Source organism: Variovorax sp. J31P207 (genome assembly GCF_030316965.1).
Taxonomy (GTDB): Bacteria; Pseudomonadota; Gammaproteobacteria; order Burkholderiales; family Burkholderiaceae_C; genus Variovorax; species Variovorax ginsengisoli_B.
In genome coordinates this window covers 507,141-562,885 of sequence record NZ_JASZYN010000005.1, presented here as the reverse complement: position 1 = coordinate 562,885, position 55,745 = coordinate 507,141, and the positions used below count along the sequence as shown (strand labels likewise).

Genomic DNA, 55,745 nt, shown 5'->3' with positions numbered 1-55,745 from the left:
TGGTCACGCACGAGATGGGCTTCGCGCGCAAGGTGGCGAGCCGCGTGATCTTCATCGACGTCGGCGGCCGCATCCTGGAAGATTGCTCGAAGGAGGAGTTCTTCACGCACCCCGAGAATCGTCAGCCGCGGACCAAGGACTTCCTGAACAAGATCCTGCAGCACTAGGGTGATCACGCCCCAGGCGCGGGCGGATCGGCCTCGAGCGGCCCGATCCGAAGCCAGGGGCCAGCGTGCGCGGTACGACGCGGCCTTGCGCTCGAACAGTTCGCGGTGCGGCGTCAGCGGGTTCATCGTCAGCATCCCGTCGTAGAGCAGCTTCAGCCCGTTCGGGGCGTAGAGCTCGGCGGGCCGGACGCCGACGCAGGTGGCCGGCACCAGGAAGCGGTCGATGCCATCCTTCGCACTGTGCAGCGGGGCGTAGGGCTGACCGAAATGCGATTCGTACCAAAGGTGGACGCGCGCCTGGTTCGACGCTTCGACGGTGACGCCGAGGTCTCCCAGCAGCGCGTCGACCCGCGCCTGCACGCCCTGCTCGCCCGCCGCCGTGGTGTCCGCTGCGTCGAAGTAGAACAGGTCGTAGTCCTTGATGGCCGTCTCCGGCGCACGGCCCGCCTGCAGGTTCCACACCGTCTGGAACAGGCAGCCGGCGACCAGCCATCCGTCCGGGAGGGCCAATGCGGGCCAGCGCTCGAGAATTGCGCCGTTGTGGCGGTTGCGGAGGACGTCGGCGAGGAATCGGTCTTGCATGGCTTGAAGAGCATAGGCGTGCCAGGCAGGCGAAAAGGATGAAAAAAGCCCCGCACCGCGGGGCTTCGTCCATCGCCGGGAAGCCAGCCTACTTCACCCGCGCCGCCACCGCCTTCTCCGCCTTGGCCACCAGATCGGTGCCGACGGTGTTCTTCCACTTGTCGTACACCGGCCGGGTGGCCTTGACGAAGGCCTCGCGCTCGTCGGGCGTCAGCTGGGTCACGGTCACGCCCATGCCGGCGATGTCCTTGAGCACCGGCTTGCCGGGCTCGACCAGGCCCTTGCGGGCAATGGCGATCTCCTGCTTGCCGGCGTCGAGCGCGGCCTGGCGCACGATGGCCTGGTCGGCCGGCGTCCACGAAGCCCAGACTTCCTTGTTGACCACGAACACCAGCGGATCGCACACATAGCCCCAGGTGGTCACGAACTTCTGGCCCACGGTGTGCATCTTCAGCACCGTGAACAGGAACAGCGGGTTTTCCTGCCCGTCGACCGCGCCGCTGGCGAGCGCGGGCTGGGCGTCGGCCCAGCTCATCTGGGTCGGGTTGGCGCCCAGGGCGCTGAACATGTCGGAATAGATCGGCGAGCCGACGACACGGACCTTCATGCCCTTCAGGTCTTCGGGCGTCTTGATCGGCTTCTTCGAGTTGGTCACTTCGCGAAAGCCGTTCTCGCCCCAGGCCAGCGGCACCACGCCGGCCTTGTCGAGCGTGGCGAAGATCTCCTTGCCGACCGGGCCCTGCGTCAGCGCGTCCACCGCCGCGTAGTCGGGCATCAGGAACGGCATCGAGAACAGGTTGAGCTGCTTGACCTGCGGCGACCAGTTGATGGTCGAGCCGACCGCCATGTCGATCACGCCCTGGCGCAGCGCGCTGAACTCGCGCGTCTGGTCGCCCTGGATCAGCGACACGCCCGGGTACAGCTTGATGTTGATGCGGCCCTGGGTGCGCTCCTTGACCAGGTCGGCCCAGATGCGGCCGGCTTCGCCCCATGGCGTCGGCGGACCCAGCACCAGCGACATCTTGTACTCGGCCTTGTAGGCCTGGGCGGTCGCGGCCACCGAGAAGCCGCCCAGCGTGGCAGCGACGGCCAGCAGGCCGAGCAGGGAACGACGGAATTTCATGGACAGTCTCCTTTGGGAATGAATCGGAAAGTCAGTAGCCGAGCTTGCGCGGCAGCCAGAGTGCCAGTTCGGGCCAGATGATCACGGCCACCATCACGAGGAACATCGCGAACAGCATCCAGCCGACCCAGCGCACGGTCTCTTCCATGCGCACGTTGGCGATGCGGCAGGAGACCATCAGGTTGACGGCCAGCGGCGGCGTGAACTGGCCCAGCGCGACCTTGAGCGTGAGGATGACGCCGAACCACACCGGGTCCCACTTGTAGTACTGAACGATCGGCCACAGCAGCGGCACGAAGATCAGGAAGATCGAGACGCCGTCGAGGAACATGCCGACCGTGATCAGCAGCAGGATCAGCAGCGACAGCACGCCGTACTCGCCGAGCCCCGAATTGACGATGGCGCGGGTGACCGGATCGATCACGCCGAGGGTCGACAACGAGTAGGCGAAGATGCCCGCCAGCGACACCACCAGCAGGATCACGGCCGACAGCTCGCCCGATTCGCGCAGGATCACGAACAGGTCGCGGACCTTGATCGTGCGGTGGATCGCCATGCCGACGAAGAGCCCGTAGAACACCGCCACCACCGCCGCCTCGGTCGGCGTGAAGAGGCCGGCGCGCATGCCGCCCAGGATCAGCACCGGCGCCGCCAGGCCCCAGGTGGCCTCGCGGAAGCTCCTCCAGAAGGGCGGGCGCGGCAGGCTGGATTCGAGTGCGCCCATCTTGTTCTTGCGGGCCAGCCACACGGCCGGGACGATCAGCGCCACGCCGGCCAGGATGCCGGGGATCATGCCGGCGGCAAAAAGCGCCGGCACGGAAGCACCGGGGACCAGCACCGAGTAGACGATGAAGGCGACCGAGGGCGGGATCAGGATGTCGGTGGCGGCGGCGGCGCCGACCACGCTGGCCGAGTAGGCGGCCGGATAGCCGGCGCGCGACATGGCGGTGATCATCACGGCGCCGACCGCGGCGGCATTGGCCGGACCGGAGCCCGAGATGCCGCCGAGGAACATCGCCACCACGATCGCCACCAGCGGCAGCATGCCGGGGCCGCGGCCGACGATCGCGATCGCGAAGTTGACCAGGCGCAGCGCCACGCCGGAGCGGTCGAAGATCGACCCGACCAGCACGAACATCGGGATCGCGAGCAGGGGGTACTTGCCGAGGCCGGCGTAGAAGTTCTGCGGCACGGCCAGGAGGCCGAACCATTGCGCATCGCCGTTGGCCAGCGCGATGCAGGCGGCACCGGCGAGGCCGAGCGCGGCGCCGATCGGCACGCCGACCAGCATCATCGCCACGAAGGCGACGAAGAGCAGCGTGGGGATCATCGCTGCGAATCCCCGTAGTTGGTCTTGCGGCCGCGGCGGATGAACAGGCCCAGTGCCCGCAGCGCGATGGCAAAGGAGACGATCGGCAGCCAGATCGAGTACCACCATTGCGGCACGCCGATGCCGGGCGAGGTCTCTTCGAAGCGGTAGTCGTCCCACACCACGCGCACGCTGAGCGCGCCGATCAGCAGGAACAGCAGCGCGACCGTGATCGCACCGAACTGCGCCAGGCGCTTGCGCCTCGCCATGCTGCCGCTCTCGGCGAAGTACTCGATGCGGATGTGGCGGTCGCGCGCCACCGCCGCGGAGCCCGCCACCAGCGCCAGCAGGATCATCAGGAAGACCGAGAACTCCTCGGTCCAGGCGAAGGACGAGTCGGTGAAGTAGCGCACCAGCACGTTGGCGAAGGTGATGCAGGCCAGCAGGCCCATGATGAGAACGGTGGCCCAGTCCTCGATCGCGAGCGGAACGCGGGTCGGCTCGTCGGCGGCTTCGATTTCAGGGGGGAGGGGGCTGGCGGCGTCCAGCACGGGGCCGGACTCGGTGGGAGAGGTCATCGGGGGAAGCAGGAAGGTGAGGCCACGTCGTGTCACCGGGCGGACGCCGGGACGCGGTCCGTACACCTCGACAGGGAAGCAGCCAGGGATCGTAACGATCCATGACCATTTCGATATCGGGGGTTTCCTTAGCTGCCGCCCCGGCTCAGAGCGCCTTGACCAGTTCCGGCACGGCCGTGAACAGGTCGGCCACCAGGCCGTAGTCGGCCACCGAGAAGATCGGGGCTTCTTCGTCCTTGTTGATCGCCACGATCACCTTGGAGTCCTTCATGCCCGCCAGATGCTGGATCGCGCCCGAGATGCCGCAGGCGATGTACAGCTGCGGGGCGACGATCTTGCCGGTCTGGCCGACCTGCCAGTCGTTCGGGGCGTAGCCCGCATCGACCGCTGCGCGGCTGGCGCCGAGACCCGCGTTGAGCTTGTCGGCCAGGGGCGCCATCACTTCCTGGAACTTCTCGGCGCTGCCCAGGGCACGGCCACCCGAGACGATGATCTTGGCGGCGGTCAGTTCGGGGCGTTCGCTCTTGGTGACCTCGCGGCCGACGAAGCTCGATTTGCCGCTGTCGGCGACGCCGTCGACGGTTTCGATCGCTGCGCTGCCGCCCGTGGCGGCTGCCGCATCGAAGCCCGTGGTGCGCACCGTGACGACCTTGATCGCATCGCTGCTCTGCACGATCGCAATCGCATTGCCCGCGTAGATCGGACGCTCGAAGGTGTCGGGGCTGTCGACCTTGGTGATGTCGCTGATCTGGGCGACATCCAGCAGGGCTGCCACGCGCGGCGCCACGTTCTTGCCGTTGGCGGTCGAGGGGAACAGGATGTGGCTGTAGTTCTTTGCGATCGAGAGGACCTGGGCGGCGACGTTCTCGGCCAGGTTCTCGGCCAGGGACGGGCTGTCGGCGACGATCACCTTGGCTACGCCTGCGACCTGAGAGGCGGCCTTGCCGGCTTCGGCGGCGTTGGCGCCGGCCACCAGCACGTGGACGTCGCCGCTGGCGCAGGCGAGGCCGGCGGTGACGGTGTTGAGGGTCGCCGGCTTGAGCGTGGCGTGGTCGTGTTCGGCAATAACAAGTACGGTCATGTCGTTGTTCCTCAGATCACCTTGGCTTCGTTCTTCAGCTTGTCGACGAGGGTCGCCACGTCGGGCACCTTGATGCCGGCACCCCGCTTCGGCGGCTCGCTGACCTTCAGGGTCTTCAGGCGCGGCTTCACGTCCACGCCAAGGTCTTCCGGCTTGAACGTGTCCAGTTGCTTCTTCTTCGCCTTCATGATGTTGGGCAGGGTCACATAGCGCGGCTCGTTCAGGCGCAGGTCGCTGGTGATGACGGCCGGGAGCGAGAGAGACAGGGTTTCGAGGCCGCCATCGACTTCGCGGGTGACGCTCACCTTGTCGCCGGCGACTTCAACCTTCGAGGCGAAGGTGGCTTGCGGCAGATCGGCCAAGGCCGCCAGCATCTGGCCGGTCTGGTTGTTGTCGTCGTCGATCGCCTGCTTGCCCAGGATGATCAGGCCGGGCTGCTCCTTGTCGACCAGCGCCTTGAGCAGCTTGGCCACCGCCAGCGGCTGCAGTTCTTCGGTGGTCTCGACCAGGATGCCGCGGTCGGCGCCGATGGCCATCGCGGTGCGCAGGGTCTCCTGGCACTTCGCGTCGCCGCACGAGACCGCGATGATCTCGGTGGCCGCGCCCTTTTCCTTCAGGCGCACCGCCTCTTCGACGGCGATCTCGTCGAAGGGGTTCATGCTCATCTTCACGTTGGCAATATCGACACCGGTGCCGTCGCTCTTCACGCGTACCTTGACGTTGTAGTCGACGACCCGCTTGACGGGAACAAGAATCTTCATGGTTGGCACTCCTTCAGTCTGGATGTGAGTTCACTCGAGCTTGGCGCCCGACTGCTTGATCAGGCGCTCCCAGATCGGGCGCTCCTTCTGGTACGCGGCCGCGAAGGCCTCGGGCGAGCTGTCCTTGATCTCGAAGCCCATCGCCGCGACCTTGGCCTGCACGTCGGGCTGCTGCGTCGCCTTGCGCACCTCGTCGGCCAGCCGCTGCACGATCGGCTTCGGCGTGTTGGCCGGCGCCGCGATCGCCAGCCAGCCGGTGACCCGATAGGCCTCGTCCTTCAGGCCCTGCTCGGCCAGCGTCGGCACGTTGGGCAGGGTGCTCATCCGGCGTTCGCCGGTGACGCCGATGGCCTTGAGCTTGCCGGCCTCGATGTGCGGCTTGGCCACCAGCGCGCTGGCGTAGGCCATCTGGATCTGGCCGCCGATCAGGTCCTGCAGCATCGGCGCCTCGCCCTTGTAGGCGACATGGTTCATGTCGGCCTTCTGCGTCAGGCTCATGTGGGCGCCGGCCAGGTGTGGATAGGCGCCCACGCCGTACGAGCCATAGGCCAGCTTGCCCTTGTTGGCGCTGGCGTATTGCAGCAGCTCGGGGCCGGTCTTGACCGGCACGCTCGGATGCACCACCAGCACCAGCGGCGCCATCGCGATCTGGTAGACCAGCGTCAGGTCGCGCTGCGTGTCGTAGGGCAGCTTCTCGTACAGGAACTGGTTGGTCAGCAGCGAATTGCTCAGCGACAGCACGATGGTGTAGCCGTCCGGCGCCGCCTTGGCGACCGCGTCGGTGCCGATGATGCCGGCGGCGCCGGGCTTGTTGTCGATGATCACGGGCTGGCCCAGGCCGGCCGCCAGCTTCTCGCCGATCACCCTTGCCAGCACGTCGGTGGCGCCGCCGGCGGCGAAGGGCACGACCATCTTGATCGGCTTGCTGGGCCAGGCTGGCTGCGCCTGGGCCGGCGAGAGGCCGCACAGCGCGGCGGCCGAGGCAGCAGCACAGAGCCAGGCTCGGCGGCTCGTGGTGGGGTGGGTCATGGGTGTCTCCGGGTTCATGTACTTGTCAGGGATCGGTCGCTATTGCAGGATGACCTGCGTCTTGAACGGCAGCCGGCCCAGGGCCTGCTGCAGCTGCTGGCGCAACGGCTCGGCCTGCGCGCCCGCAGCCGCGCCGTCGATCCGCACCTTGAGCGCGTTGTCGCCATCGGCCTCGACCAGCGGCCGCGCCGCGGCGTCCAGGCCCAGTTCGGTGCAGGCCTCGCCGACCATCGCCTCGGCCACCCGGCGCGCGGCCATCGCGCGCAGCTCGGGCTTGTAGATCTTGCCGACGTTGGTCATCGGCATGCTCTCGATCACGATCACCGAACGCGGCTTGGCCGGCGCCTCGTCGACCCGCGCGGCGGCGAACTCGAGCAGTTCGGCCTCGCTGGCCGAAGCGCCGGGGATCAGGGTCGCGAACACCACCGGCAGCTCGCCGGCGTAGGCATCGGGCGCGCCGACCGCGGCGCACAGCTGCACCGCGGGGTGGGCGCCGAGCGCGTCCTCGATCACCTTCGGATCGATGTTGTGGCCGCTGCGGATGATCAGGTCCTTGGAGCGGCCACTGAGGTTCAGCCGGCCATCGCCGTCGAGCCAGCCGAGGTCGCCGGTGGCCAGCCAGCCGTCGGCAGTGAAGGCCTTGGCGTTGTCGGCCGGGTCGACGAAGCCCGAGAACAGGTTCGGCGACTTGAACAGCACCATGCCCTGCTCGCCCGCCGGCAGGTCGCGGTCGCTGGCGTTGCCGTCGGCGTCCAGCGCCACGACGCGCAGCTGCGAATACGGCAGCCGGAAGCCGACGCAGCCGGCCGGCCCGACGACGCCGGGCGGCGTGATGGTCGAGATGCCCGCCATCTCGGTCATGCCGAGGCTCTCGTGCACGTGCAGGCCGAACAGCCGCTCGAAGCGGGCCGCGAGCTCGGGCGCCAGCACCGCGGCACCGGTGCGGCAGTAGTTGATCGACGAGATGTCGGCGCCGTCCAGCGGCACGTTCGCCAGCGCCGCCAGCACGGTCGGCACGGCCGACAGCGAGGTCGGCCGGTACTTCTCGACCAGCCGCCAGTAGTTGGCCAGCACCTGCTTGTTGCGCAGCAGCGCGGTGGTCGGGATGATGACTTCGACGCCCGCCGACAGCGAAGCCAGGGATGCCGGCAACACGCCGGCGACGTGGAACAGCGGGTAGCCATTGATCGACGCGTCGTTCGGGCCCTGGCCGGTCATGTTGACGCTGGCCCAGGCCGTGAACACCTGCGCGCCATGGCTGTGGCGCGCGAGCTTGGGCGCACCGGTCGTGCCGCCGGTATGGAAGTAGGCGGCGATGTCGCCCGGCGCGATGTCGCGGCCGCTGGCCAGCCGGTCGTCGGGCTCGGCGGCGCGCAAGGCGCCGAAATCGGCCACGCCATCGGGCAGGTCGCCGGCACTGCCGGGGGCCTCGTCGTGCGGCGCCACCCGCAGCAACGTGGTCAGCGTGGGCACCTGGCCGCGCAGGCGCATCGCCTTCGACCACATGCCGGACTCGGCGTCCGAGCCGTAGGCGATCAGCACCTTGGCCCGGCCCGCGGTCATCAGCGCCACCAGCTTCTCGTCGGTCAGCAGGGGATTGAGCGGCTGCACGATGCCGGCCGCCTCGCCGCCCCACAGCGCGAGGTGGTAGTCGAGGCAGCCCGGCAGCAGCACCGCCACCGCGTCGTCGGGGCCGACGCCGAGCCGGTGCAGCAGGTTCGCGGTCTGGTGGATGCCGGCCAGCAGCTGCGCATAGGACCAGCGGATCGGCGCATCGGCCGGGTCGCCGGTGCGCAGGAAGGTCAGCGCGGTCTTGTCGCCGAAGGCGGCGCCGGAATTGCGGAAGATCTCGTAGGTGCTGCGCACCGTGAGCGCTTCGGCCAGCGGCGCGGCCTCGAGCTTTCGGATGTCGTCGAGGCTGCGAATCGGAAACGATGCGCGAAAGGGCGCTGCGCTCATGGTCCTGTCTCCTGCAAATGTCGTTGCCCGATCATGCGCCGGGCGGGCCGCGGCGCAAACCGCCGGCTATTGGTTCTTGATGTTGTTGTCGCGGGTCACCTTGCCCCAGCGCTCGTAGTCCTGGCGCATGCGGGCCGTCATCTGCTCGGGCGTCTGGAAGGCCGCGAAGGTGCCCACGCCTTCGAGCTTGGCTTGCACTTCCTTGTCGGCCAGCGCCTTCTTGAGTTCCGTGTTCAGGCGCGCGACCACGTCCTTGGGCGTGCCGGCCGGCGCCAGCATGCCGCCCCACGAGGTGGCATCGAAACCGGGGAAGCCCTGTTCGGCGACCGTCTTCACGTCGGGCAGCAGGCTCAGGCGCTTGGACGAGCCGACCGCGATCGCGCGCAGGGTGCCCGAGCGGATGTGAGGCAGCACCGCGATCAGGTCCGAGAACATCATCGGCACCTGGCCGCCGATCAGGTCGGTCACGGCCGGCGCGCTGCCGCGGTAGGGCACGTGCTGCATGTCGAAGTGGCCGACGTTCTTCAGGCTCTCGGTCGTCAGGTGGCCGAAGCTGCCGGCGCCGGCGGTGGTGTAGTTGAACTTGCCGCCGTCGGCACGGGCCTTGGCGATCAGCTGCTGCAGGCCGGTGACCTCGGGCAGCGCCTTGGGGTTCACGACCATCACGATCGGCAGGTCGTAGGTGGTGCCGACCGGCGTGAAGTTCTTGAAGATGTCGTAGCTGGTCGGGCCGTAGAGATGGCCGGCCAGAAGGGTCGGCGTGGCCAGCATCACGAGCGTGTAGCCGTCGGGTGCCGCCTTGGCCGCGATGGCCGCGCCGATGGTGCCCGAGGCGCCGCCCCGGTTGTCGATCAGCACCGGCTGCTGGAGGCCCTGCGCCATCTTCTGGCCGATGATGCGGGTCGCGACGTCGGTCGGGCCGCCGGCCGGGAAGGGCACGATGATCGTGATCGGCTTGGTCGGAAAAGCCTGGGCGAAGGCGCCGCCTGCGAGGAGCGGCAGTGCGAGGGCGAGCATGGCGCGGCGCGCCGGATTGCGAACGGAAGCGGGAAGGCGAAAGGACATCGGGTACGGTTCAGTGGCGTCAGAGGACGCCGTTGGATTTCAGTTGGGAGAGCTTCTCGTCGGACAGGCCAAGCAGCGACTGCAGCACCTCGTGCGTGCCTTCGCCGAGCTGCGGCGGCGCGTTGCGCACCGGCAGCCGCTCGCCGTCGAAGCGGTAAGGCGGGGCCAGCACGTTGACCGTGCCGGCCACCGGGTGCGGCTGCGTGGTCACCAGGCCGGCATCGGTGGCGCGCTTCGATTGCAGCGCCTCGAGCAGCCCGAGCACTTCGCCGCACGGGATGCCCGAGCGCGCCAGCTGCGCGAGCAGCGCGCCGCGCTTGCGGCGGCCGAGCTCGCGGTTGATCTCGGGCATCAGCGCCGCGCGGTTGGCCGAACGCAGGATGTTGGTCTTGAAGCGCTCGTCGGCCGCGAGGTCGGGCCGCTCGATCACGTCGGTGCAGAAGCGCGCGAACTGGCTGTTGTTGCCGACCGTGATCACCAGCGGGCCGTCTTCGGCGTCGAACACGCCGTAGGGGACGATCGACGGATGTGCATTGCCGAAGCGCGGCGGGTCTTCGCCCATCAGCAGCGCCTCGAGGCCGTAGTAGGCGGTGATCATCAGGCCGCAGTCGAACAGCGCCATCTCGATGTGGCGGCCACGGCCGGTCTTCTGGCGTTCGAACAGGGCCGCGAGAATGGCTTGCGCCGAGTACATGCCGGTGAACAGGTCGACCGCGGCAACGCCGAACTTGAGCGGCGGCTGGTCGGCTTCGCCATTGATCGCCATCAGACCGGCCTCGCCCTGCACCACCAGGTCGTAGCCGGGCCGCGCGGCCTCGGGACCAGTGCGGTCGTAGCCGGAGATCGAGCAATAGACCAGCGCGGGATTGATCTCGCGCAGCGCCTCGTAGCCCAGGCCGAGCTTGTCGATGCCGCCGAACTTGAAGTTCTGGATCAGCACGTCGCTCTTCTTGACCAGCTCGCGCACGATCTCCTGGCCTTCGGCGGTCTGCAGGTCGAGGGCGACCGAGCGCTTGTTGCGGTTGACGCTGTTGAAGTAGGCGGTCTCGGTCTTGCCCACGCGCAGGCCCCAGTCGCGGGTGTCGTCGCCGCGCACCGGATGCTCCACCTTGATCACCTCGGCGCCGAAGTCGGCCAGCACCATGCCGCACCAGGGGCCGGCCAGGATGCGCGAGAGGTCGAGGACGCGGACGCCCGCGAGCGGCAGGGCGCCGTTCATCAGTGCAGCTCCCTGCCGAGCGCGATGTAGCGCTGCAGGTGGTGGTCCTCATCGCCGAGCTGGTGGTCGATCATGACCAGCCGCTTGGCGTAGTGGGCCAGAGGCAGCTCCCAAGTCATGCCGATGCCGCCGTGCAGCTGGATGCTTTCTTCGGCCACCAGCGCGCCGATGCGGCCGATGCTGAACTTGGCCGCCGACACGGCGCGCTCGCGCGTCAGGCGATCGGCATCGATCGCAGCCGCGGCGTTGATGACGGCCGAGCGGGCCTGCTCGATCTCGAGCAGCAGGTCGGCCATGCGGTGCTGCAGTGCCTGGAAGCTGCCGATCAGCAGGCCGAACTGCTTGCGGGTGCGCAGGTAGTCGAGCGTGGCCGCCTTGGCTGCTTCCATGGCGCCGAGCGATTCGGCGCAAAGGGCGAGCACGCCGCGGGCGACGGCGCGCTCCAGCGTGGCGTGGCCCTCGCCTTCGGTGCCGAGCAGGGCATCGGCGCCGAGCGCGAGCTTGTCGAAGCGAAGTTCGGCCACGCGGCCGCCGTCGATCGCGGGGCAGTCGCACAGCGTCAGGCCGGCCGTCTTCGCCGGCACCAGGAACAGCGAGATGCCGGCTTCATCGTCGACCGCACCCGCGGTGCGCGCCGACACCACGAACAGGTTCGCCTGCCCGCCCTGCTGCACCACCACCTTGGCGCCATCGAGCACCCAGCCGTCGCCGCTGCGCGCGGCCCGGGTCTGTACGCGTGCGAGTTCGTAGTGGCTGCCGTCTTCGTCGTGGGCCAGCGCCGCGATCGTGGTGCCGCCGATGATCTCGGCCAGCAGGCCCTTCTGCGCCGCGTTGCCCGCGGCGGAGATCGCCTCGCCGGCCATCACGGCGCCCAGCAGCGGCTCGACCACCAGGCCGCGGCCCAGCGCCTCGAAGACCACGGCGATGTCGAAGCCGCCGCCGCCATAACCGCCGTCGGCCTCGCCGAACAGCGCGCCGATCACGCCGAGTTCGGCGAACTGGCGCCAGATATCGGCGCTGAAGCCTTCGGGCGACTTGGCGATGCGGTCGCGGGTCTCGAAGGCGTACTGTTCCGCGATGAAGCGGTTCAGGCTGTCGGCGAGCATGCGCCGGTCTTCGCTGTGTTCGAAATTCATGGCGTTGCCTTCAGAGCCCCAGGATCATCTTGGAGATGATGTTCTTCTGGATTTCGTTGGAGCCGCCGAAGATCGACAGCTTGCGGTTGTTGAAATAGCGCGCCGCCGCGGCGGCGGAATACTCGGGGCCGAACGGATGGCCGTCGAAGCCGTCCTCGAGCGCTTCGGCCACGAAGGGCCGCGCCTGGGCGCCCATCGCGCGCCGCGCCAGCGACGAGATCTCCTGCCGGATCTCGGTGCCGCGGATCTTCAGCATCGAGCTCTCGGCGCCCGGCACGCCGCCGCCGGCCACCGCCGCGATCACGCGCAGGTTGGTGGTCTTCATGTTTTCGAGGTCGATCTCGACCTTGGCCATGCGGGCGGCGAAGGCGGGATCTTCGGCCAGCGGGCGGCCGTTCTTCGTCTGCCTCGCGGCGATCGCCTTGAGTTGCGCCAGCGCGGCCACCGAGAAGCCGACGCCCGCGATGTTGGTGCGCTCGTAGGTCAGCAGGTACTTGGCGCAGGTCCAGCCCTTGTCTTCCTCGCCGACCAGGTTCTCGGCCGGCACCCGCACGTCGGAGAAGAACACCTCGTTGACCTCGTGCTCGCCGTCGAGCGTGATGATCGGCCGCACCTCGACGCCAGGGGACTTCATGTCGATCAGCAGGAAGCTGATGCCTTCCTGCTTCTTGGCTTCGCGGTTGGTGCGCACCAGGCAGAAGATCATGTCGGCGTGCTGGCCGAGCGTGGTCCAGGTCTTCTGGCCGTTGACGATGTAGTGGTCGCCCTGGGCGTCGATGCCGCGCACCGCCTGGGTCTTGACCGAGGCCAGGTCGGAGCCCGCGCCGGGTTCGGAGTAGCCCTGGCACCACCAGTCGCTGCCGTCGAGGATGCGCGGCAGCCAATGGCGCTTCTGCGCCTCGTTGCCGTACTTGATCAGCACCGGGCCGAGCATGTTGACGCCGAAGGGCACGATGCGCGGCGCATGGGCGAGGGCGCATTCGTTCTCGAAGATGAACTTCTCGACCGCGCTCCAGCCCGGGCCGCCGTACTGTTCGGGCCAGTGGTTGGCGAGCCAGCCGCGGGCGTTGAGGATGGCATGCCATTCCTGCATGTCGGCCTTGGACAGATGCTTGCCGGCGGCGACCTTGTCGGAGAGGCGGGCCGGCAGCTTGTCGGCGAGGAAGGCGCGCACTTCGCTGCGGAAGGCTTCTTCTTCGGGGGTGAAATTCAGGTCCATGACAGGATCTCAGTAGATTTCAAACAAGCCTGCAGCGCCCATGCCGCCGGCAATGCACATCGTCACCACCGCGTACTTCGCGCCGCGCCGCTTGCCCTCGATCAGCACGTGGCCCGCGAGCCGTGCGCCGGTCATGCCGAAGGGGTGGCCGATCGAGATCGCGCCGCCGTCGACATTGAGCCGCTCCGACGGAATACCGAGCTTCTCCTGGCAGTAGATCGATTGCGAAGCGAATGCTTCATTGAGCTCCCACAGGTCGATGTCGTCGACCTTGAGGCCATGGCGAGCGAGCAGCTTGGGCACCGCGAACACCGGGCCGATGCCCATTTCGTCGGGCTCGCAGCCGGCCACCGCGAGGCCGCGGAAGGCGCCCAGCGGCTTGAGGTTGGCGCGCTCGGCGTCCTTTGCTTCCATCAGCACGCAGGCCGAGGCGCCGTCCGACAGCTGCGAGGCATTGCCCGCGGTGACGAACTTGTCATCGCCCATCACGGGCTTCAGCTTGGCAAGCGCTTCGTAGGTGGTGCCCCGGCGGTTGCAGTTGTCCTCGGTGGCGGTCACTTCGCGATGCGTGACCGCCTTGGTCTCCTTGTCGGTCACGGCCATCGTGGTGGTGCAGGCCACGATCTCTTCCTTGTAGCGGCCGGCGAGCTGCGCCTCTTCGGTCTTGCGCTGGCTCTCGGCCGAGAAGCGGTCCTGCGCCTCGCGGCCGATGTTGTAGCGCTGGGCCACGATGTCGGCGGTCTCGATCATCGCCATGTAGAGCGCCGGCTTGTGCTCCTGGATCCAGGGGTCGATGCCGCTGTCGCCGGCATCGGTGGCGCTGCGGGTGCGGATCTGCGAGATGCTCTCGACGCCGCCGGCGATCATCGCCGGTGCGCCGTCGACCACGATGCGGCCGGCGGCCATCGCGATCGCCTGCAGGCCCGAGGCGCAGAAGCGGTTCACCGTGGTGCCGGCGATCGAGATCGGCAGGCCGGCGCGGATGATGCTCTGGCGCGCGATGTTGCGGCCGGTCGTGCCTTCGGGGTAGCCGCAGCCGAGGATCGCGTCCTCGATCAGTGCCGGGTCCAGGCCCGAGCGCTCGACCGCGGCCTTGACCGCGAAGGCGGCGAGCGTGGCGCCGGAGGTGATGTTGAATTCGCCGCGGTGCGCCTTGGTGAGCGGGGTGCGGGCGGTGGAAACGATGACGGCTTCGCGCATGGTGATCTCCTTGGTTTTGTGGGTCTGTCCCGCAGGGTCTCAGTCTTTGTTGAGGCTGGCGAAATCGGCGCCGCGCTCCACCAGCTCGACCAGCAGCGGCGAGGGCTTCCAGAACACCGGGTCCTGCTTGGCGAATTCCCGGATGTCGGCCAGCACTTTCGGCAGGCCCACCATGTCGGCGTACTTCATCGGGCCGCCGCGGAAGCGCGGGAAGCCATAGCCGTACAGGAAGGTCACATCGACGTCGAGCGGCCGCAGCGCGATGCGCTGGTGCACGACATTGGCGCCCTCGTTGATCATGGCCGCCATGTAGCGGCGCATGATCTCGTCCTCGCTGAAGCTGCGCGGCGTGATGCCGGCGCGCTGGCGCTCGGCATCGATGATGGCGAGCACTTCGGGGTCGGGCTGGCCGGTGCGCGCGCCTTCGGGGTAGAGGTAGTAGCCGCGCTGGGTCTTCTGGCCGAACCAGCCGCGTTCGCAGATGCGGTCGGCCACCTGCACGTAGCGCGCCTGGGGGTCGCGCGTGGCGGCCTTGCGCTTGCGCGTGGCCCAGCCGATGTCGCCGCCGGCCAGGTCCGAGACCTGGAACGGGCCCATCGGGTAGCCGAAGTTGCGCACCGCCGCGTCGATCTCGTAGGGCGAGGCACCGTCTTCCATCATGTGGTCGGCCGCCTGGCGGTACACGGCCAGGATGCGGTTGCCGATGAAGCCGTCGCAGACGCCGGCACGCACCGGCACCTTCTTGAGTTTCTTCGCCAGCTCGAAGCCGGTCGCGACCACGTCGGCACTGACCTTGGCCGGCACCACGATCTCGAGCAGCTTCATGATGTTGGCCGGCGAGAAGAAGTGCAGGCCGACGACGTCGCCGGGGCGCGAGATGCTGGCCGCGATCTCGTCGATGTCGAGGTAGGAGGTGTTGGTGGCCAGCACCGCACCGGGCTTGCAGACGCGGTCGAGTTCGGCGAACACCGCCTTCTTGACTGCCATGTCCTCGAACACCGCCTCGACCACGATGTCGGCCTGGGCCAGCGCATCGTAGGAGGTCGAGCCCGAGAAGCGCGCCATCACGGCGTCCTTGGCCTCGGGCGTCATGCGGCCCTTCTTGACCAGGCCGTCGTAGACCTTCTCGACATTGGCGCGGCCGCGCGCGAGCTGCACATCGTCGCGCTCGATCATCGTCACCGGCATGCCGGCGTCGAGCATCGCCACCGCGATGCCGGCGCCCATGGTGCCGCCGCCGATGATGCCGGCCGATGCGAGGGCGCGCGGTTTGGCGGCCTTGGTCTCGGGCGCCTTGAGCACTTCGCGCTCGGCGAAGAAGGCGTGGATCAGGCCGGCCCGCTGCGGGCTGTCGATGCACTGCAGGAACAGCTTGCGCTCGAGCGCCATGCCTTCGTCGAAGGGCTTGGTGAGCGCGGCTTCGACGGCTTCGATGATCTTCATCGGCGAGAACAGGCCGCGGCTCTTCTTCGCGGTGTCGGCGCGCGCGGCTTCGAGCGCGGCGCGGCTGGCTTCGGCATCGGCCAGCGCCTGGGCGTCGCGCGTGCGGCGCACCGGCGCCTTGGCGGCGATCAGTTCACGCGCATAGGCCAGGCCTTCGGGCAGGGCCTCGCTGCCTTCGCCGAGGCGGTCGACCAGGCCCAGCGCGAGGGCTTCCTTGGCGCCGGCGTGGCGGCCGCTCAAGATCAGATCGAGCGCGGCCTTGGCGCCGATCAGGCGCGGTGCGCGCTGCGTGCCGCCCGAGCCCGGCAGCAGGCCCAGCGCGACTTCCGGCAGGCCCAGCTTGGCCGAGGGCACGGCCAGGCGATAGTGGGCGGACAGCGCGATCTCGAGCCCGCCGCCCAGGGCCGCGCCCTGGATCGCGGCCACCACCGGCTTGCTGCAGTTCTCGATCGCGGCGCAGACCTCGGGCAGCGACGGCGGCTGCGGGGCCTGGCCGAACTCGCGGATGTCGGCGCCGGCGATGAAATTGCGTCCGGCACCGACGATCAGCACGGCCTTGGCCTCGCTGTCGGCCTCGGCCGCGGCGATCGCGGCGGCCAGGCCGCGCCGAACGTCGACGCCCAGGGCGTTGACCGGCGGGTTGTCGATGGTCACGACCAGCACGTCGGCTTGGCGCGTGAAGCTCACGGGGGAGGCGGAAGTTGCGGGGGACTGGGCCATGGTGTGTCTCCGATTGCTTGACGGGGCGATGGGTCCGGGATGAACCCCGCATTCTTGACCCGGCTCCGGCCTTTGACAATTGCATTGACCATTGACAGACTGTCAAAGGATTTTTGACACAATCGGGCGCCATGGACCTGCAATCGTTGACCCTGCTGGTCGAGATCCTCGATGCCGGCAACCTGAGTGCGGCGGCGCGCCGGCTCAAGATGAGCCGCGCCAACGTCAGCTACCACCTGAACCAGCTCGAGCGCTCGGTCGGCGCCCAGCTGGTGCGCCGCACCACGCGGCGGGCCGAGCCGACCGAGATCGGCCTGCGCCTGTACCAGCATGGCCTGGCGATCCAGGGCGAGCTGCTGGCGGCCCGGGAATCGGTGACCACGCTGGGACAAAGCCTCCAGGGCCGGGTGCGCCTGAGCGTGCCGAGCGGCTACGGCCAGCTCGTGATGTCGGGCTGGCTGATCGATTTCAAGCGGATGTACCCGGGCATCGTGCTCGACGTGCTGTTCGAGAACCGCATCGAGGACCTACTGCGCGACGAGGTCGACATCGCGATCCGCGTGATACCCGAGCCGCCGCAGAACCTGGTGGCGCGCGAGCTCGGGCCGGTGCGCTACGTGGCCTGCGCCTCGCGCGGCTACGCCGAGGCGAACGGGCTGCCGACCCAGCTCGACCAGTTGCACGGGGCGCCGGTCGTGACCTCGGCCGTCGTCGGGCGCCAGCTGCGGGTGTCGGCCTACCAGGGCGAGGAGCGGCGCGAGGTGATCCTCGAGCCGACGCTGATCTCGGAGAACTTCCTGTTTCTGCGGCAGGCGATCCTGGCCGGGCTGGGCATCGGGCTGGTGCCCGACTACGTGGTGCTGGACGACGTCCGGCGCGGCGAGGTCCTGACCACGCTCGACGACTGGCGGCTCAGCATCTTCGGCACCGGGATGTACATGCTCTACATGCCGAACCGGCAGCACACGCGGGCGATCCGGACTTTCATCGATTTCATCCTGGAGCGGGTGCGGGGGGCGACGGGCCCGATGGGACAATCGGCCCCATGACCACCCCCGCCGACACCCTCACGATCACCCGCCCCGACGACTGGCACCTGCATGTGCGCGACGGCGCCGCGCTCGAAGCCGTGCTGCCGCATTCGGCCCGCCAGTTCGGCCGCGCGCTGATCATGCCCAACCTGCGCCCGCCCGTGACCACCGCGCAGCAGGCGCTCGACTACCGCGCCCGGATCCTCGAGGCGCTGCCCGCCGGCGCCGCCTTCCAGCCCGTGATGTCGCTCTACCTGACCGACAAGCTGCCGCCCGACGAGATCGAACGCGCCGCCGCGGCCGGCGTCCGCGCCCTGAAGCTCTACCCCGCGGGCGCCACCACCAACAGCGACGCCGGCGTGACCGATATCAAGAAGACCTACGCCACCCTCGAGGCGATGCAGAAGCACGGCCTGCTGCTGCTGGTGCACGGCGAGGTGACCGACCCGGCGGTCGACCTGTTCGACCGCGAGGCGGTCTTCATCGACCGCGTGCTGATCCCGCTCAGGCGTGATTTCCCCGAACTCAAGGTGGTGTTCGAGCACCTGACCACGAAGGAGGGCGCCCACTACGTGCGCGATGCGAATCGCTTCACCGCCGCCACCATCACGGCGCACCACCTGCTCTACAACCGCAACGCGATCTTCACCGGCGGCATCAGGCCGCACTACTACTGCCTGCCGGTGCTCAAGCGCGAGACCCATCGCGTGGCGCTGGTCGAGGCGGCCACCAGCGGCAGCGGCCGCTTCTTCCTCGGCACCGACAGCGCGCCGCACCCGGCCGCGCTCAAGGAGCATGCGCTCGGCTGCGCCGGCTGCTACACCGCGCTGACCGCGATCGAGCTCTACGCCGAGGCCTTCGACAACGCCGGCGCGCTCGACAAGCTCGAAGGCTTCGCGAGCTTCCACGGCCCCGACTTCTACGGCCTGCCGCGCAACACCGACCGCGTGACCTTGCGGCGCGAAAGCTGGACCGTGCCCGAGACCGTGCCCTACGGCGACGCGACGCTGAAGCCCTTGCGCGGCGGCGAGACCGTTGCCTGGAGGCTGGTGTGAACGGCGCCCCTCGCGTGATGCTGCTGGTCGATGCCGACAACGTGTCGGCCGACGTGATCGAGCAGGCGGTCGAACGCACCCTGGCCGAGCACGGCGCGGTGCATGCGCGGCGTGCCTACTGCAATGCAGAGACCGCACTCAAGCAGCAGTCGCTGTTCAAGCGGCTGTCGATCCGGCCGATGGTCAACCTGTCGGCCGGCAAGAACAGCACCGACATCGCGCTGGCGGTCGACGCCATCGACCTGGTGATCGCCGAGCGGCCGGATGTCGTGGTGCTGGTGTCGTCCGACTCCGATTTCGCGCCGCTGGTGATCCGGCTGCGCGAAAAAGGCTGTCGCGTCTGCGGCATCGGCCAGCAGGGCAAGACCGGCGAGGAGACCGTGGCGATCTACGACAGCTTCGTCGACCTGCAGCACCATTCGTCTTCGAGCAAGCCCGTCGTGGCCAGGCCCGCCGCCCGGCAGGCCGCCGCCAAGGCCGAGCCCGCACCCAAGCCCGCCGCCAAGCGCGCCGCCCGGGCGCCGCGCCGCACCAAGGCCGAAGCGCCCGCACCGGCGCCGCGCGCGCCGGTGCTGCCCGACGACGTGCTGCACATCCTCGATGCGGTGGCCGAGCTCGGCATGGGCAACAAGGTCGAGCTCAATGTCGCGGCCGAGCGGCTGCGCGCCGCCAAGCTGCTCGGCAAGAGTGCGAGTTCGCCCAAGTTGTTCAAGAAATACCCCGAACTGTTCCTGCTGACGCCCGAGAAGACGCCCAACAAGGTGCAGTACATCGGCCCGATGCCGGGCTGAGGCGACGGCGATGGCTGCCGGCCTGGCCGTCGACGCCGCAGCGCCCTGGCTGGCGCCCTTCGCGCCCCGTGTGCAACGGGTGGCCGCAAGAACTGCATCCGGCCTCGGCGTGGCCGAGGCGCTGGCAAGCGAGCCGTCGCCCATCGACCTGGCCGCCGGGCCGCTGCGCTTCGTCGCGGGCGACAGCGCGGGCGCCGAAGCCTACGAGGCTTTCATCTTCCGTACCGCGGGCGTGCCGACGCGCGACAACCTGCACGATCTCTTCAACGGCCTGGCGTGGCTGCGCTTTCCGCGCGCCAAGCGGCGCCTGAATGAACTGCAGGCGGCGGAGATCGCACGCGCCGGCATCGGTGCCACGCGCGGGCCGCTGCGCGATGCGCTGACCCTCTTCGACGAGAACGGCGCGGTGCTCGAAGCCCCGCCAGCCCTGTGGGAGGCGCTGCTCGCGCGCGACTGGCAACGGCTCTTCGTCACGCGGCGGGACCTGTGGCGCCACGCCCGGCTGCAGGTGTTCGGCCACGCGCTGCTCGAGAAGCTCGCCGCCCCGCGCAAGGCGGCCACCGCCCATGTGCTGATGGCGCCGGGCGCCAGCCCGTCGCTCGGCCCGGACGACACCCGGATCGCGGCGGCGCTCGATCCCGCCTGGCTCGCCACCAAGCCGTTCGTGCCGCTGCCGGTGCTGGGCGTGCCGGGCTGGTGGGCGCCCAACGAGGCGCCGGCCTTCTACGACGACCCCTTCGTCTTCAGGAGCCCGCGGTCGCGGCGCGAGATTTCCTTCTGAATCCAGTTGGTATTCGGTGCTTTGTCAGCCCCGCGGGACTTAATCTTGCTTCCCACGGTTCCTCCTATGATGGCGCCCGAACCCTTGCAAGCCGGGTCGGGACCCTCATGTCCAGAGGCGGACACCCCCTGTTTCCCCACGGAGAATCCAACTTGAAACGCATCCTTCTTTTCGTCCTGACCAACGTCATGGTGGTCGCGGTCCTGGGCGTGGTTGCCAGCCTGCTGGGCGTCAACCGCTTTCTCACGGCCAACGGGCTCAACCTCGGGGCGCTGCTCGGCTTCGCCCTGATCATGGGCTTCGGCGGCGCGATCATCTCGCTGCTGATCAGCAAGCCGATGGCCAAGTGGTCGGCCGGCGTGCGGATCATCAACGACCCGCAGTCGCCCGACGAGGCCTGGATCGTGCAGACCGTGCGCAACTTCGCCGACAAGGCCGGCATCGGCATGCCCGAGGTCGGCATCTTCGAGGGCGACCCGAACGCCTTCGCCACCGGCGCCTTCAAGAACTCCTCGCTGGTGGCGGTGTCGACCGGCCTGCTGCAGAACATGACGCGCGAAGAGGTCGAGGCCGTGATCGGCCACGAGGTGGCCCACGTCGCCAACGGCGACATGGTCACGATGACCCTGATCCAGGGCGTGATGAACACCTTCGTCGTGTTCCTGTCGCGCGTGATCGGCTATGCGGTCGACAGCTTCCTGCGCCGCAACGACGAACGCTCGTCGGGTCCCGGCATCGGCTATTTCGTGGCCACGATCGTGCTCGACATCGTGCTGGGCTTTGCCGCCGCCATCGTGGTGGCCTGGTTCTCGCGCCAGCGCGAATACCGCGCCGACGCCGGCGCCGCCCAGCTCATGGGCCGCAAGCAGCCGATGATCAATGCGCTGGCGCGCCTGGGTGGCCTGCCGCCCGGCGAGCTGCCGAAGTCGGTCGAGGCCATGGGCATCACGGGCAAGCTCGGCAGCCTGTTCGCGACCCACCCGCCGATCGAGCAGCGCATCGCGGCGCTGCAGGGCGCGCAGGGTTGATCAGCCGGCGCGCGCGGCCACGCTGCGCGCAACGGCTTCGGCGACCTTGATGCCGTCGACCCCCGCCGAGAGGATCCCGCCCGCATAGCTCGCGCCTTCGCCGGCCGGGTACAGGCCGCGCACGTTGAGGCTCTGGAAGTCCTCGCCGCGGGTCATGCGGATCGGCGACGAGGTCCGGGTCTCGACGCCGGTCAGCACCGCGTCGTGCAGGTCGAAGCCCTTGATCTTGCGGCCGAAGGCCGGGAAGGCCTCGCGCATGGCCTCGATCGCATAGGCCGGCAGCGCGGCGTGCAGATCGCCGGGCGTGACGCCCGGCTTGTACGACGGCTCGACACTGCCGAGTGCGGTCGAGGGCCGGCCGGCGATGAAGTCGCCGACCAGCTGGCCCGGCGCGCGGTAGTCGCCGCCGCCAAGCACGAAGGCATTCGATTCCAGCGAGCGCTGCAGTTCGATGCCGGCCAGCGCCGGGCCGGTGCGGCCGTCTTCCCAGCCCGGGAAGTCGCGCGGCTCGATCCCCACCACGATCCCCGCGTTGGCGTTGCGCTCGTTGCGCGAGTACTGGCTCATGCCGTTGGTCACGACCCGGCCCGGCTCGCTGGTGGCGGCCACCACGGTGCCGCCCGGGCACATGCAGAAGCTGTAGACCGAGCGGCCGTTGCTCGCGTGGTGCACCAGCTTGTAGTCGGCCGCGCCCAGCAGCGGATGGCCGGCATGCCGGCCCCAGCGGGCGCGGTCGATCAGGCCCTGCGGATGCTCGACCCGGAAGCCGATCGAGAACGGTTTGGCCTCGATGTGGACGCCGCGCGCGTACAGCATCTCGAAGGTGTCGCGCGAGCTGTGGCCCAGCGCCATCACCACGTGGTCGGCGCGCAGTTCTTCGGTCTTGCCGGTCTGCTGGTCGCGCACGACCAGCCCGCGCAGCGTCTTGCCGCCGTCCGGGCCGTCCTCGAGCAGCACGTCGGTCACGCGCTGCTCGAAGCGGATCTCGCCGCCGAGCCGGACGATCTGCTCGCGCATGTTCTCGACCACCTTGACCAGCTTGAAGGTGCCGATGTGCGGGTGCGCGACGTAGAGGATCTCGGGCGGCGCGCCGGCCTTGACGAACTCCTCCATCACCTTGCGGCCGAGGAAGCGCGGGTCCTTGATCTGGCTGTAGAGCTTGCCGTCGGAGAAGGTGCCGGCGCCGCCTTCGCCGAACTGCACGTTCGACTCCGGGTTCAGCACGCTCTTGCGCCACAGGCCCCAGGTGTCCCGGGTGCGCTGGCGCACGGTCTTGCCGCGCTCCAGCACGATCGGCTTGAAGCCCATCTGGGCCAGCATCAGGGCGCAGAAGATGCCGCAGGGGCCGAAGCCGACCACCACCGGACGCAGCGGCAGCGCGGCCGGCGCCTCGACCGGTGCCTGCCAGGACATGTCGGGTGTGGCGCCGATGCGGGGGTTTTCGGCGAACTTCGCCAGCAGGCGGGCTTCGAGCGCCGGATCAGCGATCGCCACGTCGACGATGTAGACCTGCAGCAGTTCGGCCTTGCGGGCGTCGAAGCTGCGCTTGAAGACCGTGTGGCCGGCCATGGCCTCGACGGCGATGCCGAGGGTGGAGGCGATGGCCTGGGGCAGTGCCGCCGCGTCGTGGGCGAGGGGGAGCTTGATTTCGGAGATGCGGATCATGGCTGGAGGCCCGTATCGATCGGGCAGGGGCTGTGATCCCGCAAGTGTATTACAATTTTGTATTACGGAGACGATCCATGACCCTGTCGATTCGATTGCCGGCGGAAGACGAGGTGCTGCTCGAGCGCGCCGCCGAGGCGCTGCGCATCAGCAAGTCGGAATTCATCCGCCGCAGCATTGCCGCCTATGCGGCCAAGGTGATGCCGATCGACCGTGCGGCGAGCGAGATCGACGCGATGTACATCGGCCAGGGCGGCGGCCTGCGGCAGCCCGGGCAGGTGGCGAATCCGGCCAAGCGCGCGATCCTGGAGCGGCTGCGTGAAAAGCACGGATACGCTCGCTGACACCGGCTTCCTGGTCGCGCTTTTCAACGACGGCGACGCCCACCATGCGGGCGCCGTCGCGATGCTGCAGCAGCTGTCCGGCAGGCGTCTCTACACGGTCTGGGAAGTGCTGACCGAGGCCGGTCACCTGCTCGACGATCGCGCGTGGCTCCACCTGCTGCGCTGGGCCGCCGCCGGCCGGCTGACCGTGCTGGCCAGCGACCCGGCCGACCTGTCCGAGATCGCCGACTTCACCGAGCGCTACGCCGACGGCGGCGCCGACCTGGCGGACGTCGCGCTGGTCTTCGCCGCCGATCGGACCGGCATCTACAACGTGCTGACGGTGGATCGCAAGGACTTCGACCGCTATCGAAGCCCGCGTGGGCAGCGGCTGAAGCGGATCTGGCTGAAGGATTGACGGACGGCTGCGTCTGATCAGTTGAGGACAGAGCAAAAACCGCTGCGCGGTTTCTTGGTCTGTCCCGCAAGGCCTCACTAGGGCAAAAACCCATCCACCGACAGGTAGCGCTCACCGGTGTCGTAGTTGAACCCCAGCACCACCGCATTGGCCGGCAGCGAGGGCAGTTTCTGCGCGATCGCGGCCAGGGTCGCGCCCGACGAGATGCCGACCAGCATGCCTTCCTCGCGGGCACAGCGGCGCGCCATCTCGCGCGCCGGCTCGGCGTCGACCTGCAGCACGCCGTCGAGCAGGGCGGTGTCGAGGTTCTTCGGGATGAAGCCGGCGCCGATGCCCTGGATCGGGTGCGGCGAGGGCTGGCCGCCCGAGATCACCGGCGAGGCCACCGGCTCGACCGCGAAGACCTGCAGCTTCGGCCACTTCTTCTTGAGCACGCGGGCGCAGCCCGTGATGTGGCCGCCAGTGCCCACGCCGGTGATCAGCACGTCGATGCCATCGGGGAAGTCGGCCGCGATTTCCTCGGCCGTGGTGCGCTCGTGGACCTCGATGTTGGCCGGGTTGTTGAACTGCTGCGGCATCCAGGCGCCGGCCGTGCCGGCGACGATTTCCTCGGCGCGCGCGATCGAGCCCTTCATGCCCTTCTCGCGCGGCGTCAGGTCGAAGCTGGCGCCGTAGGCCAGCATCAGCCGCCGCCGCTCGACCGACATGCTGTCGGGCATCACGAGGATCAGCTTGTAGCCCTTGACCGCCGCCACCATCGCGAGGCCGATGCCGGTGTTGCCGGAGGTCGGCTCGACGATCGTGCCGCCGGGCTTCAGCGCGCCCGAACGCTCGGCGTCCTCGACCATCGACAGCGCGATGCGGTCCTTGATCGAGCCGCCGGGGTTGGCGCGCTCGCACTTGATCCAGACCTGCTGCGTGGCGTGGCCGAAGAGGCGCTGGATGCGGACATGCGGCGTGCCGCCGATGGTTTGCAGGATGGTGTCGGCTTTCATTCGGTCTCCTTGGGGCCGGGCCCCGGGGTCGGAAAAAGGGGAGGAGCGCCATTGTGGCGATAATCCGCGGGTGGAGCACGCCGGACCGCCGCTGGTGCAAGTCTCGAAAGAGCGCACTGGAGGAACGTCCGGACTGCACAGGACAGCGCAGGAGCTAACGGCTCCCCACCGCGAGGTGAGGATCAGAGCAACAGAGACGAGTCGGCCGGGGGCAACCCCGGCCGGGTGAAACGGGCAATCTCTGCGCGCAGCAACACCAAGTAGGCCAGCGTTGATGTGGTTCCGCAGAGCTGGCGGGTAGGTGGCATCGAGCCGTTTGGCGACAAACGGCCCAGAGTAATGGCGGTCACGCTGGGGGCTCGCAAGAGTCCTCAGTGCACAGAATCCGGCTTACAGGCGTGCTCCACACTTTTCATTCGCGCGCCCCTCGACGCCGTCAGAACCGTTCCGAGGGCGTCAGGTAGCGCCATTGGCCGGCGAGCAGCCCCGACAGCGGCACCCGCCCGATGCGGATGCGCTTCATCGCCAGGATCTGCAGCCCGGCGTCATCGCAGATATGGGCAATCTGGCCCGGACGCGCGCCCTTCAGCGCGAAGCGCAGGCCGGTGTGGCCCTCGGCCTGCTGGCCGATGCTGACGCGTGCCGGCGAACGCTCCAGGCGGGCCAGCGTCTCGGGACCGACCGGGCCGGCGACGTCGACCATCACCTCGTGCTCGATGATGCCGGCGTCTTCCTGCAGCTTGCGCTCGACCCGGAACTCCTGCGTGAACACCACCAGCCCGCTGGCGCCGGTCTCCAGCGGCGTCATGCAGCGCTGCGCCGCCACGTGGCGCGGCAGGAAGCGCAGGCCGGCGCGTTCGGGTTCGTGGTGGTTGGCCGCCACCAGCAGCCGGTGCGCCGTCTCGGTCGCCATGCCGGCGGGCTTGTGCAGCAGCAGCGTGACCGGCACCACCGGCTCGGGCCGGGCGCCGGATTCGATCTCGACCTGCTGGTGCGCATGCACCCGCGCCTGCGGCACCAGCGCCGGCTGGCCGTCGACCCGCACCGCGCCGTTCTCGATCAGCAGCTCGGCCTCGCGCCGCGAGCAGCCGGCCAGCGCCGCGACCCGCTTGGCGAGCCGGATCCCTTCGTCGTCGGCGTCCTTCATGGCTTGGCCATCTGCTGGATGCGCTCGACATGCGCCGCCAGCGAGCGCGCGGCCACCGGCCACATGCGCTCGGGCACGTCGTCGTAGGCCAGCGGCAGCCACTGCTCGGGCGTTCCGTCGGGCAACTCGCGCATCGCCGCGGCGATCTTGGCCTCGCGCTTCAGGCGGTGCGCCTTCAGGTGGGCGATGGCGGCGCGGGCCTCGCCCAGCACGTAGCCGTGCGCCGGCAGGATGAAGCCGATCCCGCCGTCGGCGCAGGCCGCATCGAGCTTGTCGAGCGAGTCGAGGTAGGCGTTCATGTTGCCGTCCGGTGGATCGACCACGGTGGTGCTGCCGTTGAGGATGTGGTCGCCCGAGAACAGCAGCCCGTCTTCTTCGAGCACCAGGCACAGGTGGTTGGCCGCATGGCCCGGCGTGTGGATCACGCGCAGCGTGTGCAGCGGCACCCGGGTCTCGCCGCTGTCGCTGATGGCCGCCGTGGTCAGGACCAGGCGCTCGCCGTCCTGCAGCACCCGGTCGGGCGCGAAGCGGGCGGTGGAGCGGGCGGTCGGCGCCGAGGCCAGGCCGAGGATCGGCGGGCTCGTCTTGCACAGCTTCTGCAGCGGCAGGGCGCCAGGCGAATGGTCGGCGTGCGAGTGGGTGCAGACGATCATCCGGATGTCGCCCTGGGTCGCGCGCCACAGCCGGCCGATGTGGTCGAAGTCGTTCGGCCCCGGATCGATCACGATGTAGCCGCTGTCGGCGTCGCCGACGATGTAGCTGTTGGTGCCGGGGCCGGTCATGGCGCCCGGGTTCGGCGCGGTCAGGCGCTGCACGTTCTTCAAAAGCGGCACCGCCTGCGCGCTCTGCCAGTCCAGCGTGTGGACGATCTGGCCGTCGGGGCTGACCAGCGCCAGTTCGCCGAAGGCCGACTCGGTCTCCATGTAGCGGGCTTCCTGGCCCTTCAGCCACCCCGCGCGCGGGCAGCTGGTCCAGATCGGGCCTTCGCCGGCGGCGCGGTTGGCGCAGGCGTCGAGCACCGCGTCGACCGTCGGGTAGGCGACCATGCGCTCGAGCGTGCGCACGGTCGGGAAGATCATGAAGAAGTTGCCGGCCGCATGGCGCGCCAGGGCGTCGGCCGGCCGCACCCAGCAGGGCTCGAACTGCTCGGTCTCGTCGGCGGTCGGCGTCTGGCCCTCGGGCATGCGCGCCACCAGGAAGGGGACGTCGAAGCGCTTGGGCAGGTCGCGGTCGGTGATCCAGTGGGCGAAGGTGAACACCTTGTCGGTCGACAGCAGCAGGCCGCGCGCCACGCACTGGTCGGCGAAGGCCACCGTGGTGCTGGCGGTGCCGCGGTCCATCGCGGCGACTTCCTCGGCGCTCACGGGCCGGCCGTCGGGGTGGTGGGCCAGCAGCACGCCCAGTTCCTCGAAGCTCTCGCGGATGGCGGCGATGGCCTGGGTGAGCTGCACCCGGCTCTGGGTGCGGCGGCGCGTCGCGATGGCGCGCGCGGGGGTGTCGCCCTCGTCGATGCGCCCGCCGGGGAACACGTAGGCGCCGGGCGCGAAGCTGGCGTCGGCGGAGCGCCGGGTCATCAGCACTTCGATGCCGTCGGCCGTGTCGCGCAGCAGCAGCACGGTCGCGGCAGCGCGGACCGGCGCCGGCTCGCGCTGGGGATGGAGATATTGGGTGGGGCGTACCATGGCTCGCGATTATCGGGAGATCGGGCGCCGCGTGCGCTGTCCGCCCTGTGACAGGGTTCGCAGCGGTGCCTAGAATCATCGAATGCGGTCCGCCACCACATGGCTGATGGGACTGGTCCTCCTCGCCCACGCGGTGGGAGCGGCCGGCGCCCAAGCCGTGCCTGCCGCTGCACCCGCGCCCGCTTTGCCCGGCACTGTCGTCCTGATGGAGCTCGACGGCGCCATCGGCCCGGCCGCGGTCGACCACGTGCGCCGCGGGCTCCGGCTGGCGGTCCGCGAACAGGCCCGGCTCGCCGTGATCCAGCTCGACACGCCCGGCGGCCTCGACGCCTCGATGCGCGACATCGTCAAGGACATCCTGGCCTCCCCGGTGCCGGTGGCGACCTTCGTGGCGCCGGACGGCGCCCGCGCCGCCAGCGCCGGCACCTACATCCTCTACGCCAGCCACATCGCCGCGATGGCGCCGGCCAGCAACCTCGGCGCCGCGACGCCGGTGGCGATCGGGGCGCCGACGCCGGCCGTGCCGGACACGATGGCCGCCAAGCGGCTGGCCGACGCCTCGGCCTACCTGCGCAGCCTGGCGCAGCTGCGCGGGCGCAACGCCGAGTGGGGCGAGCTGGCAGTGCGCGAGTCGGCCAGCCTGTCGGCGGCCGAGGCATTGCAGAAGAACGTCATCACGCTGATCGCGCAGGATGTGGCCGACCTGCTGCGCCAGGTCGACGGCCGCGAGGTGCGCACGGCGCAGGGTGTGCTGCGGTTGTCGACGCGGCAGGCCCAGGTGCTGGTGTTCGATGCCGACTGGCGCAGCCGGGTGCTGTCGGTGATCACCGAGCCGAGCCTGGCGCTGGTGCTGATGATGCTGGGCATCTACGGCCTGCTGTTCGAGTTCTCGAACCCGGGCTTCGTGCTGCCGGGCGTGGTCGGCGCGATCAGCCTGCTGCTGGCGCTCTTCGGGCTGCAGATGCTGCCGGTCAACTACGCCGGGCTGGGGCTGATCTTCCTCGGCGTGGCCTTCCTGATCGCCGAGGCCTTCCTGCCGACTTTCGGCGCCCTCGGGGTCGGCGGCATCGCCGCCTTCTGTATCGGCGCCGTGCTGCTGATCGACAACGAGGCACCCGGCTTCGGCGTCCCGCTGTGGCTGGTCGGCGCGCTGGCGGTGGTCTCCGCCGGCTTCATCGTGGTGGTCGCGGGTGCCGCCGCCAAGAGCCGGCGGCGGCCGCCGGTGCTCGGGGTCTCGACGCTGGTCGGGGCCACCGGCGAGCTGGTCGAGTTCGCCGACGGCGAGGGCTGGGCGCAGATCCAGGGCGACTACTGGAAGGTGCGCGGCGCGCAGGGCCTGCGCGCGGGCCGCCGCATCCGCGTGATGCGCGTGCAGGGGCTGGCCTTGCAGGTGGCGGAGGACAACACGGAGGGCCCGTCGCGGGCTTGAGACATGTTCTTCAACTTCAACATGGTGCTGCTGGCGCTGTTCGTCCTGCTGGCGGCGATGCTCGCAGCGGCCTCGCTGCGCATCCTGCGCGAGTACGAGCGCGGCGTGGTGTTCCAGCTCGGGCGCTTCTGGAAGGTCAAGGGGCCGGGCCTGGTGATCCTGCTCCCCGGCCTGCAGCAGATGGTGCGGGTCGGCCTGCGCGTGATGGTGCTCGACGTGCCGAGCCAGGACGTGATCACGCGCGACAACGTGTCGGTGAAGGTCAACGCGGTGCTCTATTTCCGCGTCGTCGATCCCGAGAAGGCGGTGATCCAGGTCGAGAAGTACTTCGAGGCCACCAGCCAGCTGGCCCAGACCACGCTGCGCGCGGTGCTCGGCAAGCACGAGCTCGACGACCTGCTGGCCGAGCGCGAGCGGCTCAATCTCGACATCCAGAAGATCCTCGCGGCCCAGACCGACCTCTGGGGCATCAAGGTGACCAACGTCGAGATCAAGCATGTCGACCTCAACGACAACATGGTGCGCGCGATCGCCCGCCAGGCCGAGGCGGAGCGCGAGCGGCGCGCCAAGGTGATCCATGCCGAGGGCGAGCTGCAGGCCTCGGTCAAGCTGGCCGAGGCGGCCGAGATCCTGGGCCGGCATCCGCAGGCCCTGCAGCTGCGCTACCTGGAGACGCTCACGGTGATCGGCGCCGACAAGAACTCGACCATCGTGTTCCCGCTGCCGATCGACCTCATCGGCAAGCTGCTGCAGCGACTGGACGACCGGCCGCCGCGCGGCTGAGCGCATCTCGCCGCCGCGCGGGGCGTGGCAAGATCATTCGTCTCCATCGCCCGGGCCCTCTCCATGCTCATCAACTGCGTCGTCTACGAAGACGGTTCCAAGCTCGCCGACATTCCGGTTTCCGAGATCGGCGACTACCTGTCGCGGCCGGGCTGCTTCGTGTGGGTGGCGCTGCACGAGGCGACGCCCGCTGAGCTGGCCGAACTGCAGCAGGAATTCGACCTGCATCCGCTGGCGGTCGAGGATGCCCAGCACGGCCACCAGCGGCCCAAGGTCGAGGAGTACGCCGATTCGCTGTTCGCGGTGCTGCACCTGCTGGAGCCCGATGGGCTCGACCAGGGCGAACTCGGCGTCGGCGAGGTCGATGTCTTCGTCGGCCGCAACTACGTGGTGTCGGTGCGCAACCGCAGCGAGCATGGCTTCGTCGAGGTCCGCCAGCGCTGCGAGCGCGAGCCCGAGCTGCTGCGCCAAGGGCCCGGCTTCGTGCTGTACGCGCTGATGGATGCGGTGGTCGACCGCTACTTCCCGGTCATCGACGCGCTGGAGGTCGAGCTCGAGACCATCGAGATGCGGATCTTCACCAAGGGCTCCGCGCGCGAGAGCATCCAGCGGCTGTACGAGCTGAAGCGGCGGCTGACCGTGCTCAAGCATGCGGTGGCGCCGCTGCTGGAGGGCGTCGGCAAGCTGCACGGCGGCCGGGTGCCGCAGATCTGCATGGGCGTCCAGGACTATTTCCGCGACGTGGTCGACCACCTGGGCCGCATCAACGCGTCGGTCGATGCCAGCCGCGACACCATCGGCACGGCGATCAGCGTCAACCTGTCGATGGTCACGATCGAGGACGGCGAGGTCACCAAGCGGCTGGCCGCCTGGGCGGCGATCTTCGCGGTCTGCACCGCGTTCGCGGGCATCTGGGGCATGAATTTCCAGCACATGCCCGAGCTGCAATGGCGCTTCGGCTATCCGGTGGCCTTGCTGCTGATCGCGGCGATATCCGGCTATCTCTACTACCGCTTCCGGCGCGCCGGCTGGGTGTGAGCGCTCAGGCGCGCGCGTCCTCGAACGCGAAGCCGACCCCGTAGACCGAGCGGATCCAGTCGTCCCCCGGCGCCGCGGCGGCCAGCTTGCGGCGCAGGTTCTTGATGTGGCTGTCGACCGCGCGCTCGGTGACCTCGGCGGTGTCGTCGTAGGCCAGGTCGAGCAGCTGCGCGCGCGAGAAGATGCGCCCGGGCTGGCGCGAAAGCGCCTGGAGCAGGCGGAACTCGAGCCGCGTCAGGTTGAGCGCGATGCCGTCCAGGCTGGCGCGCCAGTGCGTGTCGTCGAGCAGCAGGCGTGCCGGTGCCGGCGGCGTCGTGCCGTCCGAGCCGCTGCGGCGCAGCACGGCGCGCACCCGTGCGACGACTTCGCGCGGCGAGAAGGGCTTGCAGATGTAGTCGTCGGCGCCGAGCTCCAGGCCGAGCAGGCGGTCGACCTCCTCGATGCGCGCGGTGAGCATGATGACCGGGCTGGTGCTGCGCAGCCGCGCCCGGCGCAGCACCTCGATGCCGTCCAGCCGCGGCAGCATGATGTCGAGCAGCGTGAGGTCGGGCGGCGAATGCAGCATCCGCGCCAGGGCCTGCTCGCCGTCGCTGGCGCGCTCGGCCTGGTAGCCGGCATGCTGCAGGTAGTCGACCAGGACCGACGCGATGTCGTCCTCGTCCTCGACGACCAGGATTCGTGTCATGGGGTGTTCCTCAAGGGGTCGGCTGCGGGGTTGTCAATGGCAGCGCCAGCACGATGCGCAGCCCGCCCAGCGGCGAGGGGGCCGCCTCGATGGTCCCGCCGTGCGCCTCGACCGTGGCGCGGCAGATCGCCAGCCCGAGCCCGGAGCCGCCCAGGGCCCGGTTGCGCGAGGCCTCGCCGCGGAACAGCCGCTCGAACAGCCGCGGCAGCTCCGCGGCCGCGACGCCGGGCGCGCTGTCGTCGAATCGAAGCACCAGCCGCTCGCTGCCCGCACCGGCTTCGATCCGGGCGCCGATGCGCAGGCGCCCGCCGGTGTCGGTGTACGACAGGGTGTTCTCCAGCAGGTTCATGAAGACCAGGTGGAGGCGCCGCGGATCGCCTTGCAGCAGGGGCCGCTGCTGCGTCGAGAGCTGCGCGAGCTCGGCGGCGTCGACCGCGATGCCACGCTGCGCGAAGCGCTCGCGGGTCGAGGCGAGGGCCTCGTCGAGCAACGCCAGCGGGTCGACGGCGACCCGCGGCGGCGCGTCGGCGCGCTCGGCCATGCTGCTGCGCAGGTCGTCGACCAGCTGGCCGAGCCGCATCACCTGCCGGTGCAGGCGCAGCGCCGTCTTGTCGTCGAAGCTGCGCACGCCGTCCTGCAGCGCCTCGATCTCGGCGCGCATCGCGGCCAGCGGGGTGCGCAGCTCGTGCGCCACGTCGGCCAGCCAGGCCCGGCGGGAGGCCTCGATGCCGTCGAGGCGCTCGGCCATGTCATTGAAGGTGCGCCCGAGCAGGGCCAGCTCGTCCTGTCCGCGCACCGGCACGCGGGCGTCCAGCCGGCCTTGCGCGATCTGTTCGGCGCCCTGCGTCAGCGCCTCGATCGGGGCGAACCAGCGCCGCGCCAGCAGCCACGACAACAGCAGGGCGATCGCGAATCCGGCGATCCCGGTCCAGATGACGAAGCTCGATTGCCGGGCCACGAAGGCGCGGTCGGCCTCGGTCTCGAGGCCTTCGAGCGGCGCCAGCAGCAGCACCGCGATGACGTGGTCGCCGTTGCGCAGCGGCAGCCGGGCGGCGGTGGCCGGGTCGACCCGGGCACCGGCGATCCAGTGGTCGCCGGCGTCGACCAGGCTCAGGCGACGGTAGACCGAGTCGGGACGGTTGCGCGGGTCCCGCATCGCACCCGGTGGCGGCAGCGGCAGCGTCAGGCGCGGCGGCAGCAGCTCCGGCGACTGCATCGGACGCGGCCCGTCCGGGTGGTTGAAGGGTGGGTCGCCCTGCCACGGCGGCGGGCGGAAGTCCGACGGCGGCCAGGGCGGGACGGGACGCAGGCGGTCTCGTTCCGGACCGAAGGGCGGCATCTTGCTGTTCGGCGGTCCCTGGGGCCGGAACGGCTCCATCTGCAGGCGGAACCAGGCGTCCTCGTCATCGCGCAAGGCACTCCAGTTGCCCGCGGCCAAGTACTGCTTCTTGAGGATCTCGGCGAACCAGTCCATCCGCCGCAGTTCCACCTCCGCCACGTAGGGGCCGAGTCCGCGCTGCAGGCCGAGCCGCGAGAAGCCCGCGAAGATCAGCAGCAGAGCCAGCAGCAGCACGGCGAGTGCGAGGAATATCTTTCGGAAGAGCGTCAGGCGGGGCATGGGCAGGAAGGGCGAGCCACATTCTGCGGCATCCCCCGAGACGAAATCTGGCTAGGCAGCGATCGAGATCGTGATGCTGGCGGTGTAGCCGTTGGCGGCATCGCCGGCGAATCCGACCATCTCGAGCGCGGTGCCGTCGCTGAAGACGTTGTCGCTGGCGAAGCTGATCGCGTTGAGGTTCGCCACGCTCTGCGAGTAGCCCGCCGTGCTGGCGTAGATGCTGCGCAAGGCGTCGGTCGGGAATGCGAGCTGGGTGGTCCTGAGCTTGTTGCCGGCCGCGGTGGCGGTCGACAGGTTGCGGTAGATCTCCAGGTGCATGTGCGGCATGCGCCCGGCATAGCAGCCGGGCACCACCGTGACGAAGCGCACGCTGCCGTCGGCATCGGTCTCCTGCACGCCGCGCAGGTGGTTGTCGGCCAGGCTTTGCGTGGTGTAGACCGAGTAGGTGCCTTCGCGCGTGCAATGCCAGAGATAGATCGCATAGCCGGCCAGCGGCGCGCACGCGGACTGGGTGTTGGTCAGCGTGATCGTGAGGGTCAACGGCGCGCCGCCCACCTGGGCGCTGCCGCCGATGTTGGTGCGGACGTCCGAGCGGACGATGCCGGCGAGCGCCAGCACGTTGTAGGTGGCGTTGCTGGCGCTGGATCCGTCGGCGGGGTAGGGGCCGGCCGTTTCTTCGGGCACCACCTGGCAACTGCTGGTCGAGGTGGCCGTCGCGGCAGTGTCGGTGGCCGTGGTGGCGGCCGTGGTCGCGCCGCCCGTCGCGAGCGTCGATGCCAGCGTCGAGCTGCCGCTGCTGCCGTCGGAACCGCCGCCGCATCCGGCCAGCGTGAGGAGGCCGAGCGAGCCGAGGCTGCCGAGTACACGGCGCCGGTCGGCCGCGCGCAGCGGCGAGGAAGGGCTTTGCATCTGGGGTCTTCTCCTGCGCGCAACAGTGCGCGGTGGCGACTGTGCGCCGCGATCTGGGAGAAATCGTGGGCGGCGCTCAGGCCCGCAGCCGTGCCGCCTCGGCGGCGGCCCGCTCCAGCGGCAGCCGCAGCGTGATGCCCAGGCTGCCCAGCGGCGACGGCGCCGCGTAGATCCGGCCACGGTGCTCGCTCACGATCTGCTCGCACAGCGCGACGCTCGCGATCGCGTCGACGTCGCTGCGCCAGCGTGGACTGCGCGCGGCGACGGCGTCGAAGCAGCGCGCGAGGCGCGGCTCGTCGAGCCCGGGCGCGGCATCGATGAAGTTGACCACGGCATGCACGCCGTCGATGCGGCCGAGCACCTGCAGCGTGCTGCCCGCGTGCATCGCGCGGCAGGCCAGTTCGACGATGCGGGCCAGCACCTCCTGCATGCCCGAGCGGTCGAGCACCACCGGCAGCGGGTCGCCTGGCAGCCTCAGCTCCAGCGCCATGCCGGCGGCCTGCAGCCGGCCGCGCAGCGACTCCGACATCTGGTGCAGCAGCTGGCGGATGTCGGTGTGGCTGCGCGGGCTGGGCGCATGGGCGCGCTGTGCGATGGCCGGCGGGGCGGCGCTGCCGGTGCGCGGCCTCAACAGGCGCCAGGGCACGCAGAGCAGCAGCGCGAAGAGGAGGGCGATGCAGGCGGGAATCGGATTCATCTGGATGAAAGTCAGTGGCGATGCCGCGCATTAGTCACTGCCTGCGGCTTCGGCGCAACAGCATCCGGCCGCCGTGCCGGGCCTTCAAGAAATCTCCCCAATCGAGGCGCAGGCTGAGGTGCAGGCCGCTCTTACCATCGAGGCTTCTTCTACCGGCCACTGAAGCGCTCCATGTCCCTGTCCGATGCCCTCCTGATCCGCAACGTGCGCCCGCTGGGCCGGGCGCCGGTCGACCTGCTGCTGCGCGACGGCCGGATCGCGGCGATCGGCAGCGCCCTGGAGGCGCCGCAGGGCCCGGTCGCCATCGAGGACGGCGGCGGCGCCTTGCTGCTGCCCGGCCTGGTCGAGGGCCACACCCATCTCGACAAGACCCTCTGGGGCATGGCCTGGTACCGCAACGAAGTCGGCACCCGGCTGGTCGACAAGATCGACAACGAACGCGCCTTCCGCCAGGCCAGCGGTCACGATGCGGCCGGCCAGTCGCTGGCGCTGGCCCGGGCCTTCCTGGTCAGCGGCACGACCCGCCTGCGCACCCATGTCGACATCGACACCCAGGCCGGGCTGCGCCATCTCGAGGGCGTGGTGCGCACGCGCGAGGCCATGCAGGCCCTGCAGCAGATCCAGATCGTGGCCTTCCCGCAGTCCGGCCTGCTGCAGCGGCCCGGTACCGCGGCGCTGCTCGAGCAGGCGATGGGCGCGGGCGCCGACCTGCTCGGCGGGCTCGATCCCTGCGCGATCGACGGCGACCCGGTGCGCTCGCTCGACACGCTCTTCGGCATCGCCGCACGCCGCGGCTGCGGCCTCGACATCCACCTGCACGAACCGGGCGCGATGGGCGCCTTCTCGCTCGGGCTGATCATGGACCGCATCGCCGCGCTCGGCATGCAGGGCCGGGTGGCGATCAGCCACGGCTTCTGCCTCGGCGACCTGCCGCCGGCCGAGCGCGACCCGCTGATCGCGCGCATGGCGCAGCTCGGCATGGTGCTGATCACCAGCGCGCCGCCGTCGCGCAGCGTGCCGCCCTTGCTGGCCTGCCGTCAGGCCGGCCTCACGGTGCTGGGCGGCAACGACGGCATCCGCGACACCTGGTCGCCCTACGGCAACCCCGACATGCTCGAGCGCGCGATGCTGATCGGCCTGCGCTACAACCTGCGCCGCGACGACGAACTCGATGTCGCGCTCGACTGCGTCACCCACGCCGGTGCGCGCGGCTGCGGCTTCGAGGCCTATGGCCTGGCACCGGGTGATCGGGCCGACCTGGTGCTGGTCGATGCGCAGACCGTGGCCGAGGCCATCGTGGCGCGACCGCCGCGCCGGCTGGTCGTGGCCGGCGGGCGCATCTGCGCGCGCAACGGCTCGTTGATCTGACATCCCCCACGGAGAAAACACGATGTACCAGGAAGAATTCATGAAGCGCGCCATCGCGTTGTCGGCCCAGGCCTTGCAGACGCCCGGCACCGAGCCGTTCGCGGCGCTGGTGGTGAAGGACGGCGTGGTCGTCGGCGAGGGCTTCAACCACTCGGTGGCGCATTTCGACCCGACCTCGCACGGCGAGATCGAGGCGATCCGCGACGCCTGCCGCAGGCTGCAGACCGTCGACCTCGGCGGCTGCGAGCTCTACACCTCGTGCGAGCCCTGCGCCCTGTGCGTCGCGGCGATGCGGATCGCCGGCATCGGCCAGCTCTACTACGCTGCCTCGCTCGCGCAATCGGGCGCCGCCTTCGAGGGCGTTCCGGTGGCGGCCCGCCATCCGATCGACGTCGAGGCGCTGCGCGCCGAGGCCGGCGCGCCGCTGGAGCGACGCCAGCCACCGGCCCAGCAACGGATGGCGGACGATGCGATACAGGTGCTTTCAGATTGGGCCATAGCGCGAAAGGTGGAATTCGAATGATCTTCCGGGCAGAATCCGGCCCACATGAAATTTCGGATCGGCTCGCTCCTTGGTATCGCATTGATTTCCCTGGCATCGCACACGGCCTTCGGCCAGCCGTCAGATGTTCAGGATTCGTTCAGTAAAGAACCGTGGTGGGAGCTGGTCGTCGGCCCTTTCGCGGTTCATTTCAGCAACGAGGACGAACACACGCACGTTTACCTGCTGGGCCTCGAGCGCAACCAGCCCGACGGCTGGATGTGGGGCCTGTCGGCGTTCCAGAATTCCTTCGGCCAGGCGTCCGCGTATGCCTATTACGGCTATCGCTGGGACAACCTGTTCGGCTATCCGTCGCTTTACTTCAAGCTGTCGGGCGGCATCATCTACGGCTACGTGGGCCAGTACAAGGACAAGGTGCCCTTCAACCATGACGGCTTCGGCCTCGGCATCATCCCCGCGATCGGCTACAAGATCACGAAGGCGGATGCCGTGCAGATCGGGACCCTCGGCACCGCGGGCCTGATCTTCACCTACAACCGCAAGTTCTGAAGTCCGGCCGGGGCCGGCGGGATGCTCAGCCGATAATCCCGGGATGCGAATCCGCTTCACCAAGATGCAGGGTGCCGGCAACGACTTCGTCGTGCTGGACGAAACCCGCGGCACGCTCGGCCTCGACGCCGCGCAGTACCGCTTCCTGGCCGACCGCCATTTCGGTGTCGGCGCCGACCAGATCCTCTCGGTGCGGCCGTCGCCGGCGCCGGGCATCGATTTCCAATACGTGATCCACAACGCCGACGGCGGCGAGGTCGAGCAATGCGGCAACGGCGCGCGCTGCTTCATGCGATTCGTGCGCGAGCGCCAACTGACGGTCAAGGACGCGGTGCGGGTGCAGACGCTGTCGGGCGTGATCGAGCCGCGCATGGGGGCCGACGGCCGGGTCACGGTCGACATGGGCGCCCCGGTCTTCGACCTGGCCCGCGTGCCCTTCGACCCCGCCGGCCTCGACCCGCAGCCCGAAGGCGGATGGCACACCTGGCACCTGGCGCTCGGCACCCATGCGGGCAGCGCGATCGTGGCCGTCGCCGTGCTGTCGATGGGCAACCCGCACGCGGTGCAGATCGTCGCCGACGTCGACACCGCACCGGTCGCGGCGCAGGGCCCGCTGATCGAGCACCACCCTCGCTTCCCGCAACGCGTCAACGCCGGCTTCATGCAGGTGGTCGACCGCACCCACCTGCGGCTGCGGGTCTTCGAGCGCGGCGCCGGCGAGACCCTGGCCTGCGGCACCGGCGCCTGCGCCGCGGTGGTCGCGGGCATCCGGCTCGGCCTGCTCGACACGAGGGTCGATGTCCAGACCCGCGGCGGACTGCTCACCATCGAATGGGCCGGCGACGGCGCCCCGGTGCTGATGACCGGCCCCGCGATCACCGTCTTCGAGGGCGACATCGAGGTGCCGGACCCGTCATGAACAATTTCAACGCCAACGCCATGAACCCGATCACCGAAGACGACATTGCCAACTACCTGGCGAACACGCCCGATTTCTTCGAGCGCCATGCCCAGCTGCTCGGCCAGGTCCAGCTGACCAGCCCGCACGGCAACCGTGCCGTCAGCCTGCAGGAGCGCCAGGCCGAGATGCTGCGCGAGAAGATCAAGGCGCTCGAGCATCGCGTCATGGACATGGTGCGCCACGGCACCGAGAACGTGGTCACGGCCGACCGCCTGCAGCGCTGGACCCGCGGCCTGCTCACCACGCGCGACCCGCGCGGGCTGCCGGGGCAGATCGCCGGCCAGCTGCAGTCGCTGTTCCTGGTGCCGCAGACCGCCATCAAGGTCTGGGATTGCGACAGCGCCTACCGGGACGAGGCCTACGCCCAGTGGGTCAGCGACGACGTCAAGGCGCTCGCCACCTCGCTGACCGCCCCCTATTGCGGCTTGAACTCCGGCTTCGAGGCGGCCGGTTGGCTGGCCGAGCCGCAGGCCGCGGTGTCGATCGCCCTGATCCCGCTGCGGGCCGAGCCCGAGGCCCCGGCCTTCGGCCTGCTGGTGCTGGCCTCGCCGGACGCCCAGCGCTTCAACGCCGAGATGGGCACCGATTTCCTGGAGCGCATCGCCGAGCTCGCCTCGGGCGCGCTGTCGCGGCTGCGCCCTTGAACCGGACCCTGCGGCGCGTCGCCTGGGGCGTGCTGGCGATCCTGCTGGCTGGCTATGCGGCGATCCACCTGATGGTGTGGCGCCATGCGCTCGCCCGCCTCGCCGAGCCCCCGCCGCGACCCGCCGATGCGGCGCTGGTGCTCGGCAACCGGGCCTACAAGGACGGCCGGCCGAACCCCTGCATGACCGGCCGGGTCGACGCCGGCGTCGCGCTCGCCAAGGCCGGGGCGGTCCGCCAGCTGGTGTTCTCGGGCGGCGTCGATCGCGAGGACGGCCGGATCGAGGCCGAGGTGATGGCGCGGCATGCGCGCAGCGTGGGTTATGCCGGAAGCGCGCTGCTGGAGGGCGGCTCGCAGTCGACGCGCGAGAACCTGGCGCTGTCGCGCGCCGTGCTGCAGGCCGCGGGCATCCACAGCGTGGTCATCGTCACCGAGCCCTATCACCTCTGGCGGGCGGAGCGGCTGGCGCACGCCGGCGGCTTCGACCGCCAGTTCGATGTCCAGTTCGCCGCCGCGCCGAGCAGCTGCTGGCAGACCTGGGGCATGGCCTTCAAGGGTGCATTGCGCGAGCCTTTCGCGATCGTGAACAATGCGATCAATGGCTACCTCCACTGAAGCGGCGCCGGCCGCGATGCCGGCTTCGATCGAGAAGTACCTCGAGCACGTGCGGGTCGAGCGCCGGCTGGCGGCGCGCACGGTCGAGCTGTATGCCATCCACCTCGCTTCGCTGGCGCAGAACGCCGCCGCCGCCGGGCTGGCGCTCGACCAGGTCCAGACCGCCCACGTGCGCCGCTGGATGGCCCAGCTGCATGGCGCCGGCCGCGAGTCGCGCGGCATCGCGCTGGTGCTCTCGTGCTGGCGCAGCTTCTACCGCTGGCTGGGCAACGAGGGGCTGATCGGTGCGAACCCGGTCCAGGACGTCCATGCGCCGAAGGCAGCGCGTCCGTTGCCCAAGGCGCTCGCGGTCGACGACGCGGTGCGGCTGGCCGAGCTGCACGACACCGAGGCCGACCCCTGGGACGAGGCGCGCGACCGCGCGATCGTCGAGCTGCTCTATGGCTGCGGCCTGCGGGTCGGCGAACTGATCGGGCTGGACGTGCAGCCGAGCGGCACGGCGCGGGGCTGGATCGACCTCGATGCCGCCGAGGCCAACGTGCTCGGCAAGGGCAGCAAGCGACGCCTGGTGCCGGTCGGCAGCAAGGCGCTCGAGGCGCTGGCCGCCTGGCTGGCCGTGCGTGGCGACTGTGCGGCGCTGGAGGCCGCAGGTCTGCGCGACCCCGGCAACGCGGCGGCATTGTTCATCGGCCGCAACGGCACCCGCTGCTCGGCCCATTCGGTCTGGAAGCAGCTGCGCGGGCGCAGCCTCAAGGCCGGCCTGTCGGCGCCGGTCCATCCGCACATGCTGCGGCACTCCTTCGCCAGCCACCTGCTGCAATCCAGCAGCGACCTGCGCGCGGTGCAGGAACTGCTGGGGCACGCCAGCATCTCCACCACCCAGGTCTATACCCGGCTGGATTTTCAGCACCTGGCCAAGGCCTACGACGCCGCCCATCCCCGGGCCCAGGCGCGCGACGAGGGGCCGCCAGCGGGCGTCGGCTCGCGGCGCGGCAACAAGAACGGTCATTCATGAAGCTTCTGCGTCTGCGTCCCGGCAAGGAGCGCTCGCTGCTGCGCCGCCACCCCTGGGTGTTCGAATCCGCGATCGCCAAGGGCGGCGGCGATGCCGGCGAAACCGTCCGCATCGAGGCCGAGGACGGCCGTTTCCTGGCCTGGGCCGCGTACAGCCCGCATTCGAAGATCCGGGCCCGCGCCTGGAGCTTCGACGAGGGGCAGCGCATCGATGCCGCCTTCGTGGCGGCGAGGGTCGCGCAAGCGGTCCGCGCCCGGCTGCTGTTCGACCTTCAGAGCGACGGCCTGCGGCTGATCCACGGCGAGGCCGACGGCCTGCCGGGCCTGATCGTCGACCGCTATGGCGACACGCTGGTGGCGCAGTTCCTGTCGGCCGGCGTCGAGCGCTGGAAGGCGCCGCTGGCCGATGCGCTGCTCGCCGCCACCGGCCTCGACAAGCTCTACGAGCGCTCCGACGCCAGCGGCCGCGAGCGCGAGGGCCTGAAGCCGCAGACTGGCTGGCTGCGCGGCAGCGGCCCGACCGAATTGCGCATCCGCGAGCACGACTGGCAGCTGGGCCTGGACATCGCGACCGGCCACAAGACCGGCTTCTACCTCGACCAGCGCGACAGCCGCCAGCGCTTCGCCGAGCTGGCCGCGCGGCGGCGCTTTCGCCGCGTGCTGAACTGCTTCTGCTACACCGGCGGCTTCACGGTCGCCGCCCTGGCCGGCCTGAAGGCGGCGGACGCGGTCGAGGGCGCCGAGCTGATCTCGATCGATTCGTCGCTGCCGGCGCTGGAGCGCGCCCGGGCCCACGTGGCCCTGAACGGCTTCGACGATGCTCGTTGCGAATTCCTCGACGCCGACGTCAACGCCAGCCTGCGCCGCTTCGTCGAGGAGGGGCGGCAGTTCGACGCGATCGTGCTCGACCCGCCGAAGTTCGCCCCCACGGTGGCGCACGCCGAACGCGCCGCGCGCGCCTACAAGGACCTCAACCGGCAGGCCTTCAAGCTGCTGGCGCCGGGCGGCCACCTGCTGACCTTCTCGTGTTCGGGCGGCATCGGCGCCGACCTGTTCCACAAGATCGTGGCCTCGGCCGGCATCGACGCCGGGGTCGACGGCTACATCACCGAGCGCCTCGGCGCGGCGCCCGACCACCCGATGACCATCGAGTTCCCCGAAGGCGAATACTTGAAAGGCCTGGTGGTGGTGCGCAAATAGCCTTTGCCCTTGCCGCGGCGCGGCCGAGCCGGCGTCGCTAAACTTCCCGCCTTCCGCCCGTTTCCCCGTTCCCCCGTTTCTCCCCGGAGCATTCCCATGGCCCTCATTCCCGCCACCATCCTCACCGGCTTCCTCGGCTCTGGCAAGACCACGCTGCTCAAGCGGATCCTGAGCGAGGCCCATGGCCAGAAGATCGCGGTGATCGAGAACGAGTTCGGCGAGGAGAACATCGACAACGACATCCTGGTCACCGAGTCGAAGGAGCAGATCGTCCAGATGAGCAACGGCTGCATCTGCTGCACCATCCGCGAGGACCTGCGCGAGGCGCTGCAGCTGCTGGCGGCCAAGAAGCGCAAGGGCCTGCTGGACTTCGACCGGGTGGTGATCGAGACCACCGGCCTGGCCGATCCCGGCCCGGTGGCACAGACCTTCTTCATGGACGACGAGATCGCCGAGAGCTACCTGCTCGACTCGATCCTGACGCTGGTCGATGCCAAGCATGCCCCGCAGCAGCTCAACGATCGCCAGGAAGCCCGGCGCCAGGTCGGCTTTGCCGACCAGATCTTCATCAGCAAGAGCGACCTGGTCGCCGAGGAAGAGACCGAGGCGCTGATCCACCGCCTGAAGCACATGAACCCGCGCGCGCCGCAGCAGAAGGTGCATTTCGGCGAGGTGCCGATCAAGGACGTGTTCGACCTGCGCGGCTTCAATCTCAACGCCAAGCTGGACATCGACCCGGACTTCCTCAAGGAAGAAGAGGCGCACGACCACGACCATGACCACGCCCACGGCGAGCATTGCGACCATCCCTCGCATGCGCACGAAGGCCATGGCCACCACCACCATCACGACGACGATGTCAAGAGCTTTGTCTACCGCTCCGACCGGGCCTTCGATCCGGCCCGGCTGGAGGACTTCCTGGGCGCGATCGTCAACATCTACGGTCCGCGGATGCTGCGCTACAAGGGCGTCCTCCACATGCAGGGCACCGAGCGCAAGGTGATCTTCCAGGGCGTGCACCAGCTCATGGGCAGCGACCTGGGCCCGGCCTGGGGCGCCGACGAAAAGCGCACCAGCCGCATGGTATTCATCGGCATCGACCTGCCGCGCGAGATCCTCGAACAGGGCCTCGACCAGTGTCTGGTCTGATTTGACAGCCCTGGGGGCGGTTCTCTCTATACAATCGCGCGCCTGTTACGGGAGCCAGACACGTCCTTCTGGGGCGAAGTGTGACTTCCGGCATAGGGTCGGGCGCGTATCGGGGCTGGATTCGGGGGTATAACCCCGGGGTTCGCCATCGGCGAGCCCCCATGATCTGAATGCGCGTCCGAGTCCATCGAAGGAGCCAGTCACCGTGAAGAAACCCGCCGCAACAGCCAAGCCCGCGTCGAAGCCGGCCGTCAAGAAGACGGTGGTTGCCAAGCAGGCGGTACCGGCGGCGAAGAAGGTTTCCGCCAAGTCCGCCGTTGAGCCGCCCCAGCCCGCCGCCAAGAGCAAGGCGCCGGCGGCCGCCGCGGGCGCCCACTCATCCAAACCGGCCGGCGCCCACGCCGTGCCACCTGCACCATCGAGTCCCATGAAAAAAACGGTTGCCGCCTCCTCTACTTCCGCCCCGGCGACACCCGCAACGACGGCCGCCCCCGCTCCCGCACGCGGCGGCCGTGTGTCGCGGCTGTCGCAACTGACGGTCCCCTCCATGCCGCAATCGGTGGCTTCCACCGCGGCCAAATCCAGCTTCGTGCAGATCAGCTCGAACGCGCTGGTGCCGCCGCCGCCGATCGCGGTCAAGAAAGATCCGAAACTGGTCAACAACTGGAAGACCAAGTCGGCCGAGGAGCTCAGCGATGCCGAAGTCATCGCGATGCCCGACACCGAGTACATGAACGAGAAGCAGATGGCGTTCTTCCGCCTGAAGCTGCAGGAACTCAAGCGCGGCATCCTCGAGAACGCCGGCGAGACGACCGAGCACCTGCGCGAGGACACGGTGGTCGTGCCCGACCCGGCCGACCGCGCCACCATCGAGGAAGAGCATGCGCTCGAGTTGCGCACCCGCGACCGTGAGCGCAAGCTGCTCAAGAAGATCGAGCAGTCGATCCAGCGCATCGACGCCGGCGACTACGGCTACTGCGACGAGACCGGCGAGCCGATCGGTGTCGGCCGCCTGCTGGCCCGTCCGACCGCCACGCTGTCGCTCGAGGCACAGCAGCGGCGCGAACTGAAGCAGAAGATGTTCGGCGACTGATCATCGGGGAGCCGGACGGAGACGTTGCGCATGGCCAAGGAAGAAACCGGTCGCTTGCTGTCGAAGGTGGCGAAGTTCGTTCGCAATCCCCTCAAGGATTGGTCCGAGCTCGACGCCGACGAGTCGTCGACGCTCGAAAACGGCTACAGCCGTGAAATGCTCAAGGAAATGATCGAGCGGCGGCAGCGCAACGACTTCGTGCGCCGCCGCGAGTTCGACATGCTGCGCAAGCTGCGCCAGCGCGAGGCGGCCGGCGGGCGCGACCCGGCGGCCACGCCGTCGTCGTTCAACGTCAGCAGCACCAACGACAAATCCGATGGCCGGGCGCTCACGCTCAAGAAGATCGACGAGATCGAAGAGCAGATGTCCCAGCAGTGGTGGAAAGGCCGCGACCCCCGCGCCGCGGCCCCCGCCGCCGAAGGCGCGCCGGCCGATGGCGCGCCGCACATGGCCGAACAGCATGCACGCGCCTATGCCGACACGGTGCCCGGCGTGCCGCAGGGCGGGGTCCAGGGCCTCCAGGTCCAGCTGCCCGCCCATGACGGCAGCATCGAGGAGGCCGCGATCCGCTATGCCCACGGCGACGATGCCGGCGCCGAGGCGATCCTGCTGCAGGCGCTGGCGCCCGACAGCCCGACCGGCGCGCACGACGACACCTGGCGCACCCTGCTCGATCTCTACCGCGCCACCGGCGACGCCGAGAAATTCGAGGCCGCCAGCACCCGCTATGCGCAGCGGATGAAGCAGGCCGCGCCCGGGTGGATCTCGTTCCGCGCCCTGGCCAACTCGGCCCGCGCCGCGACCCCGGGTCAGCCCGTGCCGGCGCCGGCGCCGGCGAGCGATGCCGACTGGGCCAGCCCGCCGCGGCTCGCGCGCGAGGGCCTGATCGGCCTGACCCGTGCCCTGGGCGCCGCCGGCCCGTCGTGGCGGCTCGACTGGAGCGCGCTGGACGCCATCGAGCCCGATGCGGCCGGACCGCTGCGGGCCTTGTTCAACCATTGGGCCGACTCGACGGTGCAGCTGCGCTTCCGCGGCGGCGACCGGCTGCTGCTGGTGCTCGCTGAAGCCACGCCGGCCAACGACCGCGGCGTCGATGCCGTCTGGTGGCAACTCCACATGGCGGCCTTGCGGGTGATGCACCGGGGCGACGAATTCGAGCTGCTGGCGCTCAACTACTGCATCACCTACGAAGTGTCGCCGCCGCCCTGGGAAGACCCCAAGGGCGACTTCGCGTCGCTGGACACCGCGCCGGCGGCAGCCGCCCCCGCGCGGGCCTTCTCCTTCGGCGCCGACGAGCCGCCCAAGCCCGCCGCGCCGGAGCCGGGCCACAGCCAGCTGGTCGGCGACCTGATCGGGGAGTCGCTCTCGACCTGGCAGCGCCTCGACGCCGAACTGGGCGAAGCGGCGTCGCCGGTGGTGTCCTGTGCGGCCCTGGTGCGGATCGATTTCGCCGCCGCCGGGACCCTGCTGAACTGGGTCACCGACCACCACGGCAGCGGCCGCAGCGTGCAGTTCACCGACGTCCACCGCCTGGCGGCGGCCTTTTTCGACGTCATCGGCATCGCCGACCACGCCTCGGTCGCCCTCAGAAAAGACTGAACTCGGCGCCGGCCGGGGGTTGAGATCGGGCCCTTCGCCCTGAAGTTGCTTCGATGGAACAATTTCACGGAACCACCATCGTCAGCGTCCGCCGCAAGGTTGCAGGGGCCGCCGACCAGGTCGCCATCGGCGGCGACGGCCAGGTCACGCTGGGCAACATCGTCATCAAGGGCACCGCGCGCAAGGTGCGCCGGCTCTACCACGGCAAGGTGCTGGCCGGTTTCGCAGGCGCCACCGCCGATGCCTTCACCCTGTTCGAGCGCTTCGAGGCCAAGCTCGAGAAGCACCAGGGCCACTTGGCGCGCGCGGCCATCGAGCTGACCAAGGACTGGCGCACCGACCGCGTGCTGCGCCGCCTCGAAGCGATGCTGGCGGTGGCCGACGCCACCACCTCGCTGATCATCACCGGCAACGGCGACGTGCTGGAGCCCGAGAACGGCATCATCGCGATCGGTTCCGGCGGCGCCTACGCGCAAGCCGCCGCCAAGGCGCTGCTCGACAACTCCGAGCTGCCCGCCGAGCAGATCGTGAAGAAATCGCTGGAGATCGCCGGCGAACTCTGCATCTACACGAACATGCACCACACGGTCGAGACCCTCTGAGAATCGCGAGCCCCTCCATGTCCATGACCCCCCAGGAAATCGTCTCCGAGCTCGACCACCACATCGTCGGGCAGCCCCAGGCCAAGCGCGCGGTCGCGATCGCGCTGCGCAACCGCTGGCGCCGCCAGCAGGTCGAGGAGAAGCTGCGCGCCGAGATCACGCCCAAGAACATCCTCATGATCGGCCCGACCGGGGTCGGCAAGACCGAGATCGCGCGCCGGCTGGCGCGGCTGGCCGATGCGCCCTTCATCAAGGTGGAAGCCACCAAGTTCACCGAGGTCGGCTATGTCGGCAAGGACGTCGATTCGATCATCCGCGACCTGGCCGAGATCGCGATCAAGCAGACCCGCGAAGCCGAGAGCGCCAAGGTCCGCATGCGGGCCGAGGATGCGGCCGAGGAGCGCATCCTCGACGTGCTGCTGCCGCCGGCACGGCTGCCCGACGGCGCTGCCGGCGATGGCGCCAGCCCGACCCGCCAGGCCTTTCGCAAGAAGCTGCGCGAGCACGCGCTCGACGACAAGGAGATCGAGATCGACCTGGCCGAGACCCGCCAGCCGCTCGAGATCATGGGGCCGGCCGGCATGGAGGAAATGACCGAGCAGCTGCGCGGCATGTTCGGCCAGCTGGGGCAGGCCAAGCGCAAGACCCGCAAGCTCAAGATCGCCGAGGCGATGCGGCTCCTGATCGACGAAGAGGCCGCCAAGCTGGTCAACGAGGACGAGATCCGCAGCCAGGCGATCCACAACGCCGAGCAGAACGGCATCGTCTTCATCGACGAGATCGACAAGGTCGCGACCCGCAGCGAGGCGCAGGGCGCCGATGTCTCGCGCCAGGGCGTGCAGCGCGACCTGCTGCCGCTGGTCGAGGGCACGGCGGTGAGCACCAAGTACGGCGTGGTCCGCACCGACCACATCCTGTTCATCGCCAGCGGCGCCTTCCACCTCAGCAAGCCGAGCGACCTGATCCCCGAGCTGCAGGGCCGCTTCCCGATCCGGGTCGAGCTGCAATCGCTGTCGGTGGCCGATTTCGAGAGTATCCTGACCCAGACCCAGGCCTCGCTGGTGAAGCAGTACCAGGCCTTGCTGGCGACCGAGGGCGTCACGCTCGAGTTCACGCCCGAGGGCATCACGCGGCTCGCAAGCATCGCCTTCGATGTCAACGAGCGGACCGAGAACATCGGCGCGCGGCGGCTGTCGACCGTCATGGAGCGCCTGCTCGACGAAGTCAGCTTCGATGCCGCCAAGCTCGATGGGCAGGCGGTGCGCATCGACGCCGCCTATGTCGACGAGCGTCTCCAGGCACTAAGTCACGACGAAGACCTTTCTCGATTCATCCTCTGAATCGTCTGGCGTAGGACGCGGCTCATGCATTACTTTCATTGCGTGAGCTAAGTGCTTCATTTGCAACGGAATTCGGTGTTTTTGCGCGTGCAAAAACACCGCTAAGTCGTTGATTCCATTACAAAAAATACCCCCGAGCCCCCGTTGCGGAGTAGGCGTTTCCTGCTACAGTGGAAAAAAGTGCAGTTAAGTGGGAAAAAGTGTCGAGCAAGGCCTGATTCGGGCCTCGCGGCCATTCCCACCACCGGGGTCTCGTGGTCGTGTTTCAAGGCGCTTCATCGCTCAGTCTGGATGCCAAGGGGCGGCTCTCCGTGCCGACCCGGCATCGTGACGTCCTGAGCGCGACCGCCGGCGGCCAGCTCACGTTCACCAAGCATCCGCACGGCTGCCTGATGCTGTTCCCGCGTCCCGAGTGGGAGAAGTTCCGCGAGCGCATCGCCGCGCTGCCGATGTCGGCGCAGTGGTGGAAGCGGGTCTTCCTCGGCAACGCGATGGACGTCGAGATGGACGGCACCGGCCGCGTGCTGGTCTCGCCCGAACTGCGCGCCGCCGCCGGCATCACGCGCGATGCCCTGCTGCTCGGCATGGGCAACCACTTCGAACTCTGGGACAAGGCGACCTACGATGCCAAGGAGGCCGAGGCCACCCAGGGCCAGATGCCGGACGTATTCCAGGACTTCTCGTTCTGAGGCGCGCAGTGGAACAGCCGTGGACCCACACCACCGTCTTGTTGAAGGAAGCGGTGGATGCACTTTTCCCCGATGCCTCGGAGGCCGCGGGCACCTACGTGGACGCGACCTTCGGACGCGGGGGGCATGCCCGCGCGATCCTCGCGAGGCTGGGGCCCGCGGGCCGGCTGATCGCGTTCGACAAGGACGCGGAAGCGGTGGCCGAAGCAGCGCGCATCGAGGATGCGCGTTTTTCCATCCGCCACCAGGGCTTCAGGGACCTGGGGGAACTGCCGCGGTCCAGTGTGGCAGGCCTGCTGATGGACCTCGGCATCAGTTCCCCCCAGATCGACAACCCCGCACGGGGTTTTTCTTTTCGTTTCGACGGGCCGCTCGACATGCGCATGGACACCACGCGCGGCGAGAGCGTGTCCGAATGGCTGGCGACAGCCGAGCAGCAACAGATTGCGGAGGTGATTCGTGACTATGGCGAAGAACGGTTTGCTGTTCAGATTGCAAAGGCGATTGTTGCTCGCCGACAAGAACGGGGCCCAGTTTCAACCACCGCCGAGCTGGCCGAGCTCGTGGCTGGCACGGTCAAAACCCGCGAGCCGGGCCAGAACCCTGCAACGCGCACATTTCAGGCTTTTCGGATTTTCATCAACGCCGAGCTTGAAGAGCTGCAACAGGCGCTAGAGGCGAGCCTGGCCGTGCTGCAGCCCGGGGGGCGCCTGGCCGTGATCAGCTTCCACTCGCTGGAAGACCGCATCGTGAAGCAGTTCATCGCCCAGCATTCGAAGGAGGTCTACGACCGCCGCGCGCCCTTCGCGGCGCCGAAGGCGATGAAGCTCAAGGCCCTGGCGCGCATCAAGCCCTCGAAGGCCGAGGTCGAGGGCAACCCGCGCTCGCGCAGCGCCATCCTGCGCGTCGCAGAACGCACGAGCGAGGGTCTCTGACATGGCCCGTCTCAACCTGCTCCTGCTGATCGCCGTTCTCGGCTCGGCGATGTACCTCGTCCACACGCAGTACTTGTCGCGCCAGCTTTTCACCGAGCTGCACCGGATCGAACTCGAGGCCCGCAGGCTCGAGCTCGACCGCGACCGGCTGCAGGTCGAGAAGCGGGCGCAGGCGACGCCGCTGCGGGTCGAGAAACTGGCCAAGGAGCAGCTCAAGATGCGCACCACCTCGCCGGCCATCACGCAGTACGTGCGCGCTGACGGCACCGTGATCCCGGCCGTGGTGGCGCCTGCGCCCGCCACGCCGGCGGGCCGTGCCGCGCCATCGAAGGGAGCCCACTGATGCCGCGCCGGAGCGTCCAATACACCACCAGCCCGCTGCTGGCGAGCAAGACTCCGGTCTGGCGCAGCAAGTTCATCGTCGCCGCGATCGCCGGCGGCTTCGCGCTGCTGGCCGCCCGCGCCGCCTACGTGCAGGTGCTCGACAACGCCTTCTTCCAGCGCCAGGGCGAAGTCCGCTTCACCCGCACGCTGGAGTTGCCAGCCAACCGCGGCCGGATCCTCGACCGCAACGGCCTGCTGCTGGCCTCCAGCGTGGTGGCGCCGAGCATCTGGGCGATCCCCGAGGACATCGAGCGCGACGACCCGGAGGTCAAGGCCAAGCTCAGGCAGGTGGCCAAGCTGCTCGAGATGCCGCAGAAGGAGTTCGACAAGAAGCTCGAGGACGAGGACAAGACCTTCGTCTGGGTCAAGCGCCAGGTCGACGAACCGATCGCCAAGCAGATTGCCGCGCTCAACATCAAGGGCATCTACCAGCGCAAGGAATACAAGCGCCAGTACCCCGAGGGCGAGGCGGCGGCGCACGTGGTCGGCTTCACCAATGTCGAGGACAACGGCCAGGAAGGCATCGAGCTCGCCTTCAACAAGGACCTGGGCGGCAAGGCCGGCTCGCGACGCGTCATCAAGGACCGTCTCGGCCGGGTGGTCGAGGGGGTCGGCGAGCAGGTGCCGCCGGTGGACGGCAAGGACATCCAGCTCAGTGTCGACAGCAAGGTCCAGTTCTTCGCCTACCAGAAGCTGCGCGACGCCGTGACGATGCACAAGGCCAAGGCCGGCAGCGTGGTGGTGCTCGATGCCATCACCGGCGAGGTGCTGGCGCTGGCCAACTACCCGAGCTACGTGCCCGACAAGCGGCAGAACCTGACCGGCGAACAGCTGCGCAACCGGGCCCTGACCGACGTCTTCGAGCCCGGCTCGACCATGAAGCCGGTGACCGTCGGCATGGCGCTGGAGGCGGGCCGCGTCACGCCACAGACCGTGATCCCGACGGCGCCCGGCCGCATGAGCATCGGCGGCTTCACGATCAGCGACACCCACAACTACGGCGCGCTCACGGTCGAGGGCGTGATCCAGAAGTCGAGCAACATCGGGGCGCTGAAGATCGCCCAGCGGATGACGCCGCGCGAGATGTGGGACACCTACACCGCGCTCGGCTACGGCCAGAAGCCGCAGATCCAGTTCCCGGGCGCCGTCACCGGCCGCCTGCGGCCCTGGAAGTCGTGGAAGCCGGTCGAGCAGGCCACCATGGCCTACGGCTACGGCCTGTCGGCGTCGCTGTTCCAGATGGCGCACTCGTACACCGCGTTCGCGCACGACGGCGACATCATTCCGGCGACCATCCTCAAGAGCAGCGAGCCGGCGGTCGGCGTCAAGGTGTTCTCGGCCCAGAACGCGCTGGCGGTGCGCAAGATGCTGCAGATGGCGGCCGGCCCGGGCGGCACCGGGCCGCTGGCGCAGACCGTCGGCTACTCGGTCGGCGGCAAGTCCGGCACCGCGCACAAGCAGGTCGGCAAGGGCTACGCAAGCAACAAGTACCGCGCCTGGTTCACCGGCATGGCGCCGATCGAGAAGCCGCGCATCATCGTCGCGGTGATGATCGACGAGCCGAGCAACGGCCAGTACTTCGGCGGCCTGGTGGCGGCGCCGGTGTTCAGCGAAGTCGTGCAGCAGACCCTGCGCATGATGAACGTGGCGCCCGATCTCGCAGTCAAACCCTTGGTCGTGACCAAGGGTGTGGAAGAGAGCTTCTGATGGGCGTGACGACGCTGCACAACCCCGCCGAAGCCGCCCGCTGGCTGCGTTCGCGCGTGCACGGCGCGCTGCACGCCGACAGCCGCGCGGTCGGCGCCGGCGATGGCTTCATCGCCTGGCCCGGCGCGGCGACCGACGGCCGGCGCTTCGTCGCCGCTGCGCTGGCCCAGGGCGCCTCGGCCTGCCTGGTCGAGCACGAGGGCAGCGCGGCCTTCGGCTTCGAGGGCGAGGCGATCGCCACCTACGCCGGCCTCAAGGCCGCGACCGGCCCGATCGCTGCCGCCTACTACGACACCCCCTCGGCCGGCCTGGACCTGGTCGCCGTCACGGGCACCAACGGCAAGACCTCGACCGCCTGGTGGCTGGCGCAGGCGCTGTCGTCCGAGGCCGCCGGTGCGGTGGGCTCGCCCTGCGCCGTGGTCGGCACGCTGGGCATCGGCGTGCCGCCCGATCTGACCTACACCGGGCTCACGACACCCGACCCCGTCATGCTGCAGCGCGAGCTGCGCGGCTTCGTCGAGCGCGGCTTCGGTGCCTGCGCGATCGAGGCCTCGTCGATCGGCATCGCCGAGCGCCGGCTCGACGGCAGCCGGATCGCGGTGGCGGTGTTCACCAATTTCACCCAGGACCACCTGGACTACCACGGCAGCATGGAGGCCTACTGGCAGGCCAAGGCCGAGCTGTTCCGCTGGCCCGGGCTGCGCGCCGCGGTGGTCAACATCGACGACCTCCACGGCGCTTCGCTGGTGGCCGGCCTGGTCGAGCAGGGCGTCGGCGCGCTCGACGTCTGGACCGTCTCGGCCGCGGGCGCTCCGGCCCGGCTGATGGCGCAGGACGTCGGCTACGACGCCCAGGGCCTGACCTTCACGGTGGTCGAGGAGGCTGCGTCGCCGCAGCGCCTGGCCACCTCGCTGATCGGCCAGTACAACGTCGCCAACCTGCTCGGCGTGATCGGTGCCTTGCGGGCGCTCGGCCTGCCGCTCGACGCGGCGGTGCGGGCCTGCACCGGGCTCGACAGCGTGCCGGGCCGAATGGAGCGCCTGAGCCTGCCCGGCCGGCCGCTGGCGGTGGTCGACTATGCCCACACGCCCGATGCGCTCGACAAGGCGCTGGCCGGGCTGCGGCCCCTGGCGCGCCAGCGCGGCGGTGCGCTGTGGTGCCTGTTCGGCTGCGGCGGCGACCGCGACAGCGCCAAGCGGCCGATGATGGCCGCCGTGGCCGAGACGCAGGCCGACCGCGTGGTCGTCACCAGCGACAACCCGCGCAGCGAGAAGCCGTCGGCCATCATCAGCCAGATCCTGCTCGGGCTGGCGCGCCCCGAAGCGGCCCAGGTCGAGCCCGACCGGGCCCGGGCGATCGCCGAGACGCTGGCCCAGGCCCGCCCGGAAGACGTGGTGCTGCTCGCGGGCCGCGGCCACGAGGCCTGGCAGGAAATCGCCGGCGAGCGCATTGCGTTCTCGGACCGGGCGCATGCGCTCGATGCGCTCACGGCAAGGAGCGGTGCATGAACGACGCGCAGGCAGCGACCCCCATGATGACGCTCGGCCAGGCCCTGGCCTGGATCCCGGGCGCCCGGCTGGTCGGCGATCCGGCGACGCCGATCCTGCGCGTCCACACCGACACCCGCAGCCTCGCGGCCGGCGACCTGTTCGTCGCGCTGAAGGGCGAACGCTTCGACGCCAACCAGTTCCTGGGCGATGCCCGGGCGCGCGGCGCCGTGGCCGCGATCGCCCACGGCGGGCTCGAGGCGGCCGGCCTGGCGGGTCTCGAAGTGGCGGACAGCCTGGCGGCGCTGGGCGCCCTGGCGGCTGGCTGGCGCGCCCAGTTCGACCTGCCGCTGATCGCGGTCACCGGCAGCAACGGCAAGACCACCGTGACGCAGATGATCGCGTCGATCCTGCGCGCCGCCTGCGGCGAGGGCGCGCTGGCCACGGCCGGCAACTTCAACAATGAGATCGGCGTGCCGCTGACCCTGCTGCGCCTGCGCGCGCGCCATCAGCGCTCGGTGGTCGAGCTGGGCATGAACCACCCGGGCGAGATCGCGCGGCTGGCGCGGATCGCGCGGCCGACCATCGCCCTGGTCAACAACGCCCAGCGCGAGCACCAGGAGTTCATGGCCACGGTCGAGGCGGTGGCGCGCGAGAACGGGGCGGTCTTCGAGGCCCTGCCGCCGCAAGGCACGGCCGTGTTCCCGCACGCCGACGAATTCGCGCCGCTGTGGAGCGAGATCGCCCATCGGGCGGCGTCCCGGCGCTGCCTGAGTTTCGGCGACCAGGCCGGTGCCGACATCGCGCTGGTGTCCGCCGACTGGGCCGACGGCGCCTGGCGGGTCGAGACCCGCACGCCGCTGGGCGAGCTGCGCTTCAGGCTCGGCATCGCCGGCCGCCACAACGTCATCAATGCGCTGGCGGCGATCGCCTGCGCGCTCGCCAGCGGCGTGTCGCTCGACCGCATCGCCGAGGGGCTGTCCGCCTTCGAGCCGGTCAAGGGCCGCTCTCGGGCGATCGCGCTGCGGCTGGCCGGCGGCCGGACGATCACCCTGGTCGACGACACCTACAACGCCAATCCCGATTCGATGCTGGCCGCGATCGACGTGCTCGCCGCGCTGCCGGGCCCGCGCCTGCTGGTGATCGGCGACATGGGCGAGGTCGGCGACCAGGGGCCGCAGTTCCATGCCGAGGTCGGCCAACGGGCGCGCGAGCGCGGCATCGACGCGGTGTACGCGCTCGGCCGCGAATCGGCGCACAGCATCGCCGCCTTCCAGGGCGCGGCCGCGGGCCGCCATTTCGACGACATCGATTCGCTCAACGCCGCCGTGCTGGCGCAGCTGCCGCTGGCCGGCAGCGTGCTGGTCAAGGGCTCGCGCTTCATGCAGATGGAGCGCGTGATCCAGGCCGCCGCCGGCTGGGCCGAATCACGACAACAACAAGACAAGGAGGCCGGTCATGCCGCATGAGTCGCGCATCGAGGCCCGTTCACCCATGCCCCATTTCGCGCCGAGGTTCCGCCCATGCTGCTGAGCCTCGCCCTGTGGCTGCAAAGCCTGTCGCCGGATTTCGGTTTCCTGCGGGTCTTCCAGTACCTGACGTTCCGCGCCCTGATGGCCTCGCTGACCGCGCTGCTGCTCGGCCTGGCCGCCGGCCCCTTCGTGATCCGGCGCCTGACGGCGCTCAAGATCGGCCAGCAGGTGCGCAGCTACGGCATGGAGACGCACCTGACCAAGAGCGGCACGCCGACCATGGGCGGCGTGCTGGTGCTGTTCTCGATCGCGTTCTCGACCTTGCTGTGGTTCGACCTCTCGAACCGCTTCGTCTGGATCGTGCTGTGGGTCACGCTGGGCTTCGGCGCCATCGGCTGGGTCGACGACTGGCGCAAGGTGGTGCGCAAGGACCCCGAGGGCATGCGTTCGCGCGAGAAGTACTTCTGGCAGTCGGTGGTCGGTCTGGTGGCCGGCTTCTACCTGCTGTTCAGCATCTCCGAGAGCTCCAACTGGCGCGTGCTCGAACTGTTCTACGCCTGGGTGCGCTCGGGCTTCGACCTCGACTTTCCGCCCAAGATCAACCTGCTGGTGCCCTTCTTCAAGGAGGTGAGCTATCCGCTCGGGGGCATCGGCTTCGTGATCCTGACCTACCTGGTGATCGTCGGCGCCAGCAACGCGGTGAACCTCACCGACGGCCTCGACGGCCTGGCGATCATGCCGGTCGTCATGGTCGGCTCGGCGCTCGGCGTGTTCGCCTATGTCACGGGCAGCGCGGTCTATTCGCGCTACCTGCTGTTCCCGCACATCCCGGGCTCCGGCGAGCTGCTGGTCTTCTGCTCGGCCATGGCCGGCGCCGGCCTGGCCTTCCTGTGGTTCAACACCCATCCGGCGCAGGTCTTCATGGGCGACGTCGGCGCGCTCGCGCTCGGCGGCGCGCTCGGCACCATCGCCGTGATCGTCCGCCAGGAGATCGTGTTCTTCGTGATGGGCGGCATCTTCGTGGTCGAGGCGATCTCGGTGATGGCCCAGGTCACGTACTTCAAGTACACCAAGAAGCGCTTCGGCGAAGGCCGGCGCGTGCTCAAGATGGCGCCGCTGCACCACCATTTCGAGAAGAGCGGCTGGCGCGAGACCCAGGTCGTGGTCCGGTTCTGGATCATCACGATGCTGCTGTGCCTGGTCGGCCTGTCCAGCCTGAAGCTGCGTTGACACCATGCGGCATCTGAAAGACCTCCACGTCCTCGTCCTCGGCCTCGGTGCGTCCGGCCTGGCGATGGCGCGCTGGTGCGCGCGCCACGGCGCCGTGCTCACGGTCGCCGACACCCGCGAGGCGCCGCCGCAGCTGGCGGCCCTGCGCGCCGAGCTGCCCGGCGCCGTGTTCGTCGGCGGACCCCTGACGGCCGCGCTGGTCGAAGGCACGCCGGTGCGCGCGGTGTACCGCTCGCCGGGGCTGTCGCCGGCGTCGGTGGCGCCGGTGGTCGATGCGGCCCGGGCGATGGGCCTGCCGGTGGGGGGCGAGCTGGACCTGTTCGCGCGCGCCTTGGCGGACCTGCGGATCGTGGAAGAGGCGCAGGCGGTCGAAGCGGTCGTGGCGCCGGAGCCGGCCGCGCACGCGGAGCCCGCGCCCGACGCCGTCGAGCCCGATGCGGTCGATGCCGTCGATGCGCCTGAACCCGCCGCCGCGCTGCCCGACGATGACGACGATTCGTTCACCCCACTGGCCGAGCCGGTGGTCGTGCCGCCGGCGCC

53 protein-coding genes, 1 other RNA gene and 1 pseudogene (2 of these 55 cut by a window edge) are annotated in these 55,745 nt (G+C 69.6%); 33 read left to right on the top strand and 22 right to left on the bottom strand.

Going from position 1 to position 55,745, the window contains the following annotated elements; all coding sequences use genetic code 11:
• Window positions 1-167, top strand: partial view of an amino acid ABC transporter ATP-binding protein gene (locus QTI68_RS20495; RefSeq protein WP_286523973.1) — the final stretch only. The gene continues 571 nt to the left of window position 1, outside the view; only the last 167 of its 738 coding nucleotides appear in the window; its start codon lies off the left edge, out of view; its stop codon occupies window positions 165-167.
• A gap of 117 nt (window positions 168-284) precedes the next feature.
• Here the strand turns inward: QTI68_RS20495 and QTI68_RS20490 are convergent.
• The 14 genes and pseudogenes from QTI68_RS20490 to QTI68_RS20425 form a co-directional block, all read right to left on the bottom strand.
• A pseudogene (locus QTI68_RS20490) lies at window positions 285-749 on the bottom strand (nucleotidyltransferase family protein); the annotation flags it as partial.
• Window positions 750-837: 88 nt separating this feature from the next.
• Entirely contained in the window at window positions 838-1,872 is a 1,035-nt protein-coding gene (locus QTI68_RS20485) for a DctP family TRAP transporter solute-binding subunit (RefSeq protein ID WP_286523931.1), read from the bottom strand.
• A 31-nt stretch (window positions 1,873-1,903) separates the two neighbouring features.
• Complete coding sequence (locus QTI68_RS20480; protein WP_286523930.1) at window positions 1,904-3,202, bottom strand: TRAP transporter large permease; 1,299 nt, start codon at window positions 3,200-3,202, stop codon at window positions 1,904-1,906.
• Window positions 3,199-3,759 (bottom strand): TRAP transporter small permease, encoded by a 561-nt coding sequence (locus QTI68_RS20475; RefSeq protein WP_286523929.1) that lies wholly within the window; start codon window positions 3,757-3,759, stop codon window positions 3,199-3,201. The genes QTI68_RS20480 and QTI68_RS20475 overlap by 4 nt, the downstream gene beginning before the upstream one ends.
• Before the next feature lie 145 nt (window positions 3,760-3,904).
• Complete coding sequence (locus QTI68_RS20470) at window positions 3,905-4,840, bottom strand: electron transfer flavoprotein subunit alpha/FixB family protein (protein WP_286523928.1); 936 nt, start codon at window positions 4,838-4,840, stop codon at window positions 3,905-3,907.
• Window positions 4,841-4,851: 11 nt separating this feature from the next.
• Entirely contained in the window at window positions 4,852-5,601 is a 750-nt protein-coding gene (locus QTI68_RS20465) for an electron transfer flavoprotein subunit beta/FixA family protein (RefSeq protein WP_286523927.1), read from the bottom strand.
• Between the two features lie 30 nt (window positions 5,602-5,631).
• A complete protein-coding gene (locus QTI68_RS20460; RefSeq protein WP_286523926.1) occupies window positions 5,632-6,630 on the bottom strand; it encodes a Bug family tripartite tricarboxylate transporter substrate binding protein in 999 nt (332 codons plus the stop codon).
• Window positions 6,631-6,669: 39 nt separating this feature from the next.
• Window positions 6,670-8,589 carry an acyl-CoA synthetase gene (locus QTI68_RS20455; RefSeq protein WP_286523925.1) on the bottom strand — a complete coding sequence of 640 codons (1,920 nt, stop codon included), beginning with the start codon at window positions 8,587-8,589 and terminating at the stop codon, window positions 6,670-6,672.
• Between the two features lie 66 nt (window positions 8,590-8,655).
• On the bottom strand, window positions 8,656-9,654 hold the full coding sequence (locus QTI68_RS20450) for a Bug family tripartite tricarboxylate transporter substrate binding protein (RefSeq protein ID WP_503011717.1): 999 nt from the start codon (window positions 9,652-9,654) through the stop codon (window positions 8,656-8,658).
• A 19-nt stretch (window positions 9,655-9,673) separates the two neighbouring features.
• Window positions 9,674-10,873, bottom strand: coding sequence for a CaiB/BaiF CoA transferase family protein (locus QTI68_RS20445; protein ID WP_286523921.1), 1,200 nt, complete (start codon window positions 10,871-10,873; stop codon window positions 9,674-9,676).
• Window positions 10,873-12,009 carry an acyl-CoA dehydrogenase family protein gene (locus tag QTI68_RS20440; protein WP_286523919.1) on the bottom strand — a complete coding sequence of 379 codons (1,137 nt, stop codon included), beginning with the start codon at window positions 12,007-12,009 and terminating at the stop codon, window positions 10,873-10,875. The genes QTI68_RS20445 and QTI68_RS20440 overlap by 1 nt, the downstream gene beginning before the upstream one ends.
• 10 nt (window positions 12,010-12,019) lie before the next feature.
• Window positions 12,020-13,228, bottom strand: a complete 1,209-nt coding sequence (locus tag QTI68_RS20435) for an acyl-CoA dehydrogenase family protein (RefSeq protein WP_286523917.1) — start codon at window positions 13,226-13,228, stop codon at window positions 12,020-12,022.
• A gap of 9 nt (window positions 13,229-13,237) precedes the next feature.
• Window positions 13,238-14,428, bottom strand: a complete 1,191-nt coding sequence (locus QTI68_RS20430) for an acetyl-CoA C-acyltransferase (protein ID WP_286368819.1) — start codon at window positions 14,426-14,428, stop codon at window positions 13,238-13,240.
• A 39-nt stretch (window positions 14,429-14,467) separates the two neighbouring features.
• Window positions 14,468-16,591 carry a 3-hydroxyacyl-CoA dehydrogenase NAD-binding domain-containing protein gene (locus QTI68_RS20425; RefSeq protein WP_286523916.1) on the bottom strand — a complete coding sequence of 708 codons (2,124 nt, stop codon included), beginning with the start codon at window positions 16,589-16,591 and terminating at the stop codon, window positions 14,468-14,470.
• A 131-nt stretch (window positions 16,592-16,722) separates the two neighbouring features.
• Here QTI68_RS20425 and QTI68_RS20420 point away from each other — a divergent pair, with 131 nt between their 5' ends.
• The 5 genes from QTI68_RS20420 (at window position 16,723) to htpX (ending at window position 21,277) form a co-directional block, all read left to right on the top strand.
• Window positions 16,723-17,640 (top strand): LysR family transcriptional regulator, encoded by a 918-nt coding sequence (locus QTI68_RS20420; protein ID WP_286523915.1) that lies wholly within the window; start codon window positions 16,723-16,725, stop codon window positions 17,638-17,640.
• Window positions 17,637-18,677, top strand: a complete 1,041-nt coding sequence (gene pyrC, locus QTI68_RS20415; protein WP_286523913.1) for a dihydroorotase — start codon at window positions 17,637-17,639, stop codon at window positions 18,675-18,677. The genes QTI68_RS20420 and pyrC overlap by 4 nt, the downstream gene beginning before the upstream one ends.
• Complete coding sequence (locus tag QTI68_RS20410; RefSeq protein ID WP_286523911.1) at window positions 18,674-19,468, top strand: NYN domain-containing protein; 795 nt, start codon at window positions 18,674-18,676, stop codon at window positions 19,466-19,468. The genes pyrC and QTI68_RS20410 overlap by 4 nt, the downstream gene beginning before the upstream one ends.
• A gap of 10 nt (window positions 19,469-19,478) precedes the next feature.
• Complete coding sequence (locus QTI68_RS20405) at window positions 19,479-20,249, top strand: DUF3025 domain-containing protein (RefSeq protein ID WP_286523910.1); 771 nt, start codon at window positions 19,479-19,481, stop codon at window positions 20,247-20,249.
• Between the two features lie 152 nt (window positions 20,250-20,401).
• Entirely contained in the window at window positions 20,402-21,277 is an 876-nt protein-coding gene (htpX, locus tag QTI68_RS20400; protein ID WP_286523909.1) for a protease HtpX, read from the top strand.
• Here htpX and QTI68_RS20395 read toward each other — a convergent pair whose 3' ends face one another.
• Window positions 21,278-22,942 carry an NAD(P)/FAD-dependent oxidoreductase gene (locus tag QTI68_RS20395; protein WP_286523907.1) on the bottom strand — a complete coding sequence of 555 codons (1,665 nt, stop codon included), beginning with the start codon at window positions 22,940-22,942 and terminating at the stop codon, window positions 21,278-21,280.
• A gap of 77 nt (window positions 22,943-23,019) precedes the next feature.
• Here QTI68_RS20395 and QTI68_RS20390 point away from each other — a divergent pair, with 77 nt between their 5' ends.
• Window positions 23,020-23,286, top strand: a complete 267-nt coding sequence (locus QTI68_RS20390; RefSeq protein WP_286368833.1) for a ribbon-helix-helix protein, CopG family — start codon at window positions 23,020-23,022, stop codon at window positions 23,284-23,286.
• Window positions 23,261-23,683, top strand: a complete 423-nt coding sequence (locus QTI68_RS20385; protein WP_286523905.1) for a type II toxin-antitoxin system VapC family toxin — start codon at window positions 23,261-23,263, stop codon at window positions 23,681-23,683. Before QTI68_RS20390 ends, QTI68_RS20385 begins: the two co-directional genes overlap by 26 nt.
• 77 nt (window positions 23,684-23,760) lie before the next feature.
• Here QTI68_RS20385 and cysK read toward each other — a convergent pair whose 3' ends face one another.
• Window positions 23,761-24,678: a cysteine synthase A gene (gene cysK / locus QTI68_RS20380; RefSeq protein ID WP_286523904.1), complete on the bottom strand. Its 918-nt coding sequence runs from the start codon at window positions 24,676-24,678 to the stop codon at window positions 23,761-23,763.
• 72 nt (window positions 24,679-24,750) lie between these two features.
• Between cysK and rnpB the strand changes: the two genes are divergently transcribed.
• Window positions 24,751-25,087: RNase P RNA component class A (gene rnpB / locus QTI68_RS20375), an RNA gene on the top strand.
• 27 nt (window positions 25,088-25,114) lie between these two features.
• Here the strand turns inward: rnpB and QTI68_RS20370 are convergent.
• Both QTI68_RS20370 and QTI68_RS20365 read right to left on the bottom strand, forming a co-directional pair.
• The gene (locus QTI68_RS20370) at window positions 25,115-25,825 is read right to left on the bottom strand and encodes an RNA pseudouridine synthase (protein WP_286523903.1); all 711 of its coding nucleotides are present in this window, start codon (window positions 25,823-25,825) and stop codon (window positions 25,115-25,117) included.
• Window positions 25,822-27,507, bottom strand: coding sequence for an MBL fold metallo-hydrolase (locus tag QTI68_RS20365; RefSeq protein WP_286523902.1), 1,686 nt, complete (start codon window positions 27,505-27,507; stop codon window positions 25,822-25,824). The genes QTI68_RS20370 and QTI68_RS20365 overlap by 4 nt, the downstream gene beginning before the upstream one ends.
• 82 nt (window positions 27,508-27,589) lie before the next feature.
• Between QTI68_RS20365 and QTI68_RS20360 the strand changes: the two genes are divergently transcribed.
• The 3 genes from QTI68_RS20360 (at window position 27,590) to QTI68_RS20350 (ending at window position 30,757) form a co-directional block, all read left to right on the top strand.
• Window positions 27,590-28,936, top strand: coding sequence for an NfeD family protein (locus tag QTI68_RS20360; RefSeq protein WP_286523901.1), 1,347 nt, complete (start codon window positions 27,590-27,592; stop codon window positions 28,934-28,936).
• 3 nt (window positions 28,937-28,939) lie between these two features.
• Window positions 28,940-29,719 carry a slipin family protein gene (locus tag QTI68_RS20355; protein ID WP_286523900.1) on the top strand — a complete coding sequence of 260 codons (780 nt, stop codon included), beginning with the start codon at window positions 28,940-28,942 and terminating at the stop codon, window positions 29,717-29,719.
• A 63-nt stretch (window positions 29,720-29,782) separates the two neighbouring features.
• Window positions 29,783-30,757, top strand: coding sequence for a magnesium and cobalt transport protein CorA (locus QTI68_RS20350; protein ID WP_286523972.1), 975 nt, complete (start codon window positions 29,783-29,785; stop codon window positions 30,755-30,757).
• Between the two features lie 4 nt (window positions 30,758-30,761).
• On the opposite strand, the gene QTI68_RS20345 is transcribed toward QTI68_RS20350, so the two are convergent.
• The 4 genes from QTI68_RS20345 to QTI68_RS20330 form a co-directional block, all read right to left on the bottom strand.
• Window positions 30,762-31,442 carry a response regulator gene (locus QTI68_RS20345; RefSeq protein WP_286523898.1) on the bottom strand — a complete coding sequence of 227 codons (681 nt, stop codon included), beginning with the start codon at window positions 31,440-31,442 and terminating at the stop codon, window positions 30,762-30,764.
• A 10-nt stretch (window positions 31,443-31,452) separates the two neighbouring features.
• On the bottom strand, window positions 31,453-33,060 hold the full coding sequence (locus tag QTI68_RS20340; RefSeq protein WP_286523896.1) for an ATP-binding protein: 1,608 nt from the start codon (window positions 33,058-33,060) through the stop codon (window positions 31,453-31,455).
• 51 nt (window positions 33,061-33,111) lie between these two features.
• On the bottom strand, window positions 33,112-33,969 hold the full coding sequence (locus QTI68_RS20335) for a dioxygenase family protein (RefSeq protein WP_286523895.1): 858 nt from the start codon (window positions 33,967-33,969) through the stop codon (window positions 33,112-33,114).
• Window positions 33,970-34,045: 76 nt separating this feature from the next.
• Window positions 34,046-34,666: a sensor histidine kinase gene (locus QTI68_RS20330; RefSeq protein WP_286523894.1), complete on the bottom strand. Its 621-nt coding sequence runs from the start codon at window positions 34,664-34,666 to the stop codon at window positions 34,046-34,048.
• Between the two features lie 171 nt (window positions 34,667-34,837).
• On the opposite strand from QTI68_RS20330, the gene QTI68_RS20325 reads away from it, so the two are divergent.
• The 21 genes from QTI68_RS20325 to murD all read left to right on the top strand — a co-directional run.
• Window positions 34,838-36,034 (top strand): amidohydrolase family protein, encoded by a 1,197-nt coding sequence (locus QTI68_RS20325; protein ID WP_286523893.1) that lies wholly within the window; start codon window positions 34,838-34,840, stop codon window positions 36,032-36,034.
• Between the two features lie 22 nt (window positions 36,035-36,056).
• Window positions 36,057-36,557, top strand: coding sequence for a nucleoside deaminase (locus QTI68_RS20320; protein WP_286523891.1), 501 nt, complete (start codon window positions 36,057-36,059; stop codon window positions 36,555-36,557).
• A gap of 24 nt (window positions 36,558-36,581) precedes the next feature.
• Window positions 36,582-37,085: an ABC transporter ATP-binding protein gene (locus tag QTI68_RS20315; RefSeq protein ID WP_286523890.1), complete on the top strand. Its 504-nt coding sequence runs from the start codon at window positions 36,582-36,584 to the stop codon at window positions 37,083-37,085.
• 43 nt (window positions 37,086-37,128) lie between these two features.
• On the top strand, window positions 37,129-38,004 hold the full coding sequence (dapF, locus tag QTI68_RS20310; protein WP_286523889.1) for a diaminopimelate epimerase: 876 nt from the start codon (window positions 37,129-37,131) through the stop codon (window positions 38,002-38,004).
• The gene (locus QTI68_RS20305; RefSeq protein ID WP_286523886.1) at window positions 38,001-38,690 is read left to right on the top strand and encodes a DUF484 family protein; all 690 of its coding nucleotides are present in this window, start codon (window positions 38,001-38,003) and stop codon (window positions 38,688-38,690) included. The genes dapF and QTI68_RS20305 overlap by 4 nt, the downstream gene beginning before the upstream one ends.
• Window positions 38,687-39,304: a YdcF family protein gene (locus tag QTI68_RS20300; protein WP_286523885.1), complete on the top strand. Its 618-nt coding sequence runs from the start codon at window positions 38,687-38,689 to the stop codon at window positions 39,302-39,304. The genes QTI68_RS20305 and QTI68_RS20300 overlap by 4 nt, the downstream gene beginning before the upstream one ends.
• Entirely contained in the window at window positions 39,288-40,319 is a 1,032-nt protein-coding gene (locus tag QTI68_RS20295; protein ID WP_286523883.1) for a tyrosine recombinase XerC, read from the top strand. The genes QTI68_RS20300 and QTI68_RS20295 overlap by 17 nt, the downstream gene beginning before the upstream one ends.
• Entirely contained in the window at window positions 40,316-41,518 is a 1,203-nt protein-coding gene (locus tag QTI68_RS20290) for a class I SAM-dependent rRNA methyltransferase (protein WP_286523882.1), read from the top strand. The genes QTI68_RS20295 and QTI68_RS20290 overlap by 4 nt, the downstream gene beginning before the upstream one ends.
• Window positions 41,519-41,614: 96 nt before the next feature.
• Window positions 41,615-42,667: a CobW family GTP-binding protein gene (locus QTI68_RS20285; RefSeq protein ID WP_286523880.1), complete on the top strand. Its 1,053-nt coding sequence runs from the start codon at window positions 41,615-41,617 to the stop codon at window positions 42,665-42,667.
• A gap of 205 nt (window positions 42,668-42,872) precedes the next feature.
• On the top strand, window positions 42,873-43,760 hold the full coding sequence (gene dksA / locus QTI68_RS20280) for an RNA polymerase-binding protein DksA (protein WP_286523877.1): 888 nt from the start codon (window positions 42,873-42,875) through the stop codon (window positions 43,758-43,760).
• 30 nt (window positions 43,761-43,790) lie between these two features.
• Complete coding sequence (locus QTI68_RS20275; protein WP_286523875.1) at window positions 43,791-45,359, top strand: STAS domain-containing protein; 1,569 nt, start codon at window positions 43,791-43,793, stop codon at window positions 45,357-45,359.
• A 53-nt stretch (window positions 45,360-45,412) separates the two neighbouring features.
• Complete coding sequence (hslV, locus tag QTI68_RS20270; RefSeq protein ID WP_286523874.1) at window positions 45,413-45,961, top strand: ATP-dependent protease subunit HslV; 549 nt, start codon at window positions 45,413-45,415, stop codon at window positions 45,959-45,961.
• Window positions 45,962-45,978: 17 nt separating this feature from the next.
• Window positions 45,979-47,301 carry an ATP-dependent protease ATPase subunit HslU gene (gene hslU / locus QTI68_RS20265; RefSeq protein ID WP_286523872.1) on the top strand — a complete coding sequence of 441 codons (1,323 nt, stop codon included), beginning with the start codon at window positions 45,979-45,981 and terminating at the stop codon, window positions 47,299-47,301.
• 260 nt (window positions 47,302-47,561) lie between these two features.
• On the top strand, window positions 47,562-47,990 hold the full coding sequence (mraZ, locus tag QTI68_RS20260) for a division/cell wall cluster transcriptional repressor MraZ (RefSeq protein ID WP_286523971.1): 429 nt from the start codon (window positions 47,562-47,564) through the stop codon (window positions 47,988-47,990).
• A gap of 8 nt (window positions 47,991-47,998) precedes the next feature.
• Window positions 47,999-48,925 carry a 16S rRNA (cytosine(1402)-N(4))-methyltransferase RsmH gene (gene rsmH, locus QTI68_RS20255; protein WP_286523870.1) on the top strand — a complete coding sequence of 309 codons (927 nt, stop codon included), beginning with the start codon at window positions 47,999-48,001 and terminating at the stop codon, window positions 48,923-48,925.
• 1 nt (window position 48,926) lies between these two features.
• Complete coding sequence (gene ftsL, locus QTI68_RS20250) at window positions 48,927-49,268, top strand: cell division protein FtsL (RefSeq protein ID WP_286523868.1); 342 nt, start codon at window positions 48,927-48,929, stop codon at window positions 49,266-49,268.
• Window positions 49,268-51,016, top strand: a complete 1,749-nt coding sequence (locus QTI68_RS20245) for a peptidoglycan D,D-transpeptidase FtsI family protein (protein WP_286523867.1) — start codon at window positions 49,268-49,270, stop codon at window positions 51,014-51,016. Before ftsL ends, QTI68_RS20245 begins: the two co-directional genes overlap by 1 nt.
• The gene (locus tag QTI68_RS20240; protein WP_503011716.1) at window positions 51,016-52,524 is read left to right on the top strand and encodes a UDP-N-acetylmuramoyl-L-alanyl-D-glutamate--2,6-diaminopimelate ligase; all 1,509 of its coding nucleotides are present in this window, start codon (window positions 51,016-51,018) and stop codon (window positions 52,522-52,524) included. Before QTI68_RS20245 ends, QTI68_RS20240 begins: the two co-directional genes overlap by 1 nt.
• Window positions 52,521-53,972: a UDP-N-acetylmuramoyl-tripeptide--D-alanyl-D-alanine ligase gene (locus QTI68_RS20235; protein WP_286523866.1), complete on the top strand. Its 1,452-nt coding sequence runs from the start codon at window positions 52,521-52,523 to the stop codon at window positions 53,970-53,972. Before QTI68_RS20240 ends, QTI68_RS20235 begins: the two co-directional genes overlap by 4 nt.
• A 54-nt stretch (window positions 53,973-54,026) precedes the next feature.
• Window positions 54,027-55,205, top strand: coding sequence for a phospho-N-acetylmuramoyl-pentapeptide-transferase (gene mraY / locus QTI68_RS20230; RefSeq protein WP_286523864.1), 1,179 nt, complete (start codon window positions 54,027-54,029; stop codon window positions 55,203-55,205).
• 4 nt (window positions 55,206-55,209) lie between these two features.
• Window positions 55,210-55,745, top strand: the 5' portion of a protein-coding gene (gene murD, locus QTI68_RS20225) for a UDP-N-acetylmuramoyl-L-alanine--D-glutamate ligase (RefSeq protein ID WP_286523862.1). It continues 1,177 nt past the right edge of the window; 536 of the gene's 1,713 nt are visible here — the first part of the coding sequence; its start codon is at window positions 55,210-55,212; its stop codon lies off the right edge, out of view.

Bases quoted from the DNA above. Each gene is read 5' to 3' on its own strand.
- QTI68_RS20485 (WP_286523931.1), bottom strand. From the start codon at position 1,872: ATGAAATTCCGTCGTTCCCTGCTCGGCCTGCTGGCCGTCGCTGCCACG.
- QTI68_RS20480 (WP_286523930.1), bottom strand. From the start codon at position 3,202: ATGATCCCCACGCTGCTCTTCGTCGCCTTCGTGGCGATGATGCTGGTC.
- QTI68_RS20475 (WP_286523929.1), bottom strand. From the start codon at position 3,759: ATGACCTCTCCCACCGAGTCCGGCCCCGTGCTGGACGCCGCCAGCCCC.
- QTI68_RS20470 (WP_286523928.1), bottom strand. From the start codon at position 4,840: ATGACCGTACTTGTTATTGCCGAACACGACCACGCCACGCTCAAGCCG.
- QTI68_RS20465 (WP_286523927.1), bottom strand. From the start codon at position 5,601: ATGAAGATTCTTGTTCCCGTCAAGCGGGTCGTCGACTACAACGTCAAG.
- QTI68_RS20460 (WP_286523926.1), bottom strand. From the start codon at position 6,630: ATGACCCACCCCACCACGAGCCGCCGAGCCTGGCTCTGTGCTGCTGCC.
- QTI68_RS20455 (WP_286523925.1), bottom strand. From the start codon at position 8,589: ATGAGCGCAGCGCCCTTTCGCGCATCGTTTCCGATTCGCAGCCTCGAC.
- QTI68_RS20450 (WP_503011717.1), bottom strand. From the start codon at position 9,654: ATGTCCTTTCGCCTTCCCGCTTCCGTTCGCAATCCGGCGCGCCGCGCC.
- QTI68_RS20445 (WP_286523921.1), bottom strand. From the start codon at position 10,873: ATGAACGGCGCCCTGCCGCTCGCGGGCGTCCGCGTCCTCGACCTCTCG.
- QTI68_RS20440 (WP_286523919.1), bottom strand. From the start codon at position 12,009: ATGAATTTCGAACACAGCGAAGACCGGCGCATGCTCGCCGACAGCCTG.
- QTI68_RS20435 (WP_286523917.1), bottom strand. From the start codon at position 13,228: ATGGACCTGAATTTCACCCCCGAAGAAGAAGCCTTCCGCAGCGAAGTG.
- QTI68_RS20430 (WP_286368819.1), bottom strand. From the start codon at position 14,428: ATGCGCGAAGCCGTCATCGTTTCCACCGCCCGCACCCCGCTCACCAAG.
- QTI68_RS20425 (WP_286523916.1), bottom strand. From the start codon at position 16,591: ATGGCCCAGTCCCCCGCAACTTCCGCCTCCCCCGTGAGCTTCACGCGC.
- QTI68_RS20420 (WP_286523915.1), top strand. From the start codon at position 16,723: ATGGACCTGCAATCGTTGACCCTGCTGGTCGAGATCCTCGATGCCGGC.
- pyrC (WP_286523913.1), top strand. From the start codon at position 17,637: ATGACCACCCCCGCCGACACCCTCACGATCACCCGCCCCGACGACTGG.
- QTI68_RS20405 (WP_286523910.1), top strand. From the start codon at position 19,479: ATGGCTGCCGGCCTGGCCGTCGACGCCGCAGCGCCCTGGCTGGCGCCC.
- QTI68_RS20395 (WP_286523907.1), bottom strand. From the start codon at position 22,942: ATGATCCGCATCTCCGAAATCAAGCTCCCCCTCGCCCACGACGCGGCG.
- QTI68_RS20390 (WP_286368833.1), top strand. From the start codon at position 23,020: ATGACCCTGTCGATTCGATTGCCGGCGGAAGACGAGGTGCTGCTCGAG.
- cysK (WP_286523904.1), bottom strand. From the start codon at position 24,678: ATGAAAGCCGACACCATCCTGCAAACCATCGGCGGCACGCCGCATGTC.
- QTI68_RS20370 (WP_286523903.1), bottom strand. From the start codon at position 25,825: ATGAAGGACGCCGACGACGAAGGGATCCGGCTCGCCAAGCGGGTCGCG.
- QTI68_RS20365 (WP_286523902.1), bottom strand. From the start codon at position 27,507: ATGGTACGCCCCACCCAATATCTCCATCCCCAGCGCGAGCCGGCGCCG.
- QTI68_RS20360 (WP_286523901.1), top strand. From the start codon at position 27,590: ATGCGGTCCGCCACCACATGGCTGATGGGACTGGTCCTCCTCGCCCAC.
- QTI68_RS20355 (WP_286523900.1), top strand. From the start codon at position 28,940: ATGTTCTTCAACTTCAACATGGTGCTGCTGGCGCTGTTCGTCCTGCTG.
- QTI68_RS20350 (WP_286523972.1), top strand. From the start codon at position 29,783: ATGCTCATCAACTGCGTCGTCTACGAAGACGGTTCCAAGCTCGCCGAC.
- QTI68_RS20345 (WP_286523898.1), bottom strand. From the start codon at position 31,442: ATGACACGAATCCTGGTCGTCGAGGACGAGGACGACATCGCGTCGGTC.
- QTI68_RS20340 (WP_286523896.1), bottom strand. From the start codon at position 33,060: ATGCCCCGCCTGACGCTCTTCCGAAAGATATTCCTCGCACTCGCCGTG.
- QTI68_RS20335 (WP_286523895.1), bottom strand. From the start codon at position 33,969: ATGCAAAGCCCTTCCTCGCCGCTGCGCGCGGCCGACCGGCGCCGTGTA.
- QTI68_RS20330 (WP_286523894.1), bottom strand. From the start codon at position 34,666: ATGAATCCGATTCCCGCCTGCATCGCCCTCCTCTTCGCGCTGCTGCTC.
- QTI68_RS20325 (WP_286523893.1), top strand. From the start codon at position 34,838: ATGTCCCTGTCCGATGCCCTCCTGATCCGCAACGTGCGCCCGCTGGGC.
- QTI68_RS20320 (WP_286523891.1), top strand. From the start codon at position 36,057: ATGTACCAGGAAGAATTCATGAAGCGCGCCATCGCGTTGTCGGCCCAG.
- QTI68_RS20315 (WP_286523890.1), top strand. From the start codon at position 36,582: ATGAAATTTCGGATCGGCTCGCTCCTTGGTATCGCATTGATTTCCCTG.
- dapF (WP_286523889.1), top strand. From the start codon at position 37,129: ATGCGAATCCGCTTCACCAAGATGCAGGGTGCCGGCAACGACTTCGTC.
- QTI68_RS20305 (WP_286523886.1), top strand. From the start codon at position 38,001: ATGAACAATTTCAACGCCAACGCCATGAACCCGATCACCGAAGACGAC.
- QTI68_RS20295 (WP_286523883.1), top strand. From the start codon at position 39,288: ATGGCTACCTCCACTGAAGCGGCGCCGGCCGCGATGCCGGCTTCGATC.
- QTI68_RS20290 (WP_286523882.1), top strand. From the start codon at position 40,316: ATGAAGCTTCTGCGTCTGCGTCCCGGCAAGGAGCGCTCGCTGCTGCGC.
- QTI68_RS20285 (WP_286523880.1), top strand. From the start codon at position 41,615: ATGGCCCTCATTCCCGCCACCATCCTCACCGGCTTCCTCGGCTCTGGC.
- QTI68_RS20275 (WP_286523875.1), top strand. From the start codon at position 43,791: ATGGCCAAGGAAGAAACCGGTCGCTTGCTGTCGAAGGTGGCGAAGTTC.
- hslV (WP_286523874.1), top strand. From the start codon at position 45,413: ATGGAACAATTTCACGGAACCACCATCGTCAGCGTCCGCCGCAAGGTT.
- hslU (WP_286523872.1), top strand. From the start codon at position 45,979: ATGTCCATGACCCCCCAGGAAATCGTCTCCGAGCTCGACCACCACATC.
- ftsL (WP_286523868.1), top strand. From the start codon at position 48,927: ATGGCCCGTCTCAACCTGCTCCTGCTGATCGCCGTTCTCGGCTCGGCG.
- QTI68_RS20245 (WP_286523867.1), top strand. From the start codon at position 49,268: ATGCCGCGCCGGAGCGTCCAATACACCACCAGCCCGCTGCTGGCGAGC.
- QTI68_RS20240 (WP_503011716.1), top strand. From the start codon at position 51,016: ATGGGCGTGACGACGCTGCACAACCCCGCCGAAGCCGCCCGCTGGCTG.
- QTI68_RS20235 (WP_286523866.1), top strand. From the start codon at position 52,521: ATGAACGACGCGCAGGCAGCGACCCCCATGATGACGCTCGGCCAGGCC.
- mraY (WP_286523864.1), top strand. From the start codon at position 54,027: ATGCTGCTGAGCCTCGCCCTGTGGCTGCAAAGCCTGTCGCCGGATTTC.